This is a genomic window from Paenibacillus sp. Root52 (genome assembly GCF_001426865.1).
Classification (GTDB): domain Bacteria; phylum Bacillota; class Bacilli; order Paenibacillales; family Paenibacillaceae; genus Paenibacillus.
Map to the genome: position 1 here is coordinate 1 of NZ_LMFO01000020.1, position 57,671 is coordinate 57,671.

The 57,671-nt window shown below is 45.5% G+C and carries 47 protein-coding genes, 1 tRNA gene and 1 other annotated feature (1 of these 49 running past the window's edge); of the genes, 2 read left to right on the forward strand and 46 right to left on the reverse strand.

Translation table 11 applies throughout. From position 1 onward, the window contains the following. Nucleotides 1-590 precede the first annotated feature (590 nt). The 44 genes from ASD24_RS17010 to ASD24_RS17225 form a co-directional block, all read right to left on the reverse strand. On the reverse strand, nucleotides 591-2,213 hold the full coding sequence (locus tag ASD24_RS17010; protein ID WP_056697915.1) for a LysM peptidoglycan-binding domain-containing protein: 1,623 nt from the start codon (nucleotides 2,211-2,213) through the stop codon (nucleotides 591-593). Between the two features lie 198 nt (nucleotides 2,214-2,411). Beyond that, entirely contained in the window at nucleotides 2,412-3,296 is an 885-nt protein-coding gene (gene ilvE, locus ASD24_RS17015) for a branched-chain-amino-acid transaminase (protein WP_056697918.1), read from the reverse strand. A gap of 143 nt (nucleotides 3,297-3,439) precedes the next feature. Further along, nucleotides 3,440-4,321: a prephenate dehydratase gene (gene pheA, locus ASD24_RS17020; protein ID WP_056697921.1), complete on the reverse strand. Its 882-nt coding sequence runs from the start codon at nucleotides 4,319-4,321 to the stop codon at nucleotides 3,440-3,442. After that, entirely contained in the window at nucleotides 4,318-5,286 is a 969-nt protein-coding gene (thrB, locus tag ASD24_RS17025) for a homoserine kinase (RefSeq protein ID WP_056697923.1), read from the reverse strand. Before thrB ends, pheA begins: the two co-directional genes overlap by 4 nt. Then, a complete protein-coding gene (gene thrC / locus ASD24_RS17030) occupies nucleotides 5,283-6,353 on the reverse strand; it encodes a threonine synthase (RefSeq protein ID WP_056697925.1) in 1,071 nt (356 codons plus the stop codon). The genes thrB and thrC overlap by 4 nt, the downstream gene beginning before the upstream one ends. A gap of 98 nt (nucleotides 6,354-6,451) precedes the next feature. Further along, nucleotides 6,452-7,738, reverse strand: coding sequence for a homoserine dehydrogenase (locus tag ASD24_RS17035; RefSeq protein ID WP_056697928.1), 1,287 nt, complete (start codon nucleotides 7,736-7,738; stop codon nucleotides 6,452-6,454). Nucleotides 7,739-7,841: 103 nt separating this feature from the next. After that, nucleotides 7,842-8,279, reverse strand: a complete 438-nt coding sequence (locus ASD24_RS17040; protein ID WP_056697934.1) for an ACT domain-containing protein — start codon at nucleotides 8,277-8,279, stop codon at nucleotides 7,842-7,844. 311 nt (nucleotides 8,280-8,590) lie between these two features. Then, the gene (gene obgE, locus ASD24_RS17045; RefSeq protein WP_056697937.1) at nucleotides 8,591-9,901 is read right to left on the reverse strand and encodes a GTPase ObgE; all 1,311 of its coding nucleotides are present in this window, start codon (nucleotides 9,899-9,901) and stop codon (nucleotides 8,591-8,593) included. Nucleotides 9,902-9,918: 17 nt separating this feature from the next. Continuing rightward, a complete protein-coding gene (locus ASD24_RS17050; protein WP_056697940.1) occupies nucleotides 9,919-10,656 on the reverse strand; it encodes a Spo0B domain-containing protein in 738 nt (245 codons plus the stop codon). A gap of 151 nt (nucleotides 10,657-10,807) precedes the next feature. Next, the gene (gene rpmA, locus ASD24_RS17055) at nucleotides 10,808-11,119 is read right to left on the reverse strand and encodes a 50S ribosomal protein L27 (protein ID WP_056697942.1); all 312 of its coding nucleotides are present in this window, start codon (nucleotides 11,117-11,119) and stop codon (nucleotides 10,808-10,810) included. A gap of 23 nt (nucleotides 11,120-11,142) precedes the next feature. Beyond that, nucleotides 11,143-11,472, reverse strand: a complete 330-nt coding sequence (locus ASD24_RS17060; protein WP_056697945.1) for a ribosomal-processing cysteine protease Prp — start codon at nucleotides 11,470-11,472, stop codon at nucleotides 11,143-11,145. Nucleotides 11,473-11,486: 14 nt separating this feature from the next. Next, complete coding sequence (gene rplU, locus ASD24_RS17065) at nucleotides 11,487-11,798, reverse strand: 50S ribosomal protein L21 (RefSeq protein WP_056697947.1); 312 nt, start codon at nucleotides 11,796-11,798, stop codon at nucleotides 11,487-11,489. A gap of 155 nt (nucleotides 11,799-11,953) precedes the next feature. Beyond that, nucleotides 11,954-13,204 carry an Rne/Rng family ribonuclease gene (locus ASD24_RS17070; protein ID WP_056697950.1) on the reverse strand — a complete coding sequence of 417 codons (1,251 nt, stop codon included), beginning with the start codon at nucleotides 13,202-13,204 and terminating at the stop codon, nucleotides 11,954-11,956. Nucleotides 13,205-13,311: 107 nt separating this feature from the next. Continuing rightward, nucleotides 13,312-14,172, reverse strand: coding sequence for a M50 family metallopeptidase (locus ASD24_RS17075; RefSeq protein WP_056697954.1), 861 nt, complete (start codon nucleotides 14,170-14,172; stop codon nucleotides 13,312-13,314). Then, nucleotides 14,165-15,052, reverse strand: coding sequence for a peptidoglycan DD-metalloendopeptidase family protein (locus ASD24_RS17080; RefSeq protein ID WP_056697958.1), 888 nt, complete (start codon nucleotides 15,050-15,052; stop codon nucleotides 14,165-14,167). The genes ASD24_RS17075 and ASD24_RS17080 overlap by 8 nt, the downstream gene beginning before the upstream one ends. Before the next feature lie 271 nt (nucleotides 15,053-15,323). Beyond that, nucleotides 15,324-16,118: a septum site-determining protein MinD gene (gene minD, locus ASD24_RS17085; RefSeq protein WP_056697960.1), complete on the reverse strand. Its 795-nt coding sequence runs from the start codon at nucleotides 16,116-16,118 to the stop codon at nucleotides 15,324-15,326. 3 nt (nucleotides 16,119-16,121) lie between these two features. Continuing rightward, nucleotides 16,122-16,784 (reverse strand): septum site-determining protein MinC, encoded by a 663-nt coding sequence (gene minC, locus ASD24_RS17090; RefSeq protein ID WP_056697963.1) that lies wholly within the window; start codon nucleotides 16,782-16,784, stop codon nucleotides 16,122-16,124. Between the two features lie 73 nt (nucleotides 16,785-16,857). Beyond that, nucleotides 16,858-17,391, reverse strand: a complete 534-nt coding sequence (gene mreD, locus ASD24_RS17095) for a rod shape-determining protein MreD (protein ID WP_056697967.1) — start codon at nucleotides 17,389-17,391, stop codon at nucleotides 16,858-16,860. Beyond that, nucleotides 17,391-18,263 (reverse strand): rod shape-determining protein MreC, encoded by an 873-nt coding sequence (gene mreC, locus ASD24_RS17100; protein WP_056697970.1) that lies wholly within the window; start codon nucleotides 18,261-18,263, stop codon nucleotides 17,391-17,393. The genes mreD and mreC overlap by 1 nt, the downstream gene beginning before the upstream one ends. A gap of 187 nt (nucleotides 18,264-18,450) precedes the next feature. After that, complete coding sequence (locus ASD24_RS17105; RefSeq protein ID WP_056697973.1) at nucleotides 18,451-19,485, reverse strand: rod shape-determining protein; 1,035 nt, start codon at nucleotides 19,483-19,485, stop codon at nucleotides 18,451-18,453. A gap of 205 nt (nucleotides 19,486-19,690) precedes the next feature. Then, entirely contained in the window at nucleotides 19,691-20,380 is a 690-nt protein-coding gene (gene radC, locus ASD24_RS17110) for a RadC family protein (RefSeq protein WP_056697976.1), read from the reverse strand. 35 nt (nucleotides 20,381-20,415) lie between these two features. Next, entirely contained in the window at nucleotides 20,416-21,027 is a 612-nt protein-coding gene (locus ASD24_RS17115) for a Maf family protein (protein ID WP_056697979.1), read from the reverse strand. Between the two features lie 91 nt (nucleotides 21,028-21,118). Continuing rightward, the gene (locus tag ASD24_RS17120; protein ID WP_056697981.1) at nucleotides 21,119-21,361 is read right to left on the reverse strand and encodes a DUF4321 domain-containing protein; all 243 of its coding nucleotides are present in this window, start codon (nucleotides 21,359-21,361) and stop codon (nucleotides 21,119-21,121) included. Between the two features lie 143 nt (nucleotides 21,362-21,504). Further along, nucleotides 21,505-22,725 (reverse strand): SPOR domain-containing protein, encoded by a 1,221-nt coding sequence (locus ASD24_RS17125; RefSeq protein ID WP_056697984.1) that lies wholly within the window; start codon nucleotides 22,723-22,725, stop codon nucleotides 21,505-21,507. A gap of 218 nt (nucleotides 22,726-22,943) precedes the next feature. Beyond that, entirely contained in the window at nucleotides 22,944-24,263 is a 1,320-nt protein-coding gene (gene murC / locus ASD24_RS17130; RefSeq protein ID WP_056697987.1) for a UDP-N-acetylmuramate--L-alanine ligase, read from the reverse strand. Nucleotides 24,264-24,319: 56 nt separating this feature from the next. Then, the gene (locus tag ASD24_RS17135; RefSeq protein ID WP_056697990.1) at nucleotides 24,320-25,696 is read right to left on the reverse strand and encodes a bifunctional folylpolyglutamate synthase/dihydrofolate synthase; all 1,377 of its coding nucleotides are present in this window, start codon (nucleotides 25,694-25,696) and stop codon (nucleotides 24,320-24,322) included. 79 nt (nucleotides 25,697-25,775) lie between these two features. Next, nucleotides 25,776-28,442 carry a valine--tRNA ligase gene (locus tag ASD24_RS17140; RefSeq protein ID WP_056697992.1) on the reverse strand — a complete coding sequence of 889 codons (2,667 nt, stop codon included), beginning with the start codon at nucleotides 28,440-28,442 and terminating at the stop codon, nucleotides 25,776-25,778. A gap of 58 nt (nucleotides 28,443-28,500) precedes the next feature. Next, nucleotides 28,501-28,777: a binding site (T-box leader), on the reverse strand. Between the two features lie 227 nt (nucleotides 28,778-29,004). After that, a complete protein-coding gene (locus ASD24_RS17145; RefSeq protein WP_056697995.1) occupies nucleotides 29,005-30,534 on the reverse strand; it encodes a LysM peptidoglycan-binding domain-containing protein in 1,530 nt (509 codons plus the stop codon). Nucleotides 30,535-30,672: 138 nt separating this feature from the next. Further along, entirely contained in the window at nucleotides 30,673-31,578 is a 906-nt protein-coding gene (locus ASD24_RS17150; RefSeq protein ID WP_056697998.1) for an RluA family pseudouridine synthase, read from the reverse strand. Then, nucleotides 31,575-32,882 carry a glutamate-1-semialdehyde 2,1-aminomutase gene (hemL, locus tag ASD24_RS17155; protein WP_056698002.1) on the reverse strand — a complete coding sequence of 436 codons (1,308 nt, stop codon included), beginning with the start codon at nucleotides 32,880-32,882 and terminating at the stop codon, nucleotides 31,575-31,577. The genes ASD24_RS17150 and hemL overlap by 4 nt, the downstream gene beginning before the upstream one ends. A gap of 39 nt (nucleotides 32,883-32,921) precedes the next feature. Next, complete coding sequence (gene hemB / locus ASD24_RS17160) at nucleotides 32,922-33,923, reverse strand: porphobilinogen synthase (RefSeq protein WP_056698005.1); 1,002 nt, start codon at nucleotides 33,921-33,923, stop codon at nucleotides 32,922-32,924. A 145-nt stretch (nucleotides 33,924-34,068) separates the two neighbouring features. Then, on the reverse strand, nucleotides 34,069-35,631 hold the full coding sequence (gene cobA / locus ASD24_RS17165) for a uroporphyrinogen-III C-methyltransferase (RefSeq protein ID WP_056698008.1): 1,563 nt from the start codon (nucleotides 35,629-35,631) through the stop codon (nucleotides 34,069-34,071). A gap of 4 nt (nucleotides 35,632-35,635) precedes the next feature. Next, nucleotides 35,636-36,592, reverse strand: a complete 957-nt coding sequence (gene hemC / locus ASD24_RS17170; RefSeq protein ID WP_056698012.1) for a hydroxymethylbilane synthase — start codon at nucleotides 36,590-36,592, stop codon at nucleotides 35,636-35,638. Nucleotides 36,593-36,594: 2 nt separating this feature from the next. Then, nucleotides 36,595-37,245, reverse strand: a complete 651-nt coding sequence (locus ASD24_RS17175) for a precorrin-2 dehydrogenase/sirohydrochlorin ferrochelatase family protein (protein WP_056698016.1) — start codon at nucleotides 37,243-37,245, stop codon at nucleotides 36,595-36,597. 5 nt (nucleotides 37,246-37,250) lie between these two features. Beyond that, nucleotides 37,251-38,078, reverse strand: coding sequence for a cytochrome c biogenesis protein CcsA (gene ccsA, locus ASD24_RS17180; protein ID WP_056698020.1), 828 nt, complete (start codon nucleotides 38,076-38,078; stop codon nucleotides 37,251-37,253). A gap of 14 nt (nucleotides 38,079-38,092) precedes the next feature. Then, nucleotides 38,093-39,481 carry a glutamyl-tRNA reductase gene (hemA, locus tag ASD24_RS17185; protein WP_056698023.1) on the reverse strand — a complete coding sequence of 463 codons (1,389 nt, stop codon included), beginning with the start codon at nucleotides 39,479-39,481 and terminating at the stop codon, nucleotides 38,093-38,095. A 407-nt stretch (nucleotides 39,482-39,888) separates the two neighbouring features. Next, the gene (gene yihA / locus ASD24_RS17190) at nucleotides 39,889-40,524 is read right to left on the reverse strand and encodes a ribosome biogenesis GTP-binding protein YihA/YsxC (RefSeq protein WP_056698027.1); all 636 of its coding nucleotides are present in this window, start codon (nucleotides 40,522-40,524) and stop codon (nucleotides 39,889-39,891) included. Nucleotides 40,525-40,673: 149 nt separating this feature from the next. After that, the gene (lon, locus tag ASD24_RS17195; protein ID WP_056698030.1) at nucleotides 40,674-43,013 is read right to left on the reverse strand and encodes an endopeptidase La; all 2,340 of its coding nucleotides are present in this window, start codon (nucleotides 43,011-43,013) and stop codon (nucleotides 40,674-40,676) included. 86 nt (nucleotides 43,014-43,099) lie between these two features. Then, entirely contained in the window at nucleotides 43,100-44,857 is a 1,758-nt protein-coding gene (lonB, locus tag ASD24_RS17200; RefSeq protein ID WP_056698033.1) for an ATP-dependent protease LonB, read from the reverse strand. Between the two features lie 213 nt (nucleotides 44,858-45,070). Beyond that, nucleotides 45,071-46,168, reverse strand: a complete 1,098-nt coding sequence (gene ispG, locus ASD24_RS17205) for a flavodoxin-dependent (E)-4-hydroxy-3-methylbut-2-enyl-diphosphate synthase (protein WP_056698037.1) — start codon at nucleotides 46,166-46,168, stop codon at nucleotides 45,071-45,073. A gap of 122 nt (nucleotides 46,169-46,290) precedes the next feature. Then, the gene (gene clpX, locus ASD24_RS17210; RefSeq protein WP_056698040.1) at nucleotides 46,291-47,544 is read right to left on the reverse strand and encodes an ATP-dependent protease ATP-binding subunit ClpX; all 1,254 of its coding nucleotides are present in this window, start codon (nucleotides 47,542-47,544) and stop codon (nucleotides 46,291-46,293) included. A 12-nt stretch (nucleotides 47,545-47,556) separates the two neighbouring features. Further along, a complete protein-coding gene (gene clpP, locus ASD24_RS17215; protein WP_056698043.1) occupies nucleotides 47,557-48,147 on the reverse strand; it encodes an ATP-dependent Clp endopeptidase proteolytic subunit ClpP in 591 nt (196 codons plus the stop codon). Nucleotides 48,148-48,528: 381 nt separating this feature from the next. Beyond that, nucleotides 48,529-49,869: a trigger factor gene (tig, locus tag ASD24_RS17220; protein WP_056698045.1), complete on the reverse strand. Its 1,341-nt coding sequence runs from the start codon at nucleotides 49,867-49,869 to the stop codon at nucleotides 48,529-48,531. A gap of 138 nt (nucleotides 49,870-50,007) precedes the next feature. Then, nucleotides 50,008-50,940, reverse strand: a complete 933-nt coding sequence (locus ASD24_RS17225; RefSeq protein WP_056698052.1) for a hypothetical protein — start codon at nucleotides 50,938-50,940, stop codon at nucleotides 50,008-50,010. A gap of 361 nt (nucleotides 50,941-51,301) precedes the next feature. Here ASD24_RS17225 and ASD24_RS17230 point away from each other — a divergent pair. Then, a tRNA-Arg gene (locus ASD24_RS17230) sits at nucleotides 51,302-51,375 on the forward strand. A gap of 292 nt (nucleotides 51,376-51,667) precedes the next feature. Continuing rightward, on the forward strand, nucleotides 51,668-52,897 hold the full coding sequence (locus ASD24_RS17235; RefSeq protein ID WP_082560441.1) for a CynX/NimT family MFS transporter: 1,230 nt from the start codon (nucleotides 51,668-51,670) through the stop codon (nucleotides 52,895-52,897). Nucleotides 52,898-53,083: 186 nt separating this feature from the next. On the opposite strand, the gene ASD24_RS17240 is transcribed toward ASD24_RS17235, so the two are convergent. Continuing rightward, on the reverse strand, nucleotides 53,084-57,121 hold the full coding sequence (locus ASD24_RS17240; protein WP_056698049.1) for a S8 family serine peptidase: 4,038 nt from the start codon (nucleotides 57,119-57,121) through the stop codon (nucleotides 53,084-53,086). Nucleotides 57,122-57,522: 401 nt separating this feature from the next. Then, the coding region annotated (locus ASD24_RS17245; RefSeq protein ID WP_327205245.1) for a class I SAM-dependent methyltransferase crosses the window boundary (this coding region is incomplete at its 5' end): on the reverse strand, nucleotides 57,523-57,671 show 149 of its 848 nt. 699 nt of the annotated region lie beyond the right edge of the window.

The window sequence follows — 57,671 nt, forward strand, 5'->3', positions numbered from 1 at the left end:
GTCCTGAGCCAGGATCAAACTCTCCAATAAAGTATTGAAAAGAGCGATTAGCTCATTTTGAAACTGACGAGATTAAAAATCTCATTTGTGCTTCAAAACCATCCAGTCCGAAGACGTGTACGATTTCTCAGCGTCGATCTTGCAAGCAAGACCGTTACTCACTCGTTGTTCAGTTTTCAAAGATCAAACTTTTTTTCTTCATCAGCGCTGTGTTTCAGCGGCGACTTAAATAATATATCATATCGGTGAATCCAATGCAACAGTTTTTTTATAATTAATTAATTTAGTAGATTCAGTCTCCTGAACACCTCATTAACTTCTAAAAACCGCATCGTTATCACGTAGTCATTATTCTATCATAGCTGCAGCGAACTTTCCAATTGATTTACATTTTTCTTCAATTTATTTAAGCGTGCACTCTAATATAGTTAGATGCACGCTAATGTTTTTTTATCCTTCTCTAAGCTTCTATAATACATGCTCTCTCAAAACGATTATCAACGACATAGTCTAAGAGAGCCAAACCGTAACGGTTGACTCTCTTTATTTGAACTAAATCCAACACTTATCTCATTAATTGCTTCCTACCCTTATTGCTGTATCCAGGGATTACGGCGGCTTTTTGCTGAGCTGCGTTTGTTTGTTTGCGTTTTACGAGCTTCAGCTTCTTTGGAAGATACCGATACTTTAGAAGTTCTTTTGCCTGCTGGCTTGGCAGTTCTTCGTTTCGCTACCCCACTTTTCCCAGCCGATTGTTTCGCTTTGCCACTATTATTGTAATTGTCGTCACCTTCGAAGTTGGACTGACTAAGATTAGCTTCCTCACGACTGCCTTTCTTACCCCCAGTGTGCTCTTGGGATGGATATAGTTCACCAAAAGCGCCTAGCGGGGATGGCGGCACCAAATTTTGCGATGGATACGGATTTTGATATGCGTACTCAACAGGTTGATACGGAACTACAGATGGAGCCATATTGGGATGCCCCCCATATGGACTATACATTCCCCAAGCAGGATCATTGTACCCTGGAGCTACGTGACCATAATTCGGTGCATGTGTATGTCCTCCGCATCCACATGGCGGATATGGAAGTACAGAATAAGGAGAGATAAATGGTGGCTGATTCATGGAATGCTCCGCGGCGAAAGATGGGAACGGGCTATTCACTTGAGCAGAAGGCGCTTGCGGATATGCATTATTTGCCACCATTGGAGCGGAATTTGGCATTGTATTGTTATGATTAAAATCCGGTTCATTATTGGATGATAAGTGTTGCACCTCATATGGACTTATATCCGTTATCCCTGGGAACCCAGCATTGTTACTATACCCAGCAATATACGTTGCTTGTTCCGCAGTATACACCTCTTGTGCAGGCACAGGAACCTGGGTATATGGGTATTCTGCTGGTGCATGGTGAAGTTTACTTCCACAACCACATGGAGATTTGGTCGCAGGTGACACTTCAACTGGAGCTTTTGTATTCGGTATAGCTGGCAAAGGCATAATTTCAGGTGACAGATTCGGCATTGTATACTTTGGAGCTTCTGGGAGAGGCTTCACTTGTGCCGTTGGCGCAAGGTTTTCTTTTTTCTCCGGCTCCTTCGTTGGCTTAACATCTGGAATTTCAGGTAACTGAGGTAACACTTCCAGTTCAGGCATTACATTAGGTGGCACGGGTTTAGCCGGCTTAGGCGTTGGAGCAGGCTGCTCTTTGATTGGTTCAGGTACCACCGGTGTAGGTGGTGGGGATGATGGCACTGGAGCTTCCGGTTTTACCGGCTCCTCTTTTACACCTGTATGTTCTTTTCCCTCAGGAGAGAGCTTTTCATGAGCTGCAACATTACTCGCACCGATCTCTGTTCCTGCGTTGCTCTGACCTTGCATGGAAGGAATGTGTACTGTTTCCCCCACCAGAAGAGCATTTGGGTTTTTCAGTTGTGGATTGGCATTGATCATATCCTTCAGCGGGACTCCCCATGCCTGCGACAACTTCCACAACGAATCTCCTTGCTGAACTTTATGACTGTGTAATACTCCCTCGGGTTTGGGTGTCACAGGTGCAGCAGGAATTTTCACTTTCATCCCAATATCCAACTTATCGGGATCACTGATTTGCGGATTAGCCGCAATAATTTTGTCGAGCGCCACATTATATTTTTGGGACAGCAGATACAATGTGTCGCCTTTTTTCACCATGTGTATTTTCACTGGGAACTAACCTCCTAGACGTGATACTTGGGCAGTGCATTCGCCCATACCGTTACTACATCCTATGCAGAAATTAGGCTAATGACATCACCTAAACAAAAAAAATCCTTCTCTCTTCAAAAACCGCATACTTTGGGGTATGACGATCCCTGATAGATCAGAAGGATTTCACGTTCTAAATTCAGTTATATTCGTTGTTTAGGCTTCCCAAACTTTGTACCCGTCTTTGTCCACAATTTGTCGGAACGCTTCAAGAAGTTTTAATGTTATCGGGCCTGCAACCCCTGAACCGATCGTTCTTCCATCAACCTCATACGCAGCGATGACTTCTGCAGCCGTACCTGTGAAGAAGACCTCGTCCGCGATGTACACATCATGTAGGGTAAACGGAATCTCTTTCAACTCGATGTTCAGCTCACCACATAGATCAATAATTGCCTGACGCGTAATTCCTTCCAAGGCACCAAGGTAACAAGGCGGTGTGTAGACAACCCCATTCTTGATAATAAAAATGTTATCGCTAGAACCTTCAGTAACATAACCTTGAGAGTTCAACATGATCGCTTCGCCTGCACCTGCATAGTTGGACTGGATTTTGACAAGTACGTTATTAAGATAGTTCAACGATTTAATTTTAGGATTAAGTGCGTCCGGAATGTTACGACGTTGGGAGACAGACACAGCTTTCAGACCAGTAAGATAGGCTTCCTCCGGATAGATGGCCAATTGCTCCACAATAATAATCACAGAGGCTTTTGGACAACGCAGTGGATCTAATCCCAAGTTACCAGGACCCCGCGAAACAATTAAACGAATATAACCATTGCGCATATCGTTACGACGTACTGTTTCAGCCATTACGTCTAACATTTCTTCATAAGAGAGAGGGATGTTTAGATTAATGGATTTTGCTGAATCATACAATCGATCCAAATGCGCCTTGCATCTAAAAATGTTTCCGTTATATATCCGGATACCTTCGAAAATCCCATCTCCATACAAAAAACCATGATCGTATACCGAAACAGTTGCGTTCTCCTTCGTCACAAATTGACCGTCCAAATAAATCCACTGTTCTGACATGGATGACTGCACCTCCGTTAAATGTCCTATCCTTCACTCACGAAAAATATCATCAGATTCACTTATTGTACAACAATTGACAAGCATTCACGTGTGAGATTTACCCCATTATTAGTCCCAACCTCTATAAATCCGGCCTATGATTAGGTTGTTTTCAAAGAGGGATACGTAAAACAAGGATAGCTTCCAAGGACACGCACTTGGCAATTCAAAGCCTCGATCTCTGCCATCGCTGCCGTCAGCAACACAGAGTCAACAGCTTCTTTTACATCAATATAAAAATAATAACTGCCGAGCCGCTTCTTCGTTGGACGCGATTCGAGCCTGGTCAGATTCAGCTTACGCCAAGCAAACGCGGACAACACCTGATGAAGAGCACCCGGTGCATCCTCAGGTAATGTAACCAATAGACTCGTCTTTACATGATCCGGTTCACGCGGAATCTGAACAGGCTCATGACCAATCAAAACAAAACGAGTGTAGTTATTGTCATGATCAGTAACTCGCTCAGCCATAATATCCAGGCCATGCTTCTGAGCAGCCAATCTTGTACCAATCGCAGCCCAGCCTTTACCTGGGTTCTTCTTAACCAGCTCCACCGCCTCGGCTGTGCTGTTCACACCCTCTAGATCCGCATCAGGGGAATGTGTACGAATGAAGTTCTGGCACTGCGGGATGGCTACCGGATGAGACATGAGCTTGGTGATTTTCCCAAAATCATATCCACCCTCATCATTCCTGAACTCCGAGCCATGTCCGATAACATTCTGAATTGACGGGTATACCCATTCAGCTTGCATCGCAATATCCACTTCATTAACGAGCCAGTCCATATGTAGACTAACCGAGCCTTCAATCGTATTCTCGATTGGAATGACGCTATATTGAGAATTCCCGCTATCTGTCGCACGGAAAACATCTGAAATGAGTTTGGAGTGAAGCAATTCTAACGGTTCACCATTAAACAGGAAATCGACTGCTTCATGGGAGACTGAACCTTCTGGCAATACTGCAATTCGTTTCATGCATTAACGTCCCCTTTAACTCTGTGCAAAAAAGGTGTGTCGTCTTGATCAGGCAACACCGTAACACCATCGAGATCCGGATCAAGCCACATCGCTGTCGCCGTGATGCCTTCGCGCCCCATGGTATCGATTAAATATTGCTCAAGTTCATTTTTTCGTTGACTATGGCGATCTACAAAGGTTATGACGGTTGGACCAGCACCACTTAATGCAGCACCTAGCGCCCCATGATCTACCGCATACTCCAAAATCTCTGCCATCCCTGGAACTAACGAAGCTCTGTAAGGTTGATGCAAACGATCGGACATCGCTTTATGAATCATATCTAAACGCCCACTCGACAGTGCAGCAACCAAAAGAGAAGACCTGCTGATATTGTGCACAATATCAGACATTCCGAATTGCTGTGGAATGATACCTCTCGCTTTGGTTGTGGATAGTTGAAAGTCTGGGACAATCACTAACGCTTCTAAATCCTGAGCCGGCTCAATACGAATATGATCTACATGATCTCCATCCCAGGCCGCTGCGATAATCCCGCCATACAAGGAAGCACCTACATTGTCTGGATGTTTCTCCAGCGAAGTAGCCATGTCCAAGAGCTTCGCGTCCGATAAAGGTGAACCAATTAACGCATTAGCTGCGGCTAGAGCACCAACAATAGCGGATGCACTACTCCCTAAACCACGTGTAAGTGGAATATTGGACAGCATGGAAATCTCCAATTCGGGAACGGAGACTCCTGCTTCATTGAATACCATCTGTGCAACCTCGTATATCAGGTTAGATTTATCCGTAGGTAAACCAGTTAGATGCTCTCCATGTAGATGAAAGGTCGTCTGCTCAGCAGGTTTCATTTCAAGCCAGGCATACAAAGATAAAGCCATACCCAGGGTATCAAACCCTGGGCCTAAATTTGCTGTACTTGCAGGTACTTTGACTGTAACTTTTTGTTTCAGGCTCATACGGATTGTTGCTCCAGTTGCGCAATCGCCGCCATAACCGCTTCTTCAGTATCTTCCACGACAAGTGGTTCCGTTGCTACTGTTTTGATTGCGATATTTGGATCTTTCAAGCCGTGACCTGTCAATACACAAACAACAGTCTCTCCACCTTTAAAGTATCCTTCTTGTTTCAATTTATATACTCCTGCGACCGAAGCAGCAGATGCAGGTTCAGCAAAGATACCTTCACGAGCCGCAATGGTGCGGTATGCTGTCAAAATTTCTTCATCGGTTACGTAGTTGATCTGTCCACCGGACTCTTCAGCTGCAGCAACCGCTGTTTTCCAGCTTGCTGGATTACCAATTCGAATCGCTGTAGCTACAGTTTCAGGTTCCAGGATCGGTTCACCTTTAACGATAGCCATAGCACCCTCAGCCTCAAAACCAACCATACGTGGCAAGGAATTCGATTTACCTGCCTCTTTGTACTCTTTGAAGCCTTTCCAGTATGCAGAGATATTCCCCGCATTACCTACTGGAATTGCCAATACGTCTGGAGCTTGACCCAATTGATCTACCACTTCAAATGCAGCTGTCTTTTGTCCTTCAATACGGAACGGATTGACAGAGTTTACAAGTGTGATAGGATGTTTGGCTGTGATCTCACGAACAATCTCCAAGGCACGGTCAAAGTTACCATTAATCGCAATAACTTTAGCACCGTAGATCATAGCTTGAGCAAGCTTACCCAGAGCGATGTTGTTATTCGGAATCAACACGATACAATTCAAACCACCGCGAGCCGCATAGGCAGCAGCAGCAGCAGACGTATTACCTGTTGAAGCACACATGATCGTGCGGCTTCCTTCTTCCATTGCTTTTGCTACAGCCATAACCATACCACGGTCTTTGAACGAACCACTTGGGTTCAAGCCTTCATATTTGAAATATAAGTTCAAGCCAAGTTCTTTGGACAGATTTTCTGCATGAACCAGAGGTGTATTTCCTTCTTGCAGCGTAAGCATAGGTGTATTTTCATTAACCGGAAGGTATTCTTTGTAAGTTTGCAGTAGTCCTTGATATCTCATTGTAAGTAAGCTCCTTTGTCGTTTAAAGTTCCACATTGGGTTCTATATAGATTCATTATTGATAGATCATTACATGTATTGTGATTCAATACTGAATGTTAGCCTTCAACTCGGTATACACTCTTAATTCGGCGAATAACGTTAAGTGATTCAAAGTGCCTAAGCACCTTGTCCATGCTAGCCTTGCTTGCGTTATGGGTAACAATAATAATCTCGGCATCAGGGTTAGTCTCATTAGGTTGTTGAACAACCGACGCCAGACTTACCTCATACTCTGCAAAAATTTGCGTGATTTGCGCGAGTACCCCTGCCTTATCGTCTACATGCAACAAGATGAAGTTTTTCGACAAAATCTGTTCGTCGCTTTGAAGCCGTTTAGGTTTATAAGGCACGATCGCTTTGAGACCATTTACGCCAAGTTTTAAGTTTTTGATGACAGCCACGATGTCAGCTACTACAGACGTTGCTGTTGGAAGCTCTCCTGCTCCTGCACCATAGAACATCGTCTCGCCTACCGCTTCACCATGAACATAAACGGCATTGAATACCCCATTAACGGAGGCAATCGGATGATTCTGTCTAACCATCGTAGGCTGAACACTAATCGTGATCTCGTCATCTTGACGGTCAGCAATACCGAGTAGCTTCATTTCATATCCAAGTCTTCTAGCATACGTAATATCTTCACGAGTCACGGATGATATACCGCGGACTGTTACATCCTGCAGCTCAACATTGGTACGAAAACCTAATGTGCTCAATATCGCCATTTTACGAGCGGCATCAAGTCCCTCTACATCTGAGGTAGGGTCAGTCTCTGCGTAACCAAGTGCCTGAGCCTCTGACAAGACCTCCTCATATGAGGCGCCTTCCTGACTCATTTTGGTCAAAATATAGTTCGTTGTGCCGTTAACAATACCCATAATTCGGGTTATTCGATCCGACGAGAATCCCTCAATTAGAGTACGAATGATGGGAATCCCACCAGCTACACTGGCTTCATAAAATACGTCACATTGTTTCTCCTGTGCCTTCGCCAATATCTCAGACCCATGCAGAGCCATCAAATCTTTGTTAGCTGTTACAATATGTTTGCCGCGTTCCAGCGCTTCCAGAATGTACGCTTTCGTCTGATCAATCCCACCCATAACTTCGACGATTACATCGATATCGGGGTGTCGAATAACTTCCCAAGGGTCTTCTGTAAGCTTTGCACGATCAACGGCAATAACGCGATCTTTCTCTGTATTCTTTACAGCAATCTTCTCAATAACAATGGGAGAGCCGACCTGACTGCTCAGATCCTCCTGGTTCCCCTCTACGATGCGAACGACCCCTGTACCTACAGTTCCCAAACCCAACAATCCTACTTTTACTGGTTTCACTAACGACATACCCCCTATATCTCTTCTTGCTGTCACCTCTGTACTGTTGTACATCTGAACAACTTGTTCGACCTATATTGAACGTTATGAAAATAACGTCTCGTTAACCTTGCCCTACAATTCGGGTGCGACGAACACCAGGCATTTCCTGCATTTGCTCCAACATGTCTCCAATCTCTCCGTGAAGATGCGATATTTCTACTGAAATAACAACGTTCGCTCTTCCTTGAAGAGGAATACTCTGATTAATTGTAAGAACGTTAGCACCATAACCAGCCACATGTCCTAACACACGAGACAATATTCCAGACTGATGCTCCAGATCAATGGAAATGGTAACGATTCGTTCTCGCTCCAATTGATTGATCAAATGAATGCCGTCCTTATATTTATAAAAAGCACTGCGGCTTAATCCAACCTGCTCTACGGCTTCATGCACCGTTTTGACATCGCCCGCAGCAAGAAGCTCTTTCACTTGCATCGTCTTCACGACAGCTTCAGGCAAAATGTCTTCACGTACCAAGTAATAGCGTTCGTTCACAGAACGTCCTCTCCTCAAAGACTCATGTATTCATATAGTGGACATTATATAGGATGTAGCGCAAAAGGGCAATACATTACATGTCTATTTTTTAAAAATATGTTCTTCACAGTATACAGCTTATCCCACGTTTATGTTATATCGATTGAACTAAAACCTATCTACACTGTTTTCTCTGTCCTTCGTCGTTCTCATGTAAATGTCTGATTTCATTTATATAAAAACAAAAAAGCACAGAACTGCGGGTTGTTATCCCACTGCTCTGTGCAATTATTTAACCACATTATGCATCGATCCAACGTGAATGACGCTTAGTAGTAACTGCTGCTCTCGACGAATTCAAATTCAAAGTCGCCAATCCGTACAATCGTACCCTCTTCTGCACCACGTTTACGCAACTCATCATCCACACCCATATAACGCAATGTACGCGCAAGTTTGAGAATTGCCTCATGTGAGTTCAGCTGCATACGTTTCATCATGCGTTCAATTTTGGCACTTTCAACAATGAAGGTATCATTCTCACGTACAATGCGGAAGCCTTCATCCTCTTTTTTGTCCAAACTAAACACTTTACGTTCCGAAATATCCGCTACTTCTTCAACAATCGGTTCATCCGGGATCTGATCCAACAAATCAGCCGCACGGTACAACAGCTCTTGAATCCCTTGGCGAGTAAGCGACGAAATTGGCATAACTTCGATATCCGGATGAATCTCACGAACCTGTTGCAAGAACTTTTCTAGATTCTCTGCAGATTCCGGCATATCCATTTTGTTTGCTGCCACAATCTGTGGTCTCTCAGCCAATGCAGGATTGTACTGTTTCAATTCATCATTGATTTTTTGCCAGTCTTCAAAAGGATCGCGTCCTTCTGAACCAGACATGTCAACCACATGCACAATGATACGGGTACGCTCAACATGGCGTAAGAACTCATGTCCGAGTCCGATCCCTTCATGCGCACCTTCAATGAGTCCTGGCAAATCTGCCATGACAAAACTACGACCTTCGCTCACACCAACCACACCCAGATTAGGTGTTATTGTTGTAAAGTGATATGCACCGATCTTTGGTTTAGCTGCTGAAACGACAGATAGCAATGTCGATTTGCCGACACTTGGGAAACCCACAAGTCCTACATCTGCCATTACTTTAAGTTCAAGGACGATGTAACGTTCTTGGCCTTCTTCACCGTTCTCGGCAAGTTCAGGTGCAGGATTATTTGGTGTGGCAAAACGAATGTTACCCCGGCCACCTCGACCACCTTTGGCAACAACAACCTGCTGACCGTGACGTGTCAGATCGGCCAATACTTCGCCGCTGTCCTCATCAACAATGACTGTTCCCGGCGGAATACGAACAATCATATTCTCCGCATTGGCACCGTGTTGACTTTTGTTACGGCCTTTTTCACCACGTGGAGCCTTGAAGTGTCGCTGGTAACGGAAATCCATCAACGTCCGCAAACCTTCATCTACGCGGAAAATGATGTCCGCTCCTCTGCCCCCATCACCCCCGGCAGGTCCGCCGTTTGGTACATATTTCTCACGACGGAACGAAATAATTCCGTCCCCCCCGTCTCCGGCTTTCACATAAATCTTCGCTTTATCTACAAACATTGGTTAACCCCTTCTTCCTATATTCCACACGGCATTCGGAATTGTATAAACGTATCCTCAGACGGAAGTTGCTCCGTTCTGACTTTTTTCCCTTTAAGTACGGCCTCAAGATGCCGTACCGTTTCTGGATCGGGTGTTTGATCCCCATCCAATCGGACAACCACATCTCCATGATCCTGTCCGAAGCTCAAGGTCAGTTTGCGAACCTCTCCCCAAGACGACCGGCCGCCGCCAAATTGATAGGCTCGAATTGCATCCGCAATCGCCCCCGTTAGTGACTCGCCATCCTCGGGAGAAACCAGAGCATTAAGCTGCAACTCTTCCTCAACTTCAACATGCAATTCCAATGCAACTCCACTAGCTCGGAAAGACTGCAGGTAAAACACGAGTGAAGGAATACCTAATTTTGAAATTCGGCTTTCCTCAGTAACCCGTTCCTTTATTCTTTCCACACATTGCACTGATTTATCAAGTTTGCCTAGTCGAAGATATCCATACAATACCTGAAGATCGTTCATCCAGTCATGCCGATGATGATTTAATGATGCGATTGCTGTTTTTTCCATAGATTGTACAATTGTTCTGCGTTCTGCCTCCGCTTGTCTGTTCATCAGATAGAGCGAAACCACCAGCACTGCAACGGACCATAACGCACACACAATACCTGAAATGACTGATGGATACAGCATAACGAAAACCAAAGGAATCAGAAGTGAACATGCCGCAATCCACGGCACTCTTTTCCAAGATTTCATGGCTTCTCCCCGTTCTACACTAACTCGGCTAGTTTAACCCCACCGTATCAAAGTATAACATGTCTTCTCTGTCAGTTCATTAGCGATTACTCTTAAAATACAAAAAGCCTCCGGCAAAAATGCCGAAGGCTCCTTAGGCGGAATGCCGATATTATGCTTCTACTGTAGCTGCTACTGGAGCAACGTCTACAGGATAGATGCTTACTTTTTTACGATCGCGTCCCCAACGTTCGAATTTCACAACGCCGTCAACTTTCGCAAACAAAGTGTCATCTTTACCGATACCCACGTTAGTACCTGGGTGAATTTTCGTTCCGCGTTGGCGAACGAGAATGCTACCACCAGTTACTTTTTGGCCGTCAGCACGCTTAACGCCAAGGCGTTGTGCATTACTGTCACGTCCGTTCTTCGTGGAACCTACACCTTTTTTCGATGCGAACAACTGAAGATTTAATTTCAACATGATTGGTTTTCCTCCTTCTTAAATTATTTGGATTGCTCTATCTTAATATACTTACCGTATGACTCTGCAATATTAGTGAGCATAACTACCATGGATTCGAGTAACAATTGTACCTGAGAAAAAGTTTCATCTTTTGGAAGCAAAGGTAAAGAACCACTTAAAAAGCCATTCTTCATTTTGGTATCCATCTCGATACCAGTCAATGCCTCAATCGAGTTAACTGTACCTACTGTAACAGCAGATACCCCGGCACATACGATATCTTCTCCCCGCTTGGCAAAATTAGCATGCCCTTGGATTGAAAAGCGTTCGATGCTCTCATCCTCATTACGAAAGATTTGAACGATAATCACTTATCGCACCTACCTTACGCTTTGATTTTTTCGATAGTTACTTTAGTGTACGGTTGACGGTGACCTTGCTTCACATGGTAGTTCTTTTTCGGTTTGTATTTGTATACAACAACCTTTTGACCTTTGCCATGTTTCTCCACTTTAGCCGTTACAGTAGCTCCGGAAACCAATGGTGTACCTGCTGTCAAACCTTTATCGTTAGATACAGCCAGGACACGGTCGAACGTTACGCTTTCGCCATCGTTCGCAGTCAATTTCTCGATGAACAGAACATCGCCCTCTTGGACTTTGTACTGTTTACCACCTGTTTCAATAATTGCGTACATTTGCCTTGCACCTCCTCATGTCTCAGACTCGCCCGGTCTCAGGTGACAGCTCCTTGCGGAACCATTCTTGTACCCGGCCAGTGCGGTTACAGCATGTGCAAGACCAAATAGGCTAAACACATACCTGCTGATTATATCACGCAATATATTAAAAATCAATGCAAAGGTGAAATATATCTTTTCCCCGTCCCATGACAGGATGAACATAGCTCCACATAAGGTAGAGTGCTCTCTTCACGCACCTTTTTACGCGTTAGTTCCAACAGTCCCAATTTGGTCCAGCCCATTACAAACGCTTTGGTGCGATCCTTCTTGAGCTCACTCTCCAGTGCTGCGGATACTTCTTGACGATTCGAGGCTTCCGTCATATCAATGAAATCTACGATAATCATGCCACCGATATCTCTTAACCGCATGAGACGCGCAATCTCAATCGCCGCCTGCATGTTCGTTTCCGTCACAGTCTCCTCAAGACTATCTCCACCTGCTCCAGTGTATTTGCCTGTGTTCACATCAACCACCGTAAGCGCTTCTGTATGCTCTATAACAATGTACCCACCTCCGGGTAACCACACCTTACGAGCAAAATCCTTGTTCAATTGCTCTTGCACCCCATAAGCGGCAAATATCGGTTCTGGCCCCCGGTGCACCTGTACTTGTGGCTGGTGTCCTGGACTGATCTCCTCAAGCAGAGTTGTCACTTCACGAGCTTGCTCCTCGCTATCCGTAATCACCACATCACTACCTGGCGTGTATACATCCCTGATGATCCGCTGTACCATACTTTGATCCCGATGAAGCAAGCTTGGAGAAGGCAAACTGTTCGCTTTTTCACGAATCAAACGCCACTGCTCACGCAATGTTTCAAGGTCAGATTCAATCGCCTCACGCTGTTCCTCTGCAGATACGGTGCGGATAATAAGCCCTTCTTCATCCCTCTTGAGCTGATCACCAAGCGCTTTGAGGCGTGAACGATCCCCTTCGCGGGCGATCTTCTTAGACACGGCTATATAATCTGCCATCGGCATATAGACAAGCCATCGACCCGGCAGTGAATAATGAGTCGTCACCCGGGCTCCTTTACTTCCTACGGGTTCCTTCAGAACCTGAACAATCACATCCTGACCCGGACGAAGCAATTCTGAGATCGAAGGCTTCACTTTAGGCTGTTTCTCCAAGTGAGGATGCAACACGTCATCAACGTATAGGAAAGCATTTTTTCTCTGACCAATATCCACAAAAGCAGCCTGCATACCCGGTAATACGTTGACTACACGCCCTTTGAAAAAGGAGCCTAGCAGCCCTCGCTCTCGTGTACGCTCTGCTGTAAACTCCACAGCTTTGCCTTCTTCCAGAAGCGCCATTTGCATGAGGTTATGTTCGTTATGTACAATCATTTGTTTCATGGCTTCACCTCTAGAAGACAATTCACATCATCCACATCCATTTCTATATCATTGCAATACCCATATGTACATGTATTACCCCAATGAAGGGCAGGTTCACCAGCAACTTATGACTTATCAGCATTTTGTTTGAAATAGGAACTGATAATCCGTTGCTCAGGCAACACAGCTAAAATTCGCCCCTGTTGATTCATCACATATACCATATGGTATCTCTCTCTCTTTAATAGACGCAGAATGGTGTCCAAAGGTTTCGCCGGAAATGAGATTATCGGCTGCGCCAAACTGCCCATAGCTGCATGATGGACAAAAGCCCCTTCTCTATTCATTAAGAAGCGGATAAATCGATAAGGAATATTACGATAATCTGTAACGTTAGAGTAGAACAGAAACAGCCCCACTAAGAGAATATTTAATGGGAGTCCGTAATCGCCAGCAATCCAGCGCACCACAGCGTACACAATAACCCCTATACTGACGAGAATACTTATTCTGTACGTCCACATGAGGGTTGTATAATAAGGAGCAATCAGACTGACAAGTGCCTGTACAATTTTACCACCATCCAGTGGCAAGATCGGCAGCAGGTTGAATAAGGCAATAAGCAAATTCCCTTGGATAATGTAGGACAAAAAGATTGGATCTCCAACCTGCATGTATTGCAATAACAATACTACGCCCACCATGAATATGTTCTGCAAGGGCCCTGCCAGCGCAATCGCAATCTCTCGCCAAGCCGTAAGTTTGCCACCATCCTCAATTACCGCCACCCCGCCAAAAGGGAGCATCTGAATAGATACAACACGGCAACCCAGAAGAGCTGCCGCTGCTGCATGTCCACACTCATGGATGAACACAATTGCAAACAATGTGATAAGCTCAATAAAATGACCGGTTACAAGCGAAGCCAACATGATGATGACAAAGAATGGGTGCATGGAAACACGTACATCCCATAATCTAATCAAGGGCAACCACTTCTGCGGGATCTACGTACTGCTCGCCCTCTTTAACAGCAAAATATAAGGTAGCGGCGGGTTGTCCATCATTGCTTGATTTTAGGCTCCCCACTGGAGACCCTGCCTCCACCCAGTCATTCACTTCAACTTCACTCTCGTGTAATCGCCCATATATAGCAGTCATATTGCCGGTATGCTGAATCACAACCGTTATGCCACTTTCCGCTTCCCCCAAAACCTGAAGTACACGCCCAGCATCAGAGCTGGCTACCTGTACAAGGCTTGCACCAGCAGCTTCAGGTACGATTTCCACACCCTTCATGCTCAAGGCAAAAGGCTGAACAATGGTTCCCGAGATCGGTTTTGCCATAAGTGAACGAATGCCTGATCCATTGACAACATCTGTTGTATGTCCTAACACAGGTAAAAAGGAGGGTGGGCCACCTAAGTTCCGATTATACCAGGCGGCCATGGAGGCAAAGTCCATGTCACGATGAAGTGCGTCCGTAATTACTGTTTTGGGTGAGACACTCCATGCATTGTTCAACTGAAACAATCCCCATACCGCACCAAAGATAACAGCACTAATGACTGTACGACGTGCTAACGACTTCACTAGATTAAAACGAACCGGATGATCTGATCCGTAGTATCCATTCTCTTTTTTCCATAAAGTCTCCGGATCTCGCTCTTGCTCCGCTCCCCAATTCTTCGCACTGAATAACCCATTCTGACGATCTGCAACCGGCTCGGTCGGCTGTTTCCTCCATACATTCGAATCTGTGCTAGAACTGACTTCCCGCTCTTGAATAATCTCCCTCGTTGCATCATTCAGCAAACGCCGGATGCGCTCTTCTCTTCTCTGCTTGATTCTGAGTTTGGCATTCATAACATATCCTCCCGCCGAGGCTTGTTTAAGATATTCACTTAGATAAGAACCAGAATTCTCTTACTATATCCTATGAAGGTCCCACTGATAATATGAACAAGCTCTAGGTTATTGCAAAAGACGACTGCAGCACGCTTCTTGCTTTCGTTTATTAGGTTCTGATGACGTTTCTATAAAAGTTTCTATAGACTTCTATAATCGAGAAAACGCAAAAAAAAACCGGGCTGATTGCCCGGCTTTATGTAATAGCTATCTCATCATGGGGACGTATTTAACCCATACCAAAGAATTTTTTGAAGCGTGTGAACGCGCCTTTTTTCTGCTCTAACTGCATCAACGGAACGGTGTCTCCCAAAATACGACGGGCAATATTGCGATATGCAATCGCTGCATTCGAATCTGGATTCATAACCGTTGGCTCTCCGGAATTCGCCGCTTTGATAACCAGTTCATCATCAGGGACAATCCCGATTAGATCAATGTTAAGCACCTGCAGTATACCGTCAATATCTAGCATATCGCCCGACTTCACCATGTTGTTACGGATACGGTTCACAACGAGCTTCGGAGATTGGATATGTGAGCTCTCCAGCAAGCCGATCACACGATCTGCATCTCGCACAGCAGCGTTCTCAGGTGTAGTTACTACGATTGCTTGGTCTGCACCTGCAACTGCGTTCTTGAATCCTTGCTCAATCCCTGCAGGACAGTCAATAATGACGTACTCAAAATCTTTTTTTAGCTCCAAAATAATATCCTTCACCTGTTCTGGTGATACGGAGTTCTTATCTCTCGTTTGTGCTGCAGGCAGCATATATAATTCTTCGAAACGCTTATCTTTTACTAAAGCTTGATTCAGACGGCAGCGGCCATCTGCCACATCACACAGATCATAAATGATCCGATTTTCGAGTCCCATTACGACATCAAGATTTCGAAGACCGATATCCGTATCTACTAGACAAACTTTTTTTCCGAGCAATGCCAGCGCAGTCCCGATATTTGCTGAGGTGGTGGTTTTACCTACGCCGCCCTTACCCGAAGTGATCACGATTGCCTCTCCCATGAGCTACACTCCTTTAAACACATTAAAATCTCGGCGCAACCGAACGATATTGCTCATCTTGTCGATCTGCATCTGATTGTCCTGCAAATAAGCAAATTCCATCCCAGCCTCTCGACTCTCCCATTCATCAGGTGGACGACTGATAATATCTGCAATACGTAGCTGAGTCGGTGCAAAGACCGATGCCGCTATGATCGCAGTTTCGTCCCCACTGATGCCTGCATGAGCCATACCTCTGAGTGAACCCATTATATATATATCCCCGGTACACGTCACCGTGCCGCCCGGATTGATATCTCCAAGAAACAAGAGATTTCCATCATGATGAAGCACCTGACCTGAACGCACCATACCACACATCGTCATAATCGGCGGTGGCCCTTTAACCTCTGGTTTAAGGGCTGGCGAATCAATGGAACGAATGAGTAAATTACCTTTTTGCTTCAATATATCCAGAATCGATTCTTTCTGGTTCTCCGTGACCTCACGACTGCCTAACTTAATATCCACATGAACGATCGGCCCGGTCAAAATATTTTGATGGCTGTGTTCCAGCTTATAGCGGAGCTCATAGAGCAATTCCTCGAATTCACATTGATCGTCCAACAGGAAAACCAAGCCGTCTCGGATGCCTTTAATCGTTACGTGATTCGATTTTACCGTCATAAGCCTGTCCCTCCCATCTCATTACATTTCGTGCCGGAGCCCCCAAGTTCCTGCTTCTGGTCTCACAAATGGTTCAGGATGCTTCTTGTGGCTTTTTCTGCCTCTTCGTAATTTGCTCCATTTGCTTGCGCAAAGGAACATAAATGATCAATGTGAACACAAAATGAATAAATAAATTAGGAATCATATATTCAAACAACGCCCAATCAAATGTCACATGGTTCAGACGGAAAAGCTTGTATAGGAAAAATAGTACCGTGTCATTGAGCAAACTCCCTAAAAAGACAACCGTAACCATGATTGGCAGCGGTGCACGCGGAGCCTGAAAAATGAGTCCGATCATATAAGCAGACAGCCCCATGGAGAAGCCATAAGGTCCGATCATTTCACCATAGAATACCACATCATGGAGAAGCCCAAACAGTATACCGAGCACTAACGCTGTATGTCGATGATGATAGACAGCGAAAAAGAGAATCACAATATAAACCAGATTGGCAGAAATCCGCATCTGCCATGCCTCAGGAATCAGCAGGGGGAGTATCGTTCCCTCAGCAATGAACAGCACGAACAACAACAGAATCAAGACTTGCTTACGCGTAACCACTATTCCTTCACCTCAGGTGGAATGATTACGATAAGCTCTTTCCAATCTAGAAAACTGGCATAAGGCTCAATGGTAGCCGTGCTTGTTAAACCGAATTCACTTTTCTCAACACTTTCGACCTTACCAATTCGCATGTATTTCGGAAAGTTATTAATAATACCTGAAGAAATAATTTCGTCGCCTTCTTTGATATTCGAATCTTCAGCGATCTTCGTCATTTTCAGCATACCTGTCTTCGGATCATAACTCTCGATCATACCAAACACTTTCTCCTTGCCAACGGCTGTAGCCGCAATAGCATTCGAATTGGGATCATTTGCATCCATCGAAGTCAACAAATTAACGGTTGAAGTGTATGAGCTAACATGACTGACTACACCAACAAGCCCCTGCTGAGAAGTTACCGCCATCCCAGGCTGGATACCTGCATTTTCTCCAATGTCGATGTTAATCGTTCTACTGTTAGGATCAGAATTGGCACTAATAACTTGTGCAATACGTGACCCGTAGTTATACCGGTTCTTCTGTTCGTCTGTAAAATTAAGTGCTTCTTGTAATTGCTTGTTCACTTGCTCCATATCATTATACTTCAATCGATCTCGGGTGTAGTGACCCAATGCAATCCGGAGTTCTTCATTCTCTGAATATACCGCACGCATGTTCGCTACATCTTTGAAAAAGCCCGCTACATAAGAAGCGGGCTTGTAAAATACGTATTGTACAAATCCGACTGAATCCTTCAGGAATTTCTCCGGCCAGGATAGAGCGGTTCGCGGTCCGAGCGTAAAGCCCATCAACGCGATAAATGTAACAAGGCCCACCAGCAAAACAAAAAGTCTTTTGTTGCCCAGCAGCTTAAACAGTTCCAACACCCTCTAACATCCATTATTCTCTTCCGAGCCATGCCCGGTGGGGAGACTGTCAGATCATAGTCCCGTCGAGAATATTCACAAGCCTCCCCGGGCAGCGGGTAATAGCTCTTTCGGCTGTACCGACCCTCTTCATTGGCTATTGTCTCTTGAAGATATCGATCTACCTCAAGAGACAATTCGAATACAATTATCGTTTAGAACGAACTGCTGAACTGCTTCTGCTTTTGAATAAATGGATGTTCTCAAGAGCTTTTCCTGTCCCGATTGCCACGCAATCAAGCGGGTTCTCCGCCACAATAACCGGCATACCTGTCTCGCCTGCAAGCAACTTGTCCAAGTTACGCAGCAAAGCGCCTCCGCCCGTCAGAACGATTCCACGATCCATAATATCCGCTGCAAGCTCAGGTGGACACTTCTCTAGTGTTACTTTAACTGCGTCAACGATCGCATTTACCGTATCTGCCAGTGCTTCACTGATTTCGTCAGATGTAATCGTAATTGTTTTTGGCAGACCTGTAACCAGGTCACGACCGCGAATTTCCATGGTCTCCACTTGCTCAAGCGGCATAGCTGATCCAATGTCCATTTTCAATTGTTCAGATGTCCGCTCACCAATCATCAGGTTATATTGACGTTTAATGTATTGAATAACGGATTCATCCATCTCGTCACCTGCCACACGTACTGAACGGCTTGTTACAATCCCGCCGAGAGAAATAACCGCTACTTCCGTCGTACCGCCACCAATATCTACAACCATACTGCCCGTCGGTTCCCATACAGGAAGGTCAGCACCAATTGCAGCAGCAAAAGGCTCTTCAATGGTGTATGCTTCACGAGCTCCAGCTTGTTTGGTCGCATCTTCTACAGCACGTTGTTCAACAGCTGTAATGCCGGAAGGTACACATACCATTACGTTGGGATGACGCTGAAACATTGAACGTTGTTTTTGTGCCTGACGAATGAAATATTTAATCATCGTTGCCGTTGTATCAAAATCAGCGATAACGCCGTCTTTCATCGGACGAATGGCACGGATGTTCCCCGGTGTACGACCAATCATTTTTTTAGCAGATTCACCCACGGCTTCAATGCTTTTAGTATCTGTGCGCAGAGCGACTACGGAAGGTTCCCGCACCACAATTCCTTTTCCACGTACATAAACCAATGTATTCGCTGTCCCCAAATCAATCCCCAAATCTTTCGTAAAACCACCAAACATGACGTAATCTCCTTTTCTGCCTCATATAGCCGCTCCAGCTTGAGAGCTAGAGCGTTTCATTTGCATTCATACCGCAATAGCGGAGCTAATATTTGCATTCATTTTTTTGTTGTATCCATCGTTTAGTTGCATCAGTAAAGTGAACCTATCTTCTACGGACAACGCCGTCATCATTCATAGGAAAACATCAACGCCAACCATTATATTATACTAAGCCCTTCTCCTTCAAACTTACGTATGTTCCATCTCCGATAATAAGGTGATCTAGCACGTCTATACCTACGATGCTACCGGCTTCAATCAGTCTCTTGGTGATTTGGATATCCTCCGGGCTTGGCGTTGGATCACCGCTAGGATGGTTGTGCGCACAGACAATAGAGGCGCTACTACATTTGATGGCAGCTCGAAATACTTCACGTGGATGGACAATCGAAGCATTAAGGCTACCCATGGAGAGTGTTTCCTGGGCAATAATATGATTTTTGCTATTCAAAAAAAGGCATACAAAATGTTCCTTTTGCAAATAACGCATTTGTTCAACTAGAATATCCGCTGCATCACGTGGTGTCCGGATGGAAGGTGATTGTGTCAGCTTGCTCTTGGCAATGCGATGTCCCAGCTCAATACTCGCTTTTAATTGCACAGCCTTCGCTTTACCGATACCCTTCATGGCTGTCAGCTCTTCGAGGCTTTGATCCATCAACGAACGGATCCCACCGGCTTCAGTTATAATCCGCTGTGCTAGATGCACTGCAGATTCATTCTTCGTACCTGTCCGAAGTAAAATAGCCAGTAACTCTGCATGGCTTAAAGCGCCCGCCCCATATTCCATCAAGCGTTCTCTCGGGCGTTCTTCTTGGGGGATGTCGCGCATCATATACTGAGCCGACTCCATAGGTTCCCTCTTTTCACATCGTCAATCCTCAAGATTCATGCTCTTGGCAGTACATGGATTCCGAATCCATCTAACATGTCACTTAGCAAAGGTAAAGACAAGCCTACCACATTAAAGTAACATCCTTCAATGCGGTCTACTAGTGAAGCGCCAATACCTTGAATAGCATATGAACCTGCTTTGTCCATCGGTTCTCCTGTCTGAACATATCCACGAATGGTCGCTTCAGACAATTCCTTCATGGTCACATCTGTCTGTCGGTAATTAACCACAGATTGCCCATTACCAGCATCAATACACGCTATCCCCGTAAATACACGATGTGTGCGACCCTGAAGTTTGGTCAACATTCGTTCAGCATCCTGTTCATCTACGGGCTTCCCTAAAATCTCGCCATCCAGAACCACAATGGTATCACTACCTACAATGACCGCATCCGATCCGCGACCGTCAAGATCCCGAAAGACTGCGAGCGCTTTACGCATAGCCAGTTCCTGAACCGTCTGTTCAGGCGTCCATTCTAAGGGTGTGTCTTCATCTGCATGACTTGGTATTACTTCGAAAGCTAAATGAAGTGAAGCGATCAGCTCTTTGCGCCGCGGCGAAGTGGAGGCAAGAATTATAGGGCGCTGTTGTACATTTTCCACAATAAATGGCTCCTTATGCTACAGCGACATCTGCTCGTATCACAAAAATTGATGTCGTTTGTCTATTTTTTCGTCATAATCCGTCATTCTCCTACAGTCTGCGGTACAGCCACACGGCAAAAATAATGCCAAACAGACTTAGGAGGCTCATTTGAAATTGAAGTGAAATGTCATAACTAAAAATATCTAGATCAGCCTGAGGCGACCAACGAATGGTCGTGGCTTTAGTCAGAAAAGCTACAGCCTTAACGGGCTGTAGTGCCTTGGCGATCCAAGCTCCGGCTAACCAGCCGAGCAATAGGAACAATATTAACATGCCGAAGTTTTTTTTCATCGGTTATCTTCCCTCGCCATTTTTTGACACCCACATTATTATACGGGGTTTTGTACGTCAATACAAACACAAATCCGGCAAGGGGAACTATTTCCAGTTCCTTGCCGGACAGGGATTCCAAGTCATTGTTATGCGAAGAAATATTATTGTTTCATCATCTCAATCCACTGTTTCTGCTCCAAAACATATTCCATCAAGTTAGCCTGAACCGTCCACATGTGCACATCAGCCGGATTTTTATTGTATTCGGTCACCGCTGTAATTGCACTGTTCATTGACTTCTCCATGCTAGAAACGATCGTACTCGCCTCAGGGTTAAGCCCTTGAGCCAAGCTGTTAATACCGCTGAGCCACGATTCATGCTGGTTTTGCACTACACTCATCGTTTCAGCAGGAACCGCCTGAGGTGTGGTTTGTCCAAGTTGATTAATCGAGAGCGTGGATAACTGATCTACCAGCGCGGAGCTACTCGCAAAAAGATTCTCCACGTCCTTTTCTAATCTACCCCATGCAGATAAATTAATGGCAGGCACTGTGATTTCTTTGACATACAATTCAACACCCTCAGCCTTCAATCTGGAGCTTAACAATTTGGCTTCTTCACGATCTGCAGAGATACCTGCATACACCCGATTCCCATCCTCTGGATCAGTACCTGCAGCTATCCCTACCTGAGCCAACTCAAGCTTAGCTTGTTCCGCACGTTCAGGTGAACTGAAGACGCCATATTGCAGAGCATAATAACTGCCTCCGGTCATCGCCACCCGATTCGCTTCTCCTGCCCCTGCAGCTATTTCTTGTTCTGCAACGGTAGACACCGTCTGATTACCTGGTATGTTTACAATGGAGTCCGTGCCATCTTTATTAAAAAAGGACAGGATCACTATTCCAAAGAGTGCCCCGGTGACTAGAGCACCCGTCACTGATCCAATCATTTTCCAACCTCTTGGAGGACGATTGCGCTTATATGAATACTGATCATGGGTTGCTAACCAGTCATGGTCTGTGTATTCTGGGTTATTCCTTGTAGATGCTTGGTCATCTTCATGCGGGTAATCAAATGGTTCTGAATACGCATAAGGAGACTCTGTAGCATTAGGCTTGTTATCTTGTCCCCTTTTGGGATTGGCACGAAAATCAGAATCGGGCTCGGATGGGCTCATACTAGTTAGAACCGTCTCACCCCAATCTACAGGGATATCTTCTGGTTCCCATGCTGATGTTTTTGCTAGATGCAAAGGCTCTTGATTCTGTGGGCTCTCCTCTTTTAACACAAAAGGCTCCCCTACCACTGACTGTCCTTTGTTTACAGGCTTGTCCGACTCCTTATCCCCGAAACGAAACGTCATTCTAGCATTACTCACCCCGAACCCTCTCCTTTGTTCCATAATAGAGGTTGCTCAAAAAGGATCATCTCATCTTTACGATCATGAAAACCGGTCTTTTTGAACAAGCATGTATTACAGCTATATGCATTGAACGGGCAGATTAGAACCTCTTAAATGCAAAAACCGCCTGCTTCACGAAGAAGACAGACGGCTTGCATGACACATATATTTTCGGTTCTCTGAGTACAAATGAGCTATTTTAAGGATTTGGCCAACGTGTCGCCAACCTTCCAAATATCCCCCGCACCCATTGTAAGTACAAGATCTCCTGGTTGTAAACGGTGCTGCAGATCAGCTACAACATCTTCCTTCGTTGGAAGATATCGCGCAGAAGCATTGCTGTTCTGAACAATCAATTCTACCAGTTTCGCAGAATGAACACCTTCGATTTCTTTTTCACCAGCAGGCGAATAAATGTCTGTAATCAGCACTTCATCCGCTTCGGCAAAAGCACGACTGAACGCATCCAGCAAGAAGAACGTCCGTGTGTAACGCTGCGGTTGGAATACGGCAATAATCCGTTTCCCTGTCGCTTTGGCTGCACTAATGGTCGCTTCAATCTCCGTTGGATGATGGGCATAATCGTCGATAATCAACATGTCACGTGCTTCACCCAGCACCTGGAATCTGCGTTTGGCTCCATGAAACTGAATAATCGCAGCTGTAATTTGCTCGAATGGAATGCCTGCTTCCAGACAAGTAATAACTGTAGCCATAGCATTATAAACGTTATGTTTACCCGGCACAGACAGCTCGACGGTTCCCATCGCTGCACCTTGATGATTCATCGTGAATGAAATACGGCGATCACCAAGCACGATATCTGTTGCTGTATAATCTGCAGCCTGATCAATACCATACGTTGTAACACGTGACTTCAATGCCGGAAGAATGGCTTGCACATTCTCATCGTCAGCACATACAATCGCCGTGCCTTCTGGACGAATCTGGCTCAGAAACTGCACATACGCTTTTTTGAGTTCCTCAAAGTCGCTGTTGTAGTTCTCTAAATGGTCAGCTTCAATGTTGGTCACAATACCGAGCCAAGGATGATATTGCAAAAATGAACCATCACTTTCATCGGCTTCAGCAACAACCCAGTCGCCTTGACCAGCCTTCGCATTGGTGCCCACATTCATGATCTCCCCACCGATAATATACGTTGGGTCTGTATCACATTTTTCCATAACAAGGGCAATCATGGACGAGGTTGTTGTTTTACCGTGCGCCCCAGCAACAGCCACTCCCTTACGCTCGTTCAACAGACGCGCAAGCATCTGAGCTCTGTGCAAAATCGGGATATTGAGCTGCTCTGCCGCAACCCGTTCCACATTGTCTGCCGGAGCTGCCGTTGAGTACACAACCAAGTCTGCGCCGTTGACGTGCTCCGCCGTATGTCCGATATATATTTTCGCTCCTTTGGCTGCCAACTTCTCGGTCAACTCCTGTGAAGCGACATCCGATCCGGTAACGGTGTATCCCATCTCAAGCATAACTCTGGCGATGGCACTCATACCATATCCGCCAATTCCTATAAAATGAACGTGTTCCGATGTATTTAACAAAACTTTCACCAACCTTTTTCAGAATCGGTTTGATGCAAAAGGGCTGCTCGCACATCTGCAATTAAATACAGTGTACCAGACACTACCCCCAGATCCTCCGCTTCCGTCCGTGACTTCAATAGATCAAGTGCCTTCGCCCATTCAGGCTCGACGATGATTTCCAGCTCCGGCTTCGCAATGGCAGGACGTACTCGTTCGACAATCTGCAGCAGATCGGCTGCATCCATTTTGCGTCGGAAGTCTGGTTCGGTCAGGATCAGCGTATCCACTAGTGGCAGTATATGCTGCAAATACGCTTCGTGATGCTTATTCGCCAGCATACCCATCATCAAATTTAACTTGTTGTGGGGATATACGTCGATAATGCTCTTGGCTAGTGATTCGGCACCTTCAGGATTATGTGCACCGTCCAGAACAATTCGCGGTTCGTCGATGACTTTCTCGAACCGTCCTGCCCAGAAGGCATGCTCCATGCCAAGTAGAATATCTTCTTCATCCAACATAAATGCCATGTACTGGCGTAGCAATTCAAGTACCATAAGCGCACCCGCTGCATTGTCACATTGATGTACACCTTGCATACGAATACGAACGTCCAACTCACGGAAAGGTCCTGCAAAATGAAAAGATTGACCCTTCTCGTCGCTATCCAGCCTATGATAAGTAAACTGTCTACCAGCCAAGTATACGGTTGATCGAAGTCGCTCTGCCGTCTCCTCAATCACCTTCACTGCTTCAGGTTGAGTTGCGAGAGTAACGACCGGTACACCCGGTTTAATGATCCCCGCCTTCTCGCTTGCAATCAATTCAATGGTATCGCCGAGTACATCTGTATGATCCATACCAATGTTAGTGATGATCGATACGACAGGTGTAACAATATTCGTTACGTCCATCCTTCCCCCCAGCCCGGTTTCCCATACTACAACATCGGGGTAACACTCTTCCGCGTAGTAAAGGAGGGCAAGTGCCGTCGACACCTCAAACATCGTAGGTGAACCAAGCTCGGTAGCTGCCATATCATGTACCAAAGGTTGTAATCGATTAGACAATTTCAACAATGTCTCTTCAGGAATATCTTCCCCGTTATACTGGAAACGGTTCGTAAACTTCGTGATATACGGGGATGTAAATGTGCCAACATCATATCCCGCCTGAAGAAGAACTGACGTCAAAAAAGCGCAAGTCGAACCTTTGCCGTTCGTTCCCGCGACATGAATAAATTTAAGACGTTGATGTGGATTACCGAGCCGTGACATCAATTCTATGATTCGTTCCAGTCCGGGTCTGATTCCAAAAGGAATAAGACCATTAATCCAGTCCACAGCCTCGTTATACGTTTGTAAAGGCGTATTCACACCTGTCTCATTAAGTTCAGTCATCTGCTTCACCTTCGGTCATGAGTTTGATTGAAAAAAGCGGCCGGATGGCGTCATTCATGTCCACCCGACCCAGATATTCTTAACCTTTCAGTTCCTTGATCCGGGCAATGACTTTATCCCGTTTATCCGAGTAATCCGCTTGTTTGGCACGCTCTTCTTCGATAACCTTGGCCGGAGCCTTAGCAACAAAGCCTTCGTTTGCCAGCTTTTTCTCTACACGGAGTACTTCGCCTTCAAGGTTCTGTAACTCTTTCTCTAGGCGAGCCACTTCCTGCTCAATATCAATAAGTCCTGCCAGCGGCAAATACAACTCAGCACCTGTAATGACAGCAGTCATTGCTTTATCCGGTGAATTGAGATCAAGCCCACTGTCGAACTCGGACGTATTACAGAATCGTTGGATGTAATGGCTATTGCGCTCAATGATGCTATACGCCTCTGGGCTGTTCGCTTTCACCATCAACTCAATCTTCTTACTCATTGGCACGTTCACTTCAGCGCGAATGTTACGAACGGCACGAATCGTATCCATCAACAGATTCATCTCCGCAACGGCTTCCGGGTTTTCCAAAGCTGGATCATATACCGGCCAAGCAGCCAGTGTGATGGTCTCGCCTTCATGCGGTAGATGCTGCCAAATTTCCTCGGAGATATATGGCATAAACGGATGAATCAAGCGCATTGTCTGATCCAACACATAAGCCAATACGGATTGTGTTTTTTTCTTCGCCACAGGATCCTCGCCGTAGAATGACAGTTTGGCAAACTCAATATACCAGTCACAGAGATCATCCCAGATGAAGTTATACAGCAAACGGCCTGTTTCCCCAAATTCGTATGCTTCGATTAGACGCGTAATATCTCGGGAAGTTTCGTTCAGACGGTGCAAAATCCAATAATCTGCTGTTCCAAGCTCTCCAGAGATGTCGCGATCTTCGAACGTGAACCCTTCTAAATTCATCAGAGCGAAACGAGAAGCGTTCCAGATTTTGTTTGCAAAGTTACGAGCCTGCTCTACACGCTCCCAGCGGAAACGCAAATCCTGACCTGGCGTACTGCTCGTTGAGATCATATAACGCATCGCATCCGCGCCATATTTTTCGATAACATCAAGCGGATCTACACCGTTGCCCAGTGATTTGGACATTTTGCGTCCATCTGCATCACGAACAAGACCATGCATCAAGACATCCTTAAACGGAACTTCATCCGTGAACTCCAATGCTGTAAAGATCATACGCGATACCCAGAAATAGATAATGTCATAACCCGTTACAAGTACACTTGTTGGGTAATAACGTTGCAGATCTTCTGTCTCTTCCGGCCATCCAAGTGTAGAGAACGGCCATAGAGCAGAACTGAACCATGTATCCAATACGTCCTCATCTTGTCTAAGCTTACGTCCAGCATTTTCAGGTAATGTCGTTGGATCTTCTGCAGATACGATGATTTCACCTGTCTCTTCGTCATACCAAGCAGGGATACGATGTCCCCACCACAACTGACGGGAAATACACCAATCGCGAACATTTTCGATCCAGTTGAGATATGTTTTCTCAAAGCGGTCTGGGACGAAGTTTACGCCATCTCCACCTTTTTGCTTCTGAATGGCTCTTTCTGCAAGAGGTTTCATCTCTACGAACCATTGCGTGGACAAATATGGCTCAACTACAGCTCCAGTCCGTTCGCTATGTCCAACTTGGTGTGTATGATCCTCGATGTTAATCAGTACACCGAGTTCCTTCAGATCCGCTACAATCTGCTTACGACAGTCGCTGCGATCAAGCCCTTGATATTTGCCAGCCTCTTCATTCATCGTACCGGTCTCATCCATTACCGTGATCTGAGGCAGATTATGACGCTGACCTACTTCAAAGTCATTCGGATCATGAGCAGGCGTGATTTTAACCGCACCACTCCCGAACTCTTTATCCACATAATCATCGGCAACAATCGGAATTTCGCGTCCGATAATAGGCAATACGAGCATTTTGCCAATCATATCTGCATAACGCTCATCCTTTGGATGGACAGCAACCGCTGTATCGCCAAGCATTGTTTCAGGGCGTGTTGTTGCTACGGTAACGTAACCACTTCCGTCTTTGAGTGGATAACGCAGATGATACAAGTGACCCTGTACTTCTTTGTACTCAACTTCAATATCGGACAATGCTGTCCGGTTTACTGGATCCCAGTTGATAATACGTTTGCCTCTGTAAATGAGACCTTTCTCGTACAATTGAACAAAAACTTTACGTACAGCTTGAGACAACCCTTCATCCAACGTAAAACGCTCACGTGAATAATCGAGAGAAAGCCCCATTTTACCCCATTGCTGACGAATTGTTGTTGCATACTGATCTTTCCAGTCCCATACTTTATCCAAAAACTTCTCGCGTCCAAGGTCATAACGAGTTAGACCTTCTTCACGTAGCTTCTGCTCAACTTTGGTTTGTGTAGCAATACCTGCGTGGTCTGAACCCGGCAACCATAGCGCATCATACCCTTGCATCCGTTTGGTACGGATCAGAATATCCTGTAATGTAAAGTCAAGCGCATGCCCAATGTGCAGCATCCCTGTTACGTTAGGTGGTGGGATTACAATTGTGAAAGGCTCAGCGTCCTTACGTTGTCCTGCCTTGAAATATCCACGCTCCGTCCAAAAAGAGTACCATTTCTGCTCGGCAGCTTTTGGATCATAGGTTGTTGGCATTTCAGGTGTAGCTGAATTTTTTTGTTCAGACATGTGTCATTCCTCCGTTACTTAATCATCATCGCCAAAAAACAAAAAAACCTTTCATCCATCAAAGGACGAAAGGTTAGCTTTCGCGGTACCACCTTTGTTTCACGCAGACCAAAAATACAGATCTCCCTTACGGGTACACGTGACACTTCAAGCAGATAACGGCTGCTACCGGCCTATCCTACCTCACAATGAAATCATCCATCAGATCATTCCGTGAATTCAAATAGGCAACTCCCGGGCGACTTCGAACAGTTGGTTCCTGCGGAATTTCTCAGCGATACAATTCCACTCTCTGAAAGGTCAATCTGTCTACTACTCCCGATCCAAGTTATTCTTCAAAAAACCTAAACACATCATACCCTGACCATGCGCGATAGTCAACCTGGTAACAGCGGAATAAGGCAACCCCATGCATACTTAGCCACTAAACTTAGCCACTAAGACGTCGTCAATGAAACCCGCTTGAGAATACAAACGAGCATAACATTTCGCTTTTTCAAAAAAAATCGCAAAAACCCGCCATCCCTAGAGATAACGGGTGAAGTTTACGCATGAATTTCGGTTATGGTATATATAAGATCTGCCCTTCTTCAACAACCTGCTCGGATAAGCGATTATAGAGCTGAAGCTCCCGTGTGCTTAACTGGTACCGATCTGCAATCGTATCCAGCGTCTCTTCTCGCTGAACAATGCATAATTTCACTTTACGGAATGGAGTCTGTTCCACAATTGTACCAAGGAATAGATTCTTCCACTGTCCGTCATCAGACGAATAAGCCTCGACTGGCACTGCATCTGTGGCCGCTTCATCTTCGCGATCTGCATCTGCCTCACGTACGGCTCTGCCAGAGGATAACAAGGAGGATATACCCACTCCATTTTCCTCTCTTAGAGAGGATTCTTTTTTGCTACCAAAAGCCACTTTGAGCTCCGGCTTGTCTTCCGTCTCAGCTACAGGTTCAGGGATAAGCGCACTTTGTTGAGCAATTCCTTCTGCATCCGAAGTCTCCTGTAAGGGCCGGTCTGCTCCTGCCGTTTCTAATTCAGAAGGGGCAAACACTTCCTGCCAGTTCTCCGGAGCTTCGGCAACTGGGGGATCCTCCTGTTGAGGAATCGATCGAGCAGATTCAAAATGCCACACATTAGGCGTCTCTTCTTGGGCTGTTGACTGGTCTGATCCAGCATTCGTATGTAGGGTCTCCACAGAAGGCTCGGACCAAACAGACGATGGTTCTTCAGCCAGCGGTACTAAGGGCTCTGATTCAGGATAAGAGGCAAGGCGATCCGCAGTTTCGGCCAAAAAGGAAGATACCGGTGATGGCGTGTCAGCGACCTCATTATGAGCCGGTTCCTCTCCTTGGAAAATGAAAGAGGTATACGCCTCGTCCACAGCGTTAGGTCTGTACGCTTGATCCTCGGCTTCCGGTTGCTCTGCATAGGTAGGTTCCGCGAAGGACTGGGATAATAGCTCTGGTTGCTCCGCATCTTCGCTGCGAATAGACTCATCCGCTGCTTGCTGTGAACCATCCTCGAACTGACCATCCAATGCGGCATTTGCTGACTCGATAAGTCCTTCCTCTTCACTTCGCTGCAGCAAGTATTCTTGTGCAAAGGTGTTTAAGTTATTTTCCTGATCTAATTCTGATTCTGTGGAACGCTGACCCTGCTGCGAATCTGGCGAATGTACGACCGTAAACTCATCGGCTGTCCATACTTGGGGTTCTTCGACTGGGAAACCTTCAATACCTCGAAGAGATAGAACTCCTGTAATGTTCAGACTGCGATTCGATAATAAGTCGACATCAAAATTTTCGATTTCAATAGAAATGTCCTCAATGGATCTTACTCGATTCAAGGGTACCGTGATTTCAACAGGAATAAAATGCTTAAGCTCTTCTGAAGCTGTATCCTCGCCGCGGTACGTACCTGTGAGTAGAAGATGACCCCTCAGTGTAGCATGATCATCTTGACCGATGACTTGAATGCGTGGGTATAACTCAATTTCCTCCAACTCTTCAATTGCAGGGACTCCCTCAGACAAATGAACGCGCTCATAAATATCGAACCGTAAACCATAAGGTTGATTCAACAAAGGTGGCGTCCTCCTTTCGGCATATGTTCACCATGATCCTTCTCATGGGACTGATCCATGGTCTAAATCCTTCGTTACCCAATCTATATGCCATGGATGAGATGAGCATGCCACCTTTGTTCAAACCTTCTGTATTTATTACCTATTACTTACACGATCGATCAGTTGTTTAAAATCATCGGGCCAAGGATCAGCGACCTCAATTACCGCTCCGGTAAGAGGGTGCTTGAACACTAATAGCTCTCCATGGAGAGCTTGGCGTCCAATGCGATCCGGTGCACCCCCATACAATTCGTCTCCAATTAGAGCATGTCCCGCATAACCCATATGAACCCGAATCTGATGTGTGCGCCCAGTATCTAGCGTCAGTCGAACTAAAGTCGCTCTCGGAAAGACTTCTACAAGCTGAATATGAGTGATCGCCTCCTGTCCATTCGGAGAGACGCGTCTACGTTGCTTATGATGTCTGTCCTTGCCAATGGGCGCATTAATCAGCTGTAACGTCTGGGGTACCTGTCCCCCAGCAATCGCCACGTAATGGCGTCCAATCTCTTTATTGCGCATCGCTTCATCCAGTTTGGCGAGGGCAAAAACATTTTTGGCATATAACACAGGGCCGGTTGTATCTTCATCTAATCGGTGCACATGACGTACGCTTGCCTGAATGCCGTTCATCTCATAATACGAAGCAACCGCATGATCCAGTGTAATTGCAGTGTCTACTCGGCTCCCATCCGGGTGCAGCTTCATTCCCGCAGGTTTGTGCACAACCAGAACGAAGTCATCCTCATATAACACATCAATCTCCGCCCAGCGTGGTTCAACTTCAATGGGGCGAGATGCAAAAAGGGCCAGCCGAAGCCGGTCCCCTGCAAGTTGTATGCCCTGATTCGCTTGTAACTGACGTAGCATTTTCTCTGGGAACTGTAGTTCAGATTGCAGCCATTGCTCTACGGCCATCTGCTTGTCCGAACTACCCGTCACCACTTTACCAGGCATCAGTTCAAGCCAATCCCCGCGGCGTTTCCAGCTTTTGATGCTCATAAGGATAAGAGTGCTTTACGGTTAGCTTCGATCGTATCGTCGATGTCTTGCTCTGTATGCACACCAGAGACGAACATTCCTTCATACTGAGATGGAGCTACACTCACACCCTGATCAACCATTGCGGCAAAATAACGACGGAACTGATCCAGATTGCTTTCTTTAGCGATATCATAATTGGTTACTGGTACGCTACTGAAGAATGGGCATACCATCGAACCAACCCGGTTAATCGTTACTGCCACACCTGCTTCTGCTGCATTCTTCTCGAATCCAGCCTGCAAGCGAGCGGATAGCAGTTCCAAACGATCATAAACTTCCGGTGTGAGCAGCTTGAGGGTCGTATATCCTGCCGCCATTGCGAGCGGATTACCGCTAAGTGTACCTGCTTGATAGATTGGTCCTGATGGTGCCATTTGCTCCATTAGATCACGTCGGCCGCCATATGCGCCTACAGGCAGTCCACCACCAATGACTTTACCAAGACATGTTAGATCTGGTGTCACACCATAACGCCCCTGTGCACAATTCAGACCCACACGGAATCCCGTCATAACTTCATCAAAAATAAGCAAGCTGCCATACTTCGTTGTTAAGCTGCGCAGTCCTTCAAGAAAACCTGGAGCCGGAGGAACAACGCCCATATTACCTGCAACTGGCTCCACGATTACAGCTGCCAGCTCTTCACCGAAGCGTTCAAAGGCAAGACTCACCGATTCCAGATCATTATAAGGTACTGTAATCGTATTTGTAGCCACACCTTCTGGTACGCCCGGACTGTCTGGAAGACCCAGTGTTGCAACACCCGAGCCTGCTTTGATGAGCAAGCTGTCTGCATGTCCATGATAAGAGCCTTCAAATTTCAAAATTTTGCTACGTCCCGTTGCACCACGAGCCAATCGAATGGCACTCATCGTTGCTTCCGTACCCGAATTTACCATCCGCACAATATCAATCGATGGTACGCGTTCACATACGAGCTTAGCCATCTCTGTCTCAAGCAACGTTGGTGCACCAAAACTTGTTCCTTTTAGCGCTGTTTCTCGGAGAGCCTCTACAACGTCAGGATGTGCATGTCCCATAATAAGTGGACCCCAGGAACCTACATAATCAATAAACACATTGCCATCAATATCGTAAATCTTAGAACCTTCGCCGCGTTCTGCATAAATAGGCGTAAGTCCAACCGATTTGAATGCTCGAACCGGACTATTCACCCCTCCCGGTATGTACTGCTTCGCTTCTTCAAATGCGCTGCGTGAGCGCTCATCATTTCGACGATTTCCTTGTTGTTGTGCAGTCATGAATATCCTCCTTAATATCCTGTAATCAAACGCAAGCCATTACTTCTCTGCCAGCCAGCGAGAAGCATCTTTTCCGTAGTAGGTAATAATCATATCTGCTCCTGCACGCTTCATACTAAGCAGGATCTCCATCGCAACCTTTTTCTCATCAATCCATCCTTGGATAGCTGCTGCTTTCACCATAGCGTACTCCCCACTTACGTTATAAGCTACAAGAGGCAGATCGAACTGATCTCTAATCGTACGCAAGACGTCCAAATAAGAAAGTGATGGTTTCACCATGAGCATGTCTGCACCCTCAAACACATCCGTTTCAGCTTCACGTAGAGCCTCACGCGCATTGGCCGGATCCATCTGATATGATTTCCGATCTCCAAACTGAGGTGTAGAGTCGGCTGCTTCGCGGAATGGGCCATAGAATGCCGAAGCGTATTTTACCGAGTAAGACATGATTGGGATATGACTAAATCCATTCTCATCGAGTCCAGCTCGAATGGCTTGTACAAATCCATCCATCATGTTGGAGGGAGCAATAATGTCTGCTCCTGCTTTAGCCTGGGATACTGCTGTCTTAACCAATAGCTCCAATGACTCATCATTTAGAACATCACCACAAGTATGACCATCCACCTCAAAAGTGTGCACCATACCGCAATGTCCGTGATCTGTGAATTCACACAGACAGGTATCTGCGATAACGAGCAGCTCTGGATACCAGGATTTGATCAATCTCGTAGCTTCCTGCACAATACCATCTTCGGCAAAACCAGACGAACCAACACTATCCTTCGTCTCTGGAATACCAAACAACAGCACAGCCGGAATACCGAGCTCTGCAATTTCGGTCACTTCTTCTTGAAGACGATCTAACGAGAAGCGGAATACACCCGGCATTGATTTTATTTCAGATTTTACATTCTCTCCATACGTCACATAGATCGGCTGAATAAAATCATCCACACTCAGCTGGTTCTCTCTGACCATGTTACGGATCCCTACAGATTGACGCAAACGACGATGTCGTACAATTGGAAAACTCATCGTTGAAACCTCCTTCAAAAGTTAAATCGAGCAAAAAGGGAAGCGCGCTGGTTCTTAACGAATTCAGCACGCTTCAGTCATCCAGATTTATGCAAACGCTACGTGAAATCGCAATGTATACCCACTTGCGATTCTGAAGTATTAATCAGAGTGAGGAAGATTCGACCGTCGTCGGTGTCCGCTTCCAATCACACAATACGGAGATCATACTCTCGATTGTTGCCTCTTCTGCCATCAAGGTCACTTTCAACCCAGCAGCCTCTGCCGTCTTCGCCGTGACCGGCCCGATGCAAGCAATCTCCACATTTTTCAATAAAGGCAGTGGATCTTGAATCCCCATGCGCTTCAGAATGTTCATAAAGTTCGTAACCGTAGATGAGCTTGTGAATGTTACGGCGTGAATACCGCCCTCTTCTAACAATTTCAGTAACTCATCGTCATCCTCGCCAGCAAGGATTGTATCGTAGATGATCGCTTCCGTGACGTGAAGCCCTCGCGCGTTCAGTTGCTCTGGCAACCAGGAGCGCGCAAGGTCACCATGAGGAAGCAGCACACGCTGCCCCTCTTTCAACTCGCTTTCAAACGCTTCAAGCATACCTTCCGCTTGGAAAGGACCTTTGACCATTTCGGCTGCAATGCCATGTTTGCGCAGGGCTTCTGCAGTAGAAGGACCTACGGCTGCAATTCGGGCACGATGGATGGAGCGAATATCTTTGCCTTCTTGCTCCAAATGACGGAAGAAAAACTCAACGCCATTCACACTCGTGAAAAATACCCAATCAAATGTATTTAACGCATCGAAGGCTTGTTTGACACTTTGTTTGGAAGACTCACTTGTTGGCATAATCGTCTCAATGACTGGGAATTCGTAAGGTTCGCCACCAAGCTCCTCAATCCGATCTACTAATTCACTGGCCTGACTTCGAGCTCTAGTCACCAAAATCCGTTTGCCAAACAACGGAAGCGCCTCTGCCCACTTCAATTGTTCCCGTTGGTTCACCACGTCACCAACAACAATGACAGCAGGAGGCTGAAAATTGGCTGCCAGCACTTTAGCTTCTATATTTTCAAGTGTACCCGTAATTGTATCCTGCTCTGCTCTTGTTCCCCAGCGGACTAATGCCACTGGCGTCTGAGCTGGTCGACCATGACGAATCAACTGTTCGCTAATATAACCAATTTTGGCGACACCCATCATAAATACAAGTGTGCCCGTTGCATTCGTTACTTTATCCCAATGGATGCTGCGATCCAGCTTGTCCGGGCTCTCATGTCCTGTAATTATAGAAATTGACGAAGCATAGTCGCGGTGGGTCACTGGAATTCCGGCATAAGCAGGCACACTTATCGCTGCTGTCACACCTGGTACGATCTCAAAAGGAATACCGTTCTTGCGTAACAAATCCGCCTCTTCGCCAACGCGTCCAAATATGGTTGGATCCCCGCCCTTGAGTCTGACAACTACTTTTCCTTCTAGAGCAAGATCCACCAACAACTGATTGATCTCTTCCTGTTTCATTGTATGCCTGTCAGGTCGCTTGCCCACATAGATCTTAACAGCCCCTGGCTTCATTTGCTTCAACAGCCTTGGACTAGCCAAGCGATCATATACCACCGCGTCTGCCTTGCCGATTGACTCCCATCCTTTTACGGTAATCAGCTTAGCATCTCCCGGGCCTGCTCCTACCAAAAAGACCTTTCCCACCATGTCTTCATCCCCTAACTTCTGCCAGTATCTGCTCTGCTCCCCGTTCAATTAGCCTCCACGCGACTTCTTCTCCTAGACGAACCGGATCTTTACCGGTCAGAGCTTCTTTAAGTATCAGTCCGCCGTCAGGCGTACCGACCATACCTGTTAATTGTAACTTGTTTTGTCCATTCGGGGAATCCGTATCTTCCTCCGGCACCCAGACTGCATGCGCCCCAATCGGAACCTGACAACCGCCATTCAAGACACTTAGGAAACGACGCTCCGCCAGAACTGGCTCCGCTGTTTCTGGATCATTGTACAATTGTAATAAATGTAACAGCTCTGCATCATCTTCACGGCATTCGATGCCAAGCGCACCTTGACCTACAGCAGGTAGACAAGCCGTCTCGGACAGATATTCTGTAATGCGATCCTCCCAGCCCATTCGATATAGCCCAGCAGCAGCCAATATAATAGCATCCAAACCTTCCGTCTCCAGTTTACGTAGACGAGAATCGATGTTACCGCGCAAGGACTCCAGTTGAAGGTCGGGACGATACGCTTTCAACTGGCTGGAACGACGCAAGCTACTTGTTCCGACTCTAGCCCCCTCTGGCAATTGGTCCAGTGTGAGACCTCCATTCGAGATCAAGGCATCGCGTGGATCAGCTCGACGAGGCACCGCTCCGTTGATCAATCCCTCGGGTAATTCGGACGGCATGTCCTTCATGCTGTGTACAGCCATATCAATCTTGTGATCTAACATGGCTTGCTCAATTTCTTTTACAAATAGCCCTTTTCCTCCCACTTTGGACAGCGTCACATCGAGGATCAGATCTCCCTTTGTCACGATCTTATGTACTTCAAAATCAAAAGCTAATCCTTCCCGCTCACAAATCTGGCGTAAATCGTTAATAACATGACCTGTCTGGGTTAAAGCAAGAGCGCTCTGTCTACTACCAACTTTAATTGTACGCATGTCTATATTTCCTCCTGATTGCGGGATATCCATTCCCCGATTTGTTCTTCTGTCCACCATCGAAATTGTCCACTGCGAATGTCTTCAAGTACGTTCATTTCCGTCAATTGACGAAGTAAAATGCTGCGCTGATGTGAGGAAGAGACACGAGCCTTCACTTGGCCTCTCATCTGATGCAAGAATTCAATATAAGTTTCGTATTCATCTCCAAATTGCTCCTCCAGTACGGCACGTATCTCAGCAGCAGCTGCTGGCCCTGCCCCGGCCGTTGAGATGGCAATGCTCAATCTTCCCCGTCTCACGACACTGGGAGTAATAAACGAACTGTTGTATGAGGAAATGGCATCATTCACCAGTATGCCGTCCTTCATCGCCTCTTGGACTACAGCCGCGTTAACTTCAACCTGGTTCGTCGCCGCATATACGAGAAAGGCCCCCCGCAAATCACCTTTGCGGTAGGACCGGTCTATCCACTCCAATCGGGAATCTTGATGCAGTTGTTTCAGCTCGGCTGTGATGTCCGGACTTATCACTTTGATATGCGCCTCCGCATGGAGCAGACCTTTAATTTTACGTGCAGCGACACGACCGCCGCCAATGATACAACACATTTTTCCTGAAGTATTCACATATATCGGGGTATACCGATCCATAGGACTCACTCTCCCGTCCAACGATGAAACGCTGAATACGCATTGGATAAAAAACTGATAATGACTAAGGCATAACCAATCAATGTCCATCTCGCCATAATGATCATGGAAAATTGTTTACGTTGCTTCGCAACAAAGTATCCTACATATATCGCTATCGCGAGAAATGTCGCAATCACTTTAAGATCCAAAAGTAAACTCCAACGTGTCTCCGCAACAATTGATAGTACCGCCAACATCACCGAAACTCCTAACAGTGGGGTTCCAATTAACGTTGCTCCGTCCATATATTTGCCGATCACTTCAAGACTAGGCATACGCCGTACGGTATCATTCCATTTCTTGTTCTTCAGTTTACGATGCAAAAACAGATATAACAGAGCAAATACCGTTCCTACCGTCAAAGCGGCGAAGCCTAGATTCGCTAATGTAATATGCATAATCAGCAACCCATGTACAGTCTGCCAATTGTGCAAAGAAATCTCTCCGGCTGTAAACCACAACCGGTTTAGCACGGTAACCGAGAATCCTACAACATTCAATAGCAAAATGGCGAACTCAGAACGCTGTACACGCGTCATCACTAATGACATCAGTACAATGCTGAACGAAAATAAAAATAAAAAGTCAAACGTTGTATAGATCGGAAAGTGTCCTTCTTCCCACATTCGCATAATAACATGCGCGATCTGCAGCAGAAGTACAACTACAAGAAACCCTGTGCCCGTTCGCTTCGCCCCCGCATTGCGTCGAATGCAGTCCGAGAAATAGAACAGAAGGCTCAGGGCATACAAGTAAATTAGAGCTTCGTAAATTTGTTCAGCTAGGGTCAAACTGCCCACCCGCCTTATACGCCTGCCGGGACATAAGCCGGCATAGCATCTTGCCGGTTGTCGTTAAGATGAACAGCGGCTGGTTTGCGTAAAGCCGAGGCGTCGCTTTGATTTACTTTCTCCGCGGCCGTCTCCACTGCATCCTCCAAGGCAAAAATTTGAGTGAACATGTTCAAAGCTTCATCACCATGCTTCGTACCGGCCATTTCCTTGATTCGATTAATCGGATCAGTCGTCATTTGGTTGACGATACTTTTGGTCAGGCGACGGATTACTTTGCGTTGATGTTCATCAAGCTCTGGCAACTTGTTGAACAGACTTTCCATTGTCTCTTCATGAATCGATGCACCCTTCTCCTGCAGAGCACGAATGACAGGGCGAACACCTAATGTTTTGAGCCAGTGATAGTAATCTTCCATCTCCAGTTCAATCATTTTCTCAATCTTGGCCGCTTCGACCTTACGCATCTCCAGGTTACTCTCCACGATTCCCTCTAGATCATCAATATCATAGAGGAATACATTAGAGATCTCACCAATTGCCGGATCAATATCACGAGGAACTGCAATATCAATCAAGAACAGTGGGCGCGACTGCCGACGCTTCATGCTATCGCGAACAACGGAGGCATCCAATACATATCGATCAGCCCCAGTAGAACTAATAACAATATCCACTTCATTCAGTCTCTCTAGTGCTCTTTCCATCGTGCACGGCGTTCCTCGAAACTTCGCTGCAAGCTCCTCTGCCCGTGCAAGTGTACGGTTAGCAACGATTACTTCAGAAGCACCATTGGCGTACAGATGTTTGACGGTCAGTTCACTCATCTTACCAGCTCCCAGAATGAGAACCTTCTTATCCGTGAACATCCCAAAAATCCGCTTGCCTAGCTCCACTGCTGCATAACTGACAGACACCGCACTCTCGCCAATCGACGTCTCTGAATGCGCTCGTTTACCTAAGGTAACCGCCTGCTTGAACAGCATATTAAACCAAGTTCCAGTCGCTTTCTCTTGCTGTGCAGTGAGAAAAGCCTGTTTCACCTGTCCGAGAATCTGCGTTTCTCCAATGACCATCGAATCCAATCCGCAAATAACCCGGAACAAATGACGGATCGCTGTATCATCTTCATATATATATAAGTGTTGCGTAAATTCTTCCCGCGGAACATTAAACCATTGTTCCATAAACGTACGAATGAAATAACCACACATGTGCAGACGGTCTACCACAACATACAATTCTGTACGGTTGCATGTGGCCACGATTACACCTTCCAATACACTCTTGGTCAGCTTGAGCTGCTGCAGCGCTTCGGACAAATCCTTTTCTGCAAATGTGAATCGTTCCCTAATTTCTACAGGCGCCGTGCGGTAATTCAAACCAACAACAACGATGTGCATTGCAAGTTCACCTGCCTAATAAATTTCCAATCAAAGTGTTTTCTACATATATACATCCATCTATAACGGACATGGTTAATTATATCACACATCCTGTCCAGGGCCGGGGGGTTTTTATGAAATGTTTATGAAATTCACATGTAAATCATCTTATGCATTGTCATATATTGTAGTGTCTCACCAATCTTCGCCGTTATGCGTTACGATTCTATTTCGAAGATTTCCATATTATAATCCGTTGCTACAACAAATAGCCATGGAATAATTCCATGACTATCTAGGCTAAGATTGATACGCGGTTGTCTTTACCATCAACCCCTGGTCAATCTCTAATGATCTATTAGGTAACTTTAAATGCAGTTCGCCTCATCCATGTTGCCGAGAAGGGTAGGATCGCCCGTCAGCTATTAAGCTTCGTTGTTCTCTTCGAGTTCAGGAGCCTCAGGTGCATATTTACCTACAGCCGCATGACGAGAGATGATCTCCCATAATTCCTCTTTGCCTATTCCTTCTTCTGATGAAAATGCTACAAACAGGTCTCCTGAGCGAAGACCCAGTCCTTCTTTGATGATCTTGATATGTTTTGGTCGACGTGTTTTTGGAATTTTATCCAGCTTGGTTGCCACGACAACGAGAGGAAGCCCGTGATGGCGCAGCCACTCGTTCATCAGCTTGTCATCCTTGGACGGCTCATGACGGATATCTACCATCTGCATAACAAGCTTCAATTCCTTGCGCTGCAGTAGGTATTTCTCCATCATTTTCCCCCAGGCGAAACGTTGCTCTTTGGATACCTTGGCGTACCCGTACCCCGGGAAATCGACGAAGTAGAGATCCTGATTAATTTTATAGTAGTTGAGTTGCTGCGTTTTACCCGGCGTAGAACTTGTCCGCGCCAAATTTTTACGACTGATTAAACGGTTGATAAGGGATGACTTCCCCACATTGGAACGTCCCGCCAGAGCAATCTCTGGCAAACCGTCTTCTGGGTATTGTTCAGGCCGAACGGCACTGATTATAAATTCGGATTGGTTTACTTTCATGATATATCTTTCCTCTCTTGATCTCCTGTAGAACGTACTGAAGGTATTATGCCATGGTTTGTTGTTCTATCATACCAAAAAAACCGTTCGTGCGGACGCCGAAGCCTCCGCAAAACGGTTTATTCTTCATACGCTCCCTTAGATATGGATTACAGGTGAATTTCTGCCTGCTCTACAAGTGCGTGCTCTAACACCTGATCCATATGGGCAACCGGGACAAATTCCACATCTTCCTTAATGCTGTCTGGAATGTCTCGTAAGTCCCTCTCATTATCTTTGGGCAATAATATTTTTTTGTAACCTGCACGGTGAGCTGCGAGGGATTTCTCCTTCAGACCACCAATTGGCAATACACGACCACGGAGTGTAATCTCTCCAGTCATGGCAATGTCTTTCGATACATGTTTATTCGTGAGTGCAGAGATCAATGCCGTTGCCATTGTGATCCCAGCAGACGGTCCATCCTTCGGAATAGCACCTTCCGGCACATGAATGTGAATGTCATTTTTCTCATGGAAGTCGGATGCAATCCCCAGTTGAGCCGCTTTGGAGCGAGTATAACTGAAGGCTGCCTGAGCCGATTCCTTCATGACATCTCCCAATTTACCTGTCAGCGTTAGTTTCCCTGATCCAGGCACAACGGTTACTTCAATAACAAGGGTATCCCCGCCTACCTCAGTCCACGCGAGTCCAGTCACTGTACCGATCTGATCTTCCAGTTCAGCCATTCCATACCGGAACTTGCCTGGGCCAAGATAATCCTTCACTTCATCCGCTGAAATATTAATCTCGCCTTCTACTCCAGATACGATATTCTTAGCTGCCTTCCGGCATAAGGATGCCATCTGTTGCTCCAGATTCCGTACACCGGATTCACGTGTATACTCACGAATGACACGGAGTAAGCTGTCGTCTCCTACATTCAACTGATCCTCTTGCAGACCATGATCTTGCTTCTGCTTCGGCAACAGATAGTTCTTGGCAATCTGCAGCTTCTCCAGCTCAGTGTATCCAGGAATGTTCAGCATTTCCATCCGATCTAGAAGCGGACGAGGGATACTGTGTACGGTATTAGCCGTTGTAATAAACATGACGTTAGATAAGTCAAACGGCAGTTCTACAAAATGATCACTAAACGTATTGTTCTGTTCTGGATCAAGCACCTCTAGCAACGCTGCGGAAGGATCTCCACGGAAGTCAGAAGCCATTTTGTCAATCTCGTCCAGCAGGAACACAGGATTAAGCGAGCCCGCTGTCTTCATCCCTTGAATAATGCGTCCTGGCATCGCTCCAACATAGGTTCGGCGATGTCCACGAATCTCAGCTTCATCCCGTACACCACCAAGTGAGATTCGAACGAATTCTCGTCCCAGCGATCTGGCAATCGAGCGAGCAAGTGATGTTTTACCTACCCCTGGCGGACCGACAAGGCATAGAATCGGCCCTTTGAGCTTTTTCACAAGCTTTTGCACAGCCAAGTATTCAAGCACACGTTCTTTAGGCTTTTCCAAACCATAGTGGTCGGCATTCAGGACATCCTCAGCCTTTTGAATATCGAGGTCATCCTCAGTCATCTGGCTCCATGGAATGGCCAGCAGCCAATCCACATAGTTACGGATCACTCCACCCTCAGCAGAGCTTGCAGGCATTTTCTCTAAGCGATCAATTTCTTTTTCTACCTTTTCCTTCACTTTCTCAGGCAGATCAAGTGCTTCCATCTGATTGCGAAGTTCTTCGACTTCACCAGCGCGACCTTCTTTTTCACCTAGTTCTTTCTGAATCGCCTTCATTTGCTCCCGCAGATAATATTCCTTCTGGGTTTTCTCCATCTGCTTTTTCACACGTTGACTGATTTTGCGTTCAAGCTCCAGCACTTCACGTTCATTATTAAGAATATCGAGAAGTTTCTCCAAGCGCTCACGCACGTCCACCGTCTCTAGAATCTCCTGCTTATCCTTAATCTTCAGAGACAAATGACTCGTAATGACATCAGCCAACCGACCAGGCTCTTCAATATCAGACACGGCTGCCAGTGTCTCGGGTGTCACTTTTTTGGACAGATTAATATAGTTTTCAAACTGGTTGAGAACAGTCCGCATCAGAGCATCCGTCTCTGGATGGTTATTCTCCTCCTCAGGCAGCTCCTGCGCCAGCACCTCGTAATATTCCTCGTTGTCCATATATTCAATGATTTCAGCCCGTTCCAAGCCTTCTACGAGTACACGAATCGTACCGTTAGGAAGCTTCAGCATCTGTCTGACCTTGGCCACGGTTCCGATTCTGAAAATATCTTCTTGTGTTGGTTCCTCAATATTTACTTCGGCTTGAGAACATAGGAGAATCAAATGTTCCTCTACCATCGCTTTTTCTAAAGCCTTGACCGATTTCTCCCGGCCCACATCGAGATGCAGTACCATACTCGGGTAGACGAGAAGTCCTCTTAAAGGCAGTAAAGGAAAACGACGACCTTTCGCTTTGCTCGGTCCCATCGCTTTCGCACCTCCAATGGCTCTCAGGTTGTAGTCATTCATTATTCTATCAAATGTTCACATAAAAAACCAATGAAGGGAAGCGCTTAGCAGCTTCCCGAATCCGTAACTCGACCTGGACGAGGCACATCCGCACGCAAAAATGATGCTGAAGCTGGTGGAAAAATCTCGGTTGCCGGAACTGGAGACTCTTCAACAAGCTGCGCCTGCTCCGCTGATTGTATATCTGGAACCCACGCGAAAACTTCACGAAATACATCTTCAACCGTATCTACTGCAACGACACGTAAGCCCTCCAAATTTTCAAAAATGGATTGCCAGTTCTCCGCGGGAATGATCACGGTCTTCGCTCCTGCCTGAAAAGCCGCCTCCACTTTAGCCAGTACACCGCCAATAGGCTTCACGCGTCCATGAATACTAACTTCACCCGTCATCGCCGTCTCATGATCAACAGGACGTCCCTGTATCGCTGAGGTAATCGCGGTTGCCATCGCGATCCCTGCAGACGGACCATCAATCGGCGTGCCTCCCGGAAAGTTGATATGCAAGTCATAATCCGTTGGACGAAGACCCATCGCTTTCAAGACAGTTATGACGTTCTCAACAGAACCTCTGGCCATACTTTTTCGCCGGAGCGTGCGTGAACCGCCTCCAATCTCTTCCTCATCCACAACGCCTGTAATATTAATTACACCTTGATCCTTATGCACAGGCACAGCGGATACTTCAATTTCGAGGAGTGTGCCCATATTCGGCCCATACACAGCCAGCCCATTCACAAATCCAACCTGTGGTCGCGAAGGCACCTTACGATCTGGACGTGGTTGAATCTGACTACTTCCTGCCACCCACTCCACATCAGAAGCTTGAAGCGTTTCACGCTTTTCAGTTAATGCCAGTCCCGCTGCTAACTGTATGATATTAACCGCCTCACGACCATTCGTTGCATACCGCTTAACTACCTCCACGGCTTCCGGACAAGGGCTAAAGCCAATTTTCTGTACCGCGTCCTTGGCAATTTCTCCAATCTCTTCTGGCAATAACGAGCGGAAATACACTTCCATACAACGCGAACGCAAAGCTGGCGGTAGCTCATGAGGTGAACGGGTTGTCGCTCCAACCAGACGAAAATCGGCCGGTAAGCCATTTTGAAAAATATCGTGGATATAAGCAGGAGTATGCGTGTCTTCCGAGTTATAGTACGCACTCTCCAAAAAGACCTTACGGTCTTCAAGCACTTTCAACAGCTTATTCATTTGAATAGAATGCAATTCACCAATCTCATCAATAAAAAGCATTCCTCCATGTGCCTTCGTTACAGCTCCAGGCTTAGGTTGAGGAATACCGGCTACTCCCATTGCACCTGCCCCCTGATAGATCGGATCATGCACCGAGCCAATCAACGGGTCAGCAATACCTCGTTCATCAAAACGCGCTGTTGTCGCATCCAGCTCCGTGAATTTTGCATCTGGTTTAAACGGAGAAGTTGGATTTTTCTTAGCTTCTTCTAAAACCACCCTCGCGGCTGCTGTTTTCCCAACTCCGGGAGGGCCGTAAATAATAACATGCTGCGGATTAGCACTGCATAACGCCGCTTTTAGTGCACGCAGCCCATCTTTTTGCCCGACAATATCGTTAATTGTAGTTGGCCGGGTCTTCTCCGCAAGTGGCTTAGTTAGCGAGATGGAGCGCAGCTTGCGCAATTTCTCCAGCTCTTTGCGTGACTCACGCTCAACCGCACTGCGGTTCGTTTTCTGACCCCTTAACAGGTTCCAGAAATATAGGCCTATCACCACACCAAAAAATAACTGAATCAACATGAAGACCATTCCTAAATCACCCATGTCTCAACATCCTCCTATTCTGTCTCCTATTCATATGTGATCATGCTAATACTTGGTAGTATGACCTTTTCGCAGAGACGTAAACGGGGAATTCAGAATTTCTGTTGGGAAATACACAAAAAGCCCGTCATGACTGACGGGCTTTCTCCGTAATATGTTAAGGTGAGTTCACAGACCGAGAAACGATTCTGGAAACAACCTTTGTATAAATAATTAGTGCGAGCGACCAGGAATGACGCCTGTAGCTTCATAGGATTCCACAATTTTATCGATTTCTTTTTTCAATTCTTCGACCATCGTTTCTTCCGGCACTTTACGAATCATCTTACCATGTCGGAACAATAGACCTTCGCCTCTAGCACCTGCAATGCCGATATCGGCTTCCTTCGCTTCACCTGGGCCGTTAACCGCACAACCGAGCACGGATACCTTGATTGGCACCTTAAGCTTGGAGATGTACTCTTCGACTTCGTTGGCAATGGAGAACAAATCGATATCCAAACGACCGCATGTTGGGCAGGAAATCAATGTCGCTGCATTCGAAATCAGCCCAAAAGTTTTGAGCAAATCACGTGCTACTTTAATTTCTTCTACCGGGTCTGCACTCAGAGAAATTCTCATGGTCGAACCAATTCCCATGGATAACAGAGCGCCCATACCTGCGGAACTTTTGATTGTACCCGAGAACAATGTACCTGCCTCAGTAATCCCCAGATGCAACGGATATTTAATAATCTGAGCTGCTTTGGAGTACGCTTCAATTGCCATAGGCACATCCGATGCTTTGAGAGAAACGATAATATCATGGAAATCCAGCTCTTCCAAAATACCAATGTGATACAATGCACTTTCTACCATAGCATCAGCCGTAGGATAGCCATACTTATCTAGCAAATGGTTCTCTAATGATCCCGCATTTACCCCAATTCGAATAGGAATCCCACGTGCTTTACAAGCCTTTACAACCTCTTCGACTTTCGCACGTTTACCGATATTCCCCGGATTAATCCGTACTTTATCAATACCGTTCTCAATCGCCAGAAGTGCGAGCTTATAGTTAAAATGAATATCTGCAACTAGCGGAATGTTAATGCGTTTCTTGATCTCTTTGATCGCCGCAGCAGCTTCTTCATTATTTACTGTTACACGAACCACCTGACAGCCTGCTTCCTCAAGTCGCAGAATCTCTGCCACGGTTGCCTCAACGTCTGCCGTTTTCGTTGTACACATACTCTGGATTATGACATCATTATTGCCACCAATCGTTAAGTTCCCCACTTTTACGGGACGTGTATCTTGTCTTAAATACATGAGTGATTTCTCTCCCCACAACGTCAAATCTCCACCCTGACAGAGACATCAAATTCGTCTTCTGCCAAAGTGGAGGACTGACAAGTCTATATTTCAGAGCTTAATGGAATATGTCACCCAAATCAGGCGCTTTCTTCCTGCTTATCGTCCTTAGATTGGCCGAGTTCAGGCACAACTCTTTTCTCAACGACTTCTTCCGTGATTACACAGTTTGTAACATCTTCACGTGAAGGAACTTCATACATGATTTCAAGCATGATGCCCTCAATGATGGCACGCAATCCACGTGCGCCTGTGTTACGTTTAATTGCTTCTTTTGCAATGGCGAGCAATGCCCCTGGTTCAAACACCAAGTTAACATTGTCCAGCTCAAGCAATTTTTGATATTGCTTCGTAAGTGCATTTCTTGGTTCCGAAAGAATCCGTACCAACGTATCTTCATCCAGCGGCTCCAACGTGGAGATTACTGGCAGACGACCTACGAACTCTGGAATCAGACCGAATTTCAGCAAATCTTCCGGCAATACCATGCCGAGATATTCGCCTGGTTTCAGATCCTTTTGCTCTGCGACTGTATTGAAACCAATGACTTTTTTACCAATACGGCGTTTGATCATTTGTTCCAATCCATCAAATGCACCACCACAGATAAATAGAATATTCGTTGTATCAATCTGAATGAATTCTTGATGTGGATGCTTACGCCCACCTTGTGGTGGTACTGAAGCAACCGTTCCTTCCAAAATTTTCAGCAATGCTTGCTGAACACCTTCACCCGAAACATCCCGTGTGATAGAAGGATTCTCGGATTTACGAGCAACTTTATCAATCTCATCGATATAAATAATGCCGCGCTCTGCTTTTTCAACATCATAGTCAGCAGCTTGGATCAGCTTGAGAAGGATATTCTCAACATCTTCACCAACATAACCTGCTTCCGTCAAGGAAGTTGCGTCTGCAATCGCAAATGGAACATTGAGGATTTTGGCCATCGTTTGCGCAAGTAATGTTTTACCGGAACCCGTTGGTCCTAACAGCAAAATGTTACTCTTCGACAACTCAACATCTTCAATTTTGCTTTGGGTGTTGATCCGTTTGTAGTGATTATACACCGCAACAGACAACGACTTCTTCGCTTGTTCCTGTCCAATAACATATTGATCCAGAATTCCACGAATTTCTTTCGGTTTCGGAATATCTTTCAGGTCGATTTCTTCATCATGACCCAATTCTTCCTCAACGATCTCGGTGCACAATTCGATACATTCATCACAAATGTAGACGCCTGGTCCAGCGACCAGTTTACGCACCTGTTCCTGAGATTTACCGCAAAAAGAGCATTTCAGTTGCCCTTTCTCATCGTTAAATTTAAACATGAAACCACCCCTTTAGGAATTGATCGGTCTACTGAGCACCTGGTCAATAATGCCGTACGTCTTGGCCTCTTCAGCACTCATGAAAAAGTCACGGTCTGTATCCCGCTCAATTTTCTCAAGGGACTGACCTGTACGATCGACGTATATTTGATTCAGTTTCTGACGTGTTTTAATAATCCATTCTGCGTGTATCTTAATATCCGCAGCCTGTCCTTGAATGCCGCCGAGCGGCTGATGAATCATTACTTCACTGTTCGTCAGCGCATATCTCTTGCCAGGTGCGCCGGCTGTCAGCAATAACGAACCCATACTTGCTGCCATTCCTACGCAGATGGTAGATACATCCGGCTTGATATATTGCATCGTATCGTATATACCCATCCCTGCAGTAACAGAACCACCAGGTGAGTTAATGTACAAGCTGATGTCCTTTTCAGGATCGTCCGCTGCCAAAAACAAAAGCTGAGCTATGACAAGATTGGCTACATCGTCATCAATCGCACTGGTTAGAAAAATAATGCGATCCTTCAGCAAACGGGAATATATATCGTAAGACCGCTCGCCTCGATTGGTTTGTTCTACAACCATTGGCACCAGACTCATGAGACCAACCTCTTTTCTACATGTAATTAGACATAGGTTATTTGTAAAGCAAACCCAAATTCATTCTATCACGTTCCTGTGCCAATGTCATTTCTCACAGGTCGTGTACAGCATAGGTTTGTTTACTTTATAACCTGATCATATTTAACCATGTTTTCTATGTATGTGCAAATCGAAGCAATCCTATGCCGTTTAACCATTTTTTATTTGCATTAAGCACATAGGTAAGTATGCCATAAAAGCATTATGAATATGATAACTATCCATTTTATTATTCATTTCCCCATAAAATGGATGTCATAATTTAAAAATAAGGCACGCAATGACTCACGTGCCTTATCATTTATTCAACTGTTAACTGTTCATCAATAACAGCTTGTCTTATTTTTCGGCAGATTCTGCAGCAGCTTCTTCAGCTGGAGCTTCAACTGGCTCAACCACTGTGCTGTTCTCAACGAGAACATCAATCGTTTTGCGCAGTTTCACTTCATCACGAAGGCTGTCGAGGGAACCATTACCTTCGAGAATACCACGAATCTCTTCAACTGGACGTTTGTAAGATTCAGCCATTTTCTCGAGTTCTTGATTCACTTCTTCGTCAGATACTTCGATGTTTTCCGCTTTACCTACAGCTTCGAGAACCAGGTTGTTGCGAACACGTTTAGAAGCATCTTCTTGCATTTGTGCTCTCAGATCAGCTTGAGTCTGACCGGAGAAGCTCAAGAACATTTCAAGGTTCATACCTTGGTTGCGAAGACGGTTGTCGAAATCGCGCATCATGTTCTGTACTTCGCTATCAACCATTGCAGAAGGGATGTCCACTTCAGCGTTTTCAGCCACTTTTTCTACAACTGCGTTTTCTTGTGCACCTTTGAACTCATCCGCTTTGCGGGATTCCAATTGTGTTTTAAGATCAGCTTTGTATTCTTCAAGTGTATCGAATTCGCTCACATCTTTAGCAAACTCATCATCCAATTCTGGAAGCTGTTTGCGTTTGATTTCGTGTACTTTCACTTTAAATACCGCTTGTTTGCCAGCCAGTTCAGCTGCATGGTAGCTCTCTGGGAAAGTTACTTCCACGTCTTTGAAGTCGCCTGTGGACAGACCCACAACTTGCTCTTCAAATCCTGGGATGAATGTGTTGGAACCCAGTTCCAAGGAATAACCCTCTGCTTGTCCACCTTCGAAAGGTACACCATCAACAGAACCGTCGAAGTCGATTACTGCAACATCGCCGTTTTGAGCCGCACCTTCGTCAACTACAGTAAGTTCTGCATGACGTTGTTGGAGACGCTCAAGCTCTTCTGTTACTTCTTGCTCTGTAACTTCACCTTTAGCTACAGCAACTTCAATACCTTTGTAGTCGCCCAGTTTAACTTCTGGTTTAACTGTTACTTTCGCTTTGAACTTGAATGCTTGTCCTTTAGCGAATTGCTCGATATCTACATCAGGACGATCAACTGGGAAGATATCCGTTTGATCGATAGCTTCTGTGTATGCTTCAGGAAGCAAGATGTCAATCGCTTCTTGATACAAGCTTTCCACACCAAAACGTGCTTCAAAGATTGGACGTGGTACTTTACCTTTACGGAATCCAGGTACATTCGCTTGTTTAACTACTTTATTAAAAGCTTTGTCGAGTGCTTCAGTTACACGATCTGCACCCACTTCAACTTCAAGAACCCCAAGGTTCTTCTCTATCTTTTCCCAAGTTGCTTTCATTGTATACTTTCCCCTCCAAAATTCACATGTTCACGTAGGCAATCACGTACAAAATAACCATTTTAGTATAAACAAGATTACATTCTTTTTCAAGGGGAATCCCTTGATGCCATTTAAGGAAAACGTTTCCCGCCCTTTTTAGCCGTCCAAACCGGCAGAAACAAACTGTTTCATCGAACGATATGCTTGCTCCAAACGGAACCGCATAGATCCCGTCACGGCATACATAGAGCGCGTATCTTCTTCATTATGTGTGCCGCTTAAACTATCCGCAACAGTCATATGTAACGCTGCAGCCCAAATGTCCGTCATGGAATCATTTCCCTCCAGCATGGATGCATAATCACGAGTACCATACACCGCCATGACAAATTGTATCCACAATTCCTGGGCAAAGTAAAATAACGTAGGCTCATGAACCTCTGTCTGATCCGCTACCCTTTCCAAAATACGAACAATCTGAAGCGGAAACTCTTCTGGTCGCAGAGGTACTGTGTCAATCTCCACTTCAACCTGTTCCTCATTTCTGGTAAATATGACTTCACCATGAGCACCGCGACGCCGCAAAGTCTGCAAGACACGGAATTGTAGCAATGGATGAAGCGACTTATCTTTTAACCAACTCGTTAGTTGTTCATCAATCTCCGGGAGATCAAGATAGGCGAGTTGTTCCAGCGCTAACATAGTATGTTCAGAAAGAGGTTCCTCCATAACTGTCCGAAGCAGCTTATCTGCATAACCATCATCCTGCTCCAGCTTGGACTTAGCATGCTGACGTGCCATATCCTCTTCGCTAATCTCCTCTTCTTCCTGCACCTCTCCAATGACTGGGGATTCTTCCCCATAATGAGGGAAAGCAGCCTGAAGCCATTCAAGTAAAGCTCGCCATTCATCATAGTGCCGTTCTTCCTGTCCCTGACATTGCAACAAAAAACGGAGCAATGAGATGGCTTCACTATACCGTTCATTTTCCAGCATCACCGTCAATTGAATCTGGTAATAGTCCAACGTTTTGGGAAACAGCACGATATTATTGCTGTGCTCGGTTTCCGGGGTCGTGGATTCCTTAATAAGAGCACCTCCTCTATATTCTGATTTTTCATATGGAAACGATGATAAATAGATGTATCCACATTTTGCATCACTCGATTGTCCTATTATGGAGTTCACGGGATCAAAATCCAGACGAGCTGAATCACCTTGAACTACACCGTGCTCATCGAAAAAACGCTTAGCATGTGTTGCAAAAGGCTCGTATATTAAGCAAAAAGCGATCTATTTTCTGAGTTCTCCTGATATTCTAACATAACCTGAATTATAATGAAAAAAACACATTAGACGCCAAATTTCATTTACAAAAATAATACGTTAATAAAAAGTTTGATATTCATCATTATTTATGATAAAATCATTTTTGCTTGAAAAATTTCATGTCTCAGTAGCTCAGCAGGATAGAGCAACGGCCTTCTAAGCCGTCGGTCGGGGGTTCGAATCCCTCCTGGGACGTATTAAGAAAAACTTCCTTTGGGAAGTTTTTTTTGCGTTCAGGGGATGAGAACCCCTATGGTTCGTCGGAGCATTCACTTCGGAAGGACCACTTCGCAGTCTCGACTGCAAGGAGAGTATCCCTCCTGGGACGTATTAAGAAAAACTTCCTTTGGGAAGTTTTTTTGCGTTCAGGGGATTCCCTTCCAATTGGATTGTTCTGACTTGACACAAAGTGTTATGCTTGGCGAATGGATATGTAACAATCCATACATATTAATTATCATTCTTTAGAAAAATAGGAGATCTAATTATGTCAGCTTCAACACAACAACACTCGTCAACACCTGACGAAACTAAACATTCCACCGCATCCAAAAGATACGGCTTATTGCTAGCAGGCATTATCGTTATAGCCGCAACGATGCGTTCCCCTATCACAGCAACAGGTCCCGTTGTAGAAATGATCCGGGCAGATACAGGGATCGGACATACGTTGGCAGGCCTCCTAACCTCACTTCCCTTGCTAGCTTTTGCAGCAGTATCTCCGTTTGCACCTCGCCTAGCTAAACGATTAGGAATAGAATCGGCACTGTTGATGGCTGTGCTCATTGTAACGATAGGTGTGCTTTTACGTCTGTTACCCTCGGTTGTTGCTCTGTATATTGGAACTGGTATTTTGGGGTGTGGCATCGCGTTAAGCAATGTATTGTTACCGAGTTTAATCAAACGTGACTTTCCACTCCGGGTAGGGATCGTGACCGGGTTGTACTCCGTGTCCATGAATATATTTGGCGCAATCTCTTCAGGTGTCAGTGTACCCATCGCCGGAGCAACCTCTATGGGCTGGCGTGCTTCGTTAGGCATATGGGCAGTGTTATCAATTATTGCACTCCTTCTGCGGCTACCTCAAGTTGCCGTGGGACGTCAACGCAGGCTCTTCGTTGCTTCTTCGAGCGAAGGCACACCTGTGCGTCTCCGAACTTCTTCCCTAGCTTGGTTTATCACCTTGTTTATGGGACTACAATCTTTAATATTTTATACAACAATTACTTGGCTTCCAGAGATTCTCACCGAGCAGGGTTTCAGTGCTACATCAGCAGGCTGGATGCTTTCGCTTATGCAGATGGTTAGCGTACCAGTAACCTTTATTGTTCCAATCCTTGCCGGCAGAACTCAAGATCAACGTATACTGACAACAGTAACGTGTTCGTCGTTAATTGTTGGTTACACCTTATTGTTAAGTGGAGTCTCTTCCCTAGTGACTATAGGTGTCACACTGGCAGGAATTGGCGCAGGTGCTTCGTTTGGATTGGTGACCATGTTCTTCGTCCTTCGCACAAAGGATGCAAGACAAGCGGCCAATCTATCTGGTATGGCTCAATCCTTCGGATATATGCTAGCGGCAGTTGGCCCATTACTGCTAGGTATGCTTCATGACTGGACGAAAGGGTGGACTTTCCCTTTATTAGTTCAAGTGATCCTTGCCGTTGGTCTGTTAATCGTAGGCATTCAAGCTAGCAAAAATCGAATGATCGGTTAGTTTCCCCATGAAACGAATCATAGGCTAGAGTCAATGAACAACTAAACCACAAGGCCCCTTTGTCTTCTCTGTTCAGTAGAATGATAAATAAAACGGCCCCCATCCTATAAATATGGGATGGGGGCCGTTAAAGTACATACACATTCCTTCATTAATACATTCTCAAGCAATAAACTTCACTTTACTTTACTTTACTTTAACCGTAATTGTATCCGTGCTGGTCACTCCAGCCGCGTTGATCAGCTCTGCTCGATACGTATATGTGCCTGACGCCTTACCAGACAATACACTTACAGCGCTTTGAGCCTGAGGCGTTGCCGCTTTGAGCTCTTGCGTATCGATCAACTCATCATTTTCATAAAGGCGGTATTCAGTGGCATTGGTTCCCCACCACAAGTTCATCGTTACTTTATAGTTGCCATCTCCATCCCAGTTATCTTGGGAAAGAACTGCTTTTCCTGGCGATGCATTTGCAACCCGCACAGTCAGCGTCTGACTCCGAGTTGTTCCCTTGTCATTTGTGAGCTCAGCTACATACGTATATGTGCCATTGGATTTACCCGTAATTTTCGTCTGAGCAAACTGTGCCAAAGGAGCATTGTACGTCAGCTTTTGCGTGTCAATTAAAACTCCATCTTCATATAACTTGTAACTAGTTGCGTTCTCGCCCCACCACAAGTTCATGCTAACTGTGTACGTACCTTCCAGTAGACCGTTGCCACCACCGTTATTGTGAGACAATACAGGTGTTCCAGGTGCTCCTTTTGCAGGAGTTTCCGGCTCAGTCTCTGTTGATTGAATTGTCAGCGTAGTCGTCGCTGTACCAGAAAGCCCTTGTTGGTCTTTAACCGTCAATTCAACGGTATATTCACCTGCAGCATTATCCTCCAACGAAAGATTGAAGCTACCATCAGCCTGTATTTCAAATGCATCCTCTTTAACAATCGAACCATCTTCCTTTTTCACCACGTACGTAGCTTCTAAGGAAGCCGCTGGATCAAAATTAATGTCCCAGCCATTCGCAAGAGCAGGTGCAACTCGGAAATACAAGTCTTCTATACTACCGTTAATGACAACAGATTCGTCTTGCTTAAATTCCAACGCTTCTGGTGCCGTTACAATTGGAGCTGTTTTCTTCACCAAAAATGGAGGTGTATCTTCTTTATAAGTCTTACCATCAGCACCGAGTGCAGTGATATCAACCGTATACAGACCATCCGGAATCTCAGTCACTTCGTCGGTAATATAATCTGAATAATTACCACTCCATGCTAGATTATATCTAGCATTTGCATTGAAGTTGAAATAGTTACCAAAGATAGATCCGATGTATCCATCTTCATAATATCCACCCTCTGGATCAAGACCATCATAGATTTCAATCAGCGCAAACGTCATTGGATTGTAAAATTCCATGGCTACATTAAGTGTGTCTAATGTTCCATCAGCCTTCAGTGGATAATGGAATGGATTTTTCACATCACCTGCTACTGTTTCAATGTATTTAACCCCACTCAACGTAACGTTGAAATGAGCTACATAAGGCACCGTAAAAGTATTCGTTCCATTCGATAGTTCAATATATCCTTGCGCTTCAGTTACAGCAGTAACCCCTTGAGGAACTGTAATTGTAACTGCCAGCTCTTCCTCACCATTCAGCGTGAATGAAGTCTTGTCTACAGCTACGGATACACCTGGAACCGTACGAGTTGGATTAACATTTACTGTGTAATCACCGCCACTACCGTTCAGTGCTTCAACTTTAATCGTTTTGGTAACTGTCTTTTCATCTGTTCTCAAAAAGTTACCGTAATTAATGCTACCGGTAATATTCTCTTTTTCGACAAGCGAGCCACTCTCTGTATACTGTGTTACATCCTGCACTTTAACCAGTGCAACGGGATCAATCGTATTTACAGCCTGAATACGACCTGCACCTTGATCAAACACATCAAATTGATTGGTATCGAGCACTTTACCATTGTTCATAAGTGCTACTTTGATATCAAATGGTGTCCAATCTGGATGTTTCTCAATCAGCAGTGCAATAAGACCTGCTACATGCGGTGTAGCCATACTTGTACCTGTTTTACGATCATACGCTTGTGTGTAGTCTGCATCAGGCTCGTCTTTGCCGTAAGCAGGAATTGTAGACAGGATACTTGTCCCCGGAGCAACGATATCCGGTTTGATATCCAGAGTTACCTTCGCTGGACCACGGGAACTGGATGAATTTATTTCATCGCCTGGTGTTTGATCACGTTCGAAATCACTAAAGCTCACTTCAACGGGTTGTCCCGCATCTAGTGCTGCCTTAATAACTTCTCCATCTTCCTTCGTCATACTCAGCGTCGGAATAAGCTCAAAATTATCACCCAGACTTACGCCGATTGGACCCGGAATATTGTTATATACAATAACAGCTACGGCTCCTGCAGCTTTAGCATTAGCGATCTTCTCAACAAATGCAAGCTCACCACGTTGGATCAATGCCACTTTTCCTGTAAAATCTTTACCTTCAAACTCAGCCGGTTTACCAAGTCCTGCGAATTCCAACTTGTATTCATCAGTCAATACTGATTCAGGATCTGCTGACAGACTCCAGCCCATCAGATCTAAACGATAGACTGATTCTGTAACAGCCAGTGGAGCGATCTCCGTTTCAGTTGGAGCAATAACGGACTCCTCTTCTACTGGAGCAGCAGCTTCAGTAGAAGCTTCTTCTGTTGCAGAAGGTGAAACTGGTTGATCATTATTTTCTGTAACAACGTCTACCTCGTTCGAAGCCTCAACATCAGCAGTTACTTCTGCTTCACTTCCAGCTGGCTCTGAATTAGTAGAAACCGTTTCGTCAGAAGTTATTGAATCCTCACTTGCTACACCTTCTTCAGGAGCAGTCACGACCACTTCGTCCTCAGGGGTAGTTGTCTGAGTGTCTTGTTCTTGTACGACAGGAACTTCTGTTCCAGGCGCTGTTCCTAGTTCTGGAGACTGCTCTAACTCAGGTTGTTGTTCTGGTAACGTTTCTTCGCCAATTGCGAAATGAGTATTAGCTGTAATTAGCTGGCTAGGTCCGGTAGAGTTACCAACCGTAATAGCCATAGCTGACGCACCCGGGGAACCGAGTGTATATCGGTTAGGTCCACTGTTACCACTTGCTACTACCGCTGTAACACCAGACAGCATCGCATTGTTAAGAGCTACTGATGTAACATAACTTGGATCATTCGCTGAATTTCCCAAAGAGAGATTAATGACATCCATGCCATCTTCAACTGAACGATCTATTCCCCCAAGTACCCAAGAAGTTTGACCACTACCGTAAGGTCCGAGAACACGATAAGCATACACATCAGCTTCAGGAGCAACGCCAACAATACCGTAATCTCCTGCTTCACGAGCTGCAATTGTACCCGCTACATGTGTACCATGAGAGGTATAATAGGCACTTCCATTAGCATTAAACTCAGGTTGACCCGAAACTTTCCATTCTTGATAGGTCGCTTCATAAGGATCATTATCATTGTCTACAAAATCCCATCCACCCTTGTAAGCTTCTTGCAGGTTAGGGTGTTCGTAATCAATACCTGTATCAATCACGCCAACTTTGATGCCATTCCCCTTGTAACCGAGATCCCACACTTCAGGGGCACCGATAAAAGGAGCTGTGTCTTTCATATACGGATTGATTTCATCCGTTTCCGGGCTCAGTGTAACTTCCAGATCCGGATAAATACTGACTACACCAGGTATGCGAAGCAATTGTCCCAATTGGTTTCCCTTTACTTCAATGGCTACACCATTCAGGGCATATGCGTAATTTCCCAATACTTCATGTTTGATTTTCTTCTGAGTGAGGCTATGTACAAATGACTGTTGTTGCTGCTCGACTTGAGTCACAGCCTTTGTTTCCATAGAGGAGGTAAAAGATTTTCCTTCGAGGGTTGATTCACCTTGCGCTACAGCGACGGGTTTATCAGAAAGCTCCACGATGACTCGTGTATTCTCTCCGCCCAGACCTTCCAAGCTTTCATCCAAGAATGGATCCGCTGCAAGCCTAGCCTCTCGGTCTGTAAGAATATCTCTCCACTGTTTCGCTTCGGCCTTGCTTGGCATATTCTCAAGCAGAACAACTGAATCTGCGGGAGCGGCTCCAGCCGCTGGTAGAATAATAGAAAAAATCATAAGAGCACTTAATAACATGGATATCAATCGTTTACTCAAGGCTATGCCCCTCCTTTATAATGTGAATACCTCACCAAATGATGGGTTCCTGCGCTTGCAAGCACTGCAATACCTGCGACAATTTCACCTTCCAATCTGCAAGAGGATTGACCCTTGGTAAATTATTCTATCAAAATACCGCATTTTCCTTCTAAATAATAACAAAAATGATATAGAAATTACTTATATGGTTCTTATGTACCTAAAAAATATTAAAATTGCATTTTTTGTCGATTCTATCCCCTGCCTGTGGAACCAACAAACAAAAAGGATCAAAAACCTCTAACAAAAGAGGCATTTGATCCCTAGTCATCGTTAACAACCCTACATATAATGTTTTACTGCTAAAATTATCATTTCTTCACTTTAATTCGCATAACAACTTAATTATCTTTGTTTTTTTAACTAATAGGTTTCACTGCTTCCACGCGTAAACGTTTATAATCAGCATAAATTGCGTCTTGTTTCCAGAGCTTTGGCACAACAAGCTTACTTGTCTCAATGCAGATCTCATCTATCTGTTCTGAATGCAGCCCTTCAAAATAATCTC

Bases quoted from the DNA above. Each gene is read 5' to 3' on its own strand.
- minC (WP_056697963.1), bottom strand. From the start codon at position 16,784: ATGACGGTAAAATCGAATCACGTAACGATTAAAGGCATCCGAGACGGC.
- thrB (WP_056697923.1), bottom strand. From the start codon at position 5,286: ATGAGCCTGAAACAAAAAGTTACAGTCAAAGTACCTGCAAGTACAGCA.
- ASD24_RS17235 (WP_082560441.1), top strand. From the start codon at position 51,668: ATGTCAGCTTCAACACAACAACACTCGTCAACACCTGACGAAACTAAA.
- ASD24_RS17080 (WP_056697958.1), bottom strand. From the start codon at position 15,052: ATGAATGCCAAACTCAGAATCAAGCAGAGAAGAGAAGAGCGCATCCGG.
- ASD24_RS17120 (WP_056697981.1), bottom strand. From the start codon at position 21,361: ATGAAAAAAAACTTCGGCATGTTAATATTGTTCCTATTGCTCGGCTGG.
- hemC (WP_056698012.1), bottom strand. From the start codon at position 36,592: ATGCGTACAATTAAAGTTGGTAGTAGACAGAGCGCTCTTGCTTTAACC.
- rpmA (WP_056697942.1), bottom strand. From the start codon at position 11,119: ATGTTGAAATTAAATCTTCAGTTGTTCGCATCGAAAAAAGGTGTAGGT.
- ispG (WP_056698037.1), bottom strand. From the start codon at position 46,168: ATGTATTTAAGACAAGATACACGTCCCGTAAAAGTGGGGAACTTAACG.
- rplU (WP_056697947.1), bottom strand. From the start codon at position 11,798: ATGTACGCAATTATTGAAACAGGTGGTAAACAGTACAAAGTCCAAGAG.
- cobA (WP_056698008.1), bottom strand. From the start codon at position 35,631: ATGGTGGGAAAGGTCTTTTTGGTAGGAGCAGGCCCGGGAGATGCTAAG.
- lonB (WP_056698033.1), bottom strand. From the start codon at position 44,857: ATGGGTGATTTAGGAATGGTCTTCATGTTGATTCAGTTATTTTTTGGT.
- ASD24_RS17175 (WP_056698016.1), bottom strand. From the start codon at position 37,245: ATGGATCGGTATACCCCGATATATGTGAATACTTCAGGAAAAATGTGT.
- clpP (WP_056698043.1), bottom strand. From the start codon at position 48,147: ATGAGTCTGGTGCCAATGGTTGTAGAACAAACCAATCGAGGCGAGCGG.
- hemL (WP_056698002.1), bottom strand. From the start codon at position 32,882: ATGACTGCACAACAACAAGGAAATCGTCGAAATGATGAGCGCTCACGC.
- ASD24_RS17070 (WP_056697950.1), bottom strand. From the start codon at position 13,204: ATGAAACAAATGATTGTACATAACGAACATAACCTCATGCAAATGGCG.
- yihA (WP_056698027.1), bottom strand. From the start codon at position 40,524: ATGAAAGTAAACCAATCCGAATTTATAATCAGTGCCGTTCGGCCTGAA.
- ASD24_RS17135 (WP_056697990.1), bottom strand. From the start codon at position 25,696: ATGACTGAACTTAATGAGACAGGTGTGAATACGCCTTTACAAACGTAT.
- obgE (WP_056697937.1), bottom strand. From the start codon at position 9,901: ATGTTTGTAGATAAAGCGAAGATTTATGTGAAAGCCGGAGACGGGGGG.
- hemA (WP_056698023.1), bottom strand. From the start codon at position 39,481: ATGCACATCGTTGTTGTTGGTTTGAATTACCGCACGGCGCCTGTAGAA.
- pheA (WP_056697921.1), bottom strand. From the start codon at position 4,321: ATGAAACGAATTGCAGTATTGCCAGAAGGTTCAGTCTCCCATGAAGCA.
- tig (WP_056698045.1), bottom strand. From the start codon at position 49,869: ATGAAAGCAACTTGGGAAAAGATAGAGAAGAACCTTGGGGTTCTTGAA.
- ASD24_RS17140 (WP_056697992.1), bottom strand. From the start codon at position 28,442: ATGTCTGAACAAAAAAATTCAGCTACACCTGAAATGCCAACAACCTAT.
- minD (WP_056697960.1), bottom strand. From the start codon at position 16,118: ATGGGAGAGGCAATCGTGATCACTTCGGGTAAGGGCGGCGTAGGTAAA.
- hemB (WP_056698005.1), bottom strand. From the start codon at position 33,923: ATGAGTTTTCCAATTGTACGACATCGTCGTTTGCGTCAATCTGTAGGG.
- ASD24_RS17050 (WP_056697940.1), bottom strand. From the start codon at position 10,656: ATGAAATCTTGGAAAAGAGTGCCGTGGATTGCGGCATGTTCACTTCTG.
- murC (WP_056697987.1), bottom strand. From the start codon at position 24,263: ATGAGTGCCATCGCCAGAGTTATGCTTGAGATGGGATACACCGTTACC.
- radC (WP_056697976.1), bottom strand. From the start codon at position 20,380: ATGGAGTCGGCTCAGTATATGATGCGCGACATCCCCCAAGAAGAACGC.
- ilvE (WP_056697918.1), bottom strand. From the start codon at position 3,296: ATGTCAGAACAGTGGATTTATTTGGACGGTCAATTTGTGACGAAGGAG.
- thrC (WP_056697925.1), bottom strand. From the start codon at position 6,353: ATGAGATATCAAGGACTACTGCAAACTTACAAAGAATACCTTCCGGTT.
- clpX (WP_056698040.1), bottom strand. From the start codon at position 47,544: ATGTTTAAATTTAACGATGAGAAAGGGCAACTGAAATGCTCTTTTTGC.
- lon (WP_056698030.1), bottom strand. From the start codon at position 43,013: ATGGGACCGAGCAAAGCGAAAGGTCGTCGTTTTCCTTTACTGCCTTTA.
- ASD24_RS17105 (WP_056697973.1), bottom strand. From the start codon at position 19,485: ATGTTTGGTGGTTTTACGAAAGATTTGGGGATTGATTTGGGGACAGCG.
- ASD24_RS17150 (WP_056697998.1), bottom strand. From the start codon at position 31,578: ATGAGCATCAAAAGCTGGAAACGCCGCGGGGATTGGCTTGAACTGATG.